General features: G+C 63.5%; 41 protein-coding genes (2 of these 41 running past the window's edge). 27 read left to right on the top strand and 14 right to left on the bottom strand.

Features of this window, described 5'->3' with window-relative positions; all coding sequences use genetic code 11:
• The 3 genes from xerD to DT068_RS26320 all read left to right on the top strand — a co-directional run.
• Nucleotides 1-756 carry the 3' portion of a site-specific tyrosine recombinase XerD gene (gene xerD / locus DT068_RS26310; protein WP_119392879.1) on the top strand. The gene continues 198 nt to the left of window position 1, outside the view, so the window shows 756 of its 954 coding nt (coding positions 199-954); its start codon lies off the left edge, out of view; the stop codon is at nucleotides 754-756.
• Nucleotides 757-830: 74 nt separating this feature from the next.
• On the top strand, nucleotides 831-1,784 hold the full coding sequence (locus DT068_RS26315; RefSeq protein ID WP_119392880.1) for an acetyl-CoA carboxylase carboxyltransferase subunit alpha: 954 nt from the start codon (nucleotides 831-833) through the stop codon (nucleotides 1,782-1,784).
• A 77-nt stretch (nucleotides 1,785-1,861) separates the two neighbouring features.
• The gene (locus DT068_RS26320) at nucleotides 1,862-2,545 is read left to right on the top strand and encodes a L,D-transpeptidase family protein (RefSeq protein ID WP_119392881.1); all 684 of its coding nucleotides are present in this window, start codon (nucleotides 1,862-1,864) and stop codon (nucleotides 2,543-2,545) included.
• Here DT068_RS26320 and DT068_RS26325 read toward each other — a convergent pair.
• Nucleotides 2,535-2,723 carry a Flp family type IVb pilin gene (locus DT068_RS26325; protein ID WP_368905248.1) on the bottom strand — a complete coding sequence of 63 codons (189 nt, stop codon included), beginning with the start codon at nucleotides 2,721-2,723 and terminating at the stop codon, nucleotides 2,535-2,537. The genes DT068_RS26320 and DT068_RS26325 overlap by 11 nt on opposite strands.
• 198 nt (nucleotides 2,724-2,921) lie before the next feature.
• Here DT068_RS26325 and DT068_RS26330 point away from each other — a divergent pair, with 198 nt between their 5' ends.
• The gene (locus tag DT068_RS26330; protein WP_368905250.1) at nucleotides 2,922-4,346 is read left to right on the top strand and encodes a multicopper oxidase family protein; all 1,425 of its coding nucleotides are present in this window, start codon (nucleotides 2,922-2,924) and stop codon (nucleotides 4,344-4,346) included.
• Between the two features lie 23 nt (nucleotides 4,347-4,369).
• Nucleotides 4,370-6,031 (top strand): amidohydrolase, encoded by a 1,662-nt coding sequence (locus tag DT068_RS26335; RefSeq protein WP_119392882.1) that lies wholly within the window; start codon nucleotides 4,370-4,372, stop codon nucleotides 6,029-6,031.
• 3 nt (nucleotides 6,032-6,034) lie between these two features.
• Here the strand turns inward: DT068_RS26335 and DT068_RS26340 are convergent, their stop codons facing one another.
• Nucleotides 6,035-6,349, bottom strand: coding sequence for a GNAT family N-acetyltransferase (locus DT068_RS26340; protein WP_368905275.1), 315 nt, complete (start codon nucleotides 6,347-6,349; stop codon nucleotides 6,035-6,037).
• Nucleotides 6,249-8,975: a preprotein translocase subunit SecA gene (gene secA, locus DT068_RS26345; RefSeq protein WP_119392884.1), complete on the bottom strand. Its 2,727-nt coding sequence runs from the start codon at nucleotides 8,973-8,975 to the stop codon at nucleotides 6,249-6,251. Before secA ends, DT068_RS26340 begins: the two co-directional genes overlap by 101 nt.
• Nucleotides 8,976-9,344: 369 nt before the next feature.
• On the opposite strand from secA, the gene DT068_RS26350 reads away from it, so the two are divergent.
• The 5 genes from DT068_RS26350 (at nucleotide 9,345) to DT068_RS26370 (ending at nucleotide 13,400) form a co-directional block, all read left to right on the top strand.
• Entirely contained in the window at nucleotides 9,345-10,355 is a 1,011-nt protein-coding gene (locus tag DT068_RS26350) for a peptidylprolyl isomerase (RefSeq protein ID WP_162914472.1), read from the top strand.
• A gap of 56 nt (nucleotides 10,356-10,411) precedes the next feature.
• Nucleotides 10,412-11,656, top strand: coding sequence for a bifunctional glutamate N-acetyltransferase/amino-acid acetyltransferase ArgJ (gene argJ, locus DT068_RS26355; RefSeq protein ID WP_119392886.1), 1,245 nt, complete (start codon nucleotides 10,412-10,414; stop codon nucleotides 11,654-11,656).
• A 112-nt stretch (nucleotides 11,657-11,768) separates the two neighbouring features.
• Entirely contained in the window at nucleotides 11,769-12,185 is a 417-nt protein-coding gene (locus DT068_RS26360; RefSeq protein ID WP_119392960.1) for a (deoxy)nucleoside triphosphate pyrophosphohydrolase, read from the top strand.
• Nucleotides 12,186-12,190: 5 nt separating this feature from the next.
• A complete protein-coding gene (locus DT068_RS26365; RefSeq protein ID WP_368905253.1) occupies nucleotides 12,191-12,970 on the top strand; it encodes a 2-keto-4-pentenoate hydratase in 780 nt (259 codons plus the stop codon).
• Nucleotides 12,971-12,998: 28 nt separating this feature from the next.
• A complete protein-coding gene (locus tag DT068_RS26370) occupies nucleotides 12,999-13,400 on the top strand; it encodes a hypothetical protein (protein WP_162914473.1) in 402 nt (133 codons plus the stop codon).
• 3 nt (nucleotides 13,401-13,403) lie between these two features.
• On the opposite strand, the gene DT068_RS26375 is transcribed toward DT068_RS26370, so the two are convergent.
• A complete protein-coding gene (locus tag DT068_RS26375; protein WP_119392889.1) occupies nucleotides 13,404-14,282 on the bottom strand; it encodes a methyltransferase domain-containing protein in 879 nt (292 codons plus the stop codon).
• A 177-nt stretch (nucleotides 14,283-14,459) separates the two neighbouring features.
• Between DT068_RS26375 and DT068_RS26380 the strand changes: the two genes are divergently transcribed.
• The 6 genes from DT068_RS26380 (at nucleotide 14,460) to DT068_RS26405 (ending at nucleotide 18,452) form a co-directional block, all read left to right on the top strand.
• Nucleotides 14,460-15,233 carry a ComF family protein gene (locus DT068_RS26380; RefSeq protein WP_119392890.1) on the top strand — a complete coding sequence of 258 codons (774 nt, stop codon included), beginning with the start codon at nucleotides 14,460-14,462 and terminating at the stop codon, nucleotides 15,231-15,233.
• Nucleotides 15,234-15,261: 28 nt separating this feature from the next.
• The gene (gene grxC / locus DT068_RS26385; protein ID WP_119392961.1) at nucleotides 15,262-15,531 is read left to right on the top strand and encodes a glutaredoxin 3; all 270 of its coding nucleotides are present in this window, start codon (nucleotides 15,262-15,264) and stop codon (nucleotides 15,529-15,531) included.
• Nucleotides 15,528-16,361 (top strand): carbon-nitrogen hydrolase family protein, encoded by an 834-nt coding sequence (locus DT068_RS26390; protein ID WP_368905255.1) that lies wholly within the window; start codon nucleotides 15,528-15,530, stop codon nucleotides 16,359-16,361. The genes grxC and DT068_RS26390 overlap by 4 nt, the downstream gene beginning before the upstream one ends.
• Nucleotides 16,362-16,366: 5 nt before the next feature.
• Complete coding sequence (locus DT068_RS26395; RefSeq protein ID WP_119392892.1) at nucleotides 16,367-16,819, top strand: DUF1178 family protein; 453 nt, start codon at nucleotides 16,367-16,369, stop codon at nucleotides 16,817-16,819.
• 93 nt (nucleotides 16,820-16,912) lie between these two features.
• Entirely contained in the window at nucleotides 16,913-17,269 is a 357-nt protein-coding gene (locus DT068_RS26400; RefSeq protein WP_119392893.1) for a VOC family protein, read from the top strand.
• A gap of 58 nt (nucleotides 17,270-17,327) precedes the next feature.
• Entirely contained in the window at nucleotides 17,328-18,452 is a 1,125-nt protein-coding gene (locus DT068_RS26405) for a branched-chain amino acid ABC transporter substrate-binding protein (RefSeq protein ID WP_119392894.1), read from the top strand.
• A 21-nt stretch (nucleotides 18,453-18,473) separates the two neighbouring features.
• On the opposite strand, the gene ubiG is transcribed toward DT068_RS26405, so the two are convergent.
• Nucleotides 18,474-19,226, bottom strand: coding sequence for a bifunctional 2-polyprenyl-6-hydroxyphenol methylase/3-demethylubiquinol 3-O-methyltransferase UbiG (ubiG, locus tag DT068_RS26410; protein WP_119392895.1), 753 nt, complete (start codon nucleotides 19,224-19,226; stop codon nucleotides 18,474-18,476).
• A gap of 156 nt (nucleotides 19,227-19,382) precedes the next feature.
• Between ubiG and DT068_RS26415 the strand changes: the two genes are divergently transcribed.
• The 3 genes from DT068_RS26415 (at nucleotide 19,383) to DT068_RS26425 (ending at nucleotide 24,204) form a co-directional block, all read left to right on the top strand.
• Nucleotides 19,383-20,639 (top strand): aspartate kinase, encoded by a 1,257-nt coding sequence (locus DT068_RS26415; RefSeq protein ID WP_119392896.1) that lies wholly within the window; start codon nucleotides 19,383-19,385, stop codon nucleotides 20,637-20,639.
• 83 nt (nucleotides 20,640-20,722) lie between these two features.
• Entirely contained in the window at nucleotides 20,723-22,987 is a 2,265-nt protein-coding gene (gene ptsP / locus DT068_RS26420) for a phosphoenolpyruvate--protein phosphotransferase (RefSeq protein WP_119392897.1), read from the top strand.
• A gap of 107 nt (nucleotides 22,988-23,094) precedes the next feature.
• Nucleotides 23,095-24,204 carry a RodZ domain-containing protein gene (locus tag DT068_RS26425; RefSeq protein WP_119392898.1) on the top strand — a complete coding sequence of 370 codons (1,110 nt, stop codon included), beginning with the start codon at nucleotides 23,095-23,097 and terminating at the stop codon, nucleotides 24,202-24,204.
• A 9-nt stretch (nucleotides 24,205-24,213) separates the two neighbouring features.
• Here DT068_RS26425 and DT068_RS26430 read toward each other — a convergent pair whose 3' ends face one another.
• On the bottom strand, nucleotides 24,214-24,639 hold the full coding sequence (locus DT068_RS26430) for a cupin domain-containing protein (RefSeq protein WP_119392899.1): 426 nt from the start codon (nucleotides 24,637-24,639) through the stop codon (nucleotides 24,214-24,216).
• Between the two features lie 210 nt (nucleotides 24,640-24,849).
• Between DT068_RS26430 and prfA the strand changes: the two genes are divergently transcribed.
• The 3 genes from prfA to DT068_RS26445 all read left to right on the top strand — a co-directional run bounded on the left by prfA (nucleotide 24,850) and on the right by DT068_RS26445 (nucleotide 28,161).
• Nucleotides 24,850-25,929 (top strand): peptide chain release factor 1, encoded by a 1,080-nt coding sequence (gene prfA, locus DT068_RS26435; RefSeq protein ID WP_119392962.1) that lies wholly within the window; start codon nucleotides 24,850-24,852, stop codon nucleotides 25,927-25,929.
• Between the two features lie 112 nt (nucleotides 25,930-26,041).
• Nucleotides 26,042-26,917, top strand: a complete 876-nt coding sequence (prmC, locus tag DT068_RS26440) for a peptide chain release factor N(5)-glutamine methyltransferase (protein WP_368905260.1) — start codon at nucleotides 26,042-26,044, stop codon at nucleotides 26,915-26,917.
• Between the two features lie 341 nt (nucleotides 26,918-27,258).
• Nucleotides 27,259-28,161 carry a DUF4167 domain-containing protein gene (locus tag DT068_RS26445; protein WP_119392901.1) on the top strand — a complete coding sequence of 301 codons (903 nt, stop codon included), beginning with the start codon at nucleotides 27,259-27,261 and terminating at the stop codon, nucleotides 28,159-28,161.
• Here the strand turns inward: DT068_RS26445 and DT068_RS26450 are convergent.
• Entirely contained in the window at nucleotides 28,149-28,712 is a 564-nt protein-coding gene (locus tag DT068_RS26450; RefSeq protein ID WP_119392902.1) for a class I SAM-dependent methyltransferase, read from the bottom strand. The two genes, DT068_RS26445 and DT068_RS26450, sit on opposite strands and share 13 nt — an antisense overlap.
• Nucleotides 28,713-28,912: 200 nt before the next feature.
• Here DT068_RS26450 and clpB point away from each other — a divergent pair, with 200 nt between their 5' ends.
• From clpB to DT068_RS26470, 4 genes are all read left to right on the top strand, one after another.
• Nucleotides 28,913-31,513, top strand: a complete 2,601-nt coding sequence (gene clpB, locus DT068_RS26455; protein ID WP_119392903.1) for an ATP-dependent chaperone ClpB — start codon at nucleotides 28,913-28,915, stop codon at nucleotides 31,511-31,513.
• Between the two features lie 83 nt (nucleotides 31,514-31,596).
• The gene (locus tag DT068_RS26460; RefSeq protein WP_119392904.1) at nucleotides 31,597-32,742 is read left to right on the top strand and encodes a DUF3734 domain-containing protein; all 1,146 of its coding nucleotides are present in this window, start codon (nucleotides 31,597-31,599) and stop codon (nucleotides 32,740-32,742) included.
• A complete protein-coding gene (locus DT068_RS26465; protein ID WP_119392905.1) occupies nucleotides 32,739-33,521 on the top strand; it encodes a 3-hydroxybutyrate dehydrogenase in 783 nt (260 codons plus the stop codon). Before DT068_RS26460 ends, DT068_RS26465 begins: the two co-directional genes overlap by 4 nt.
• A gap of 239 nt (nucleotides 33,522-33,760) precedes the next feature.
• Entirely contained in the window at nucleotides 33,761-34,141 is a 381-nt protein-coding gene (locus DT068_RS26470; RefSeq protein ID WP_119392963.1) for a winged helix-turn-helix domain-containing protein, read from the top strand.
• Here the strand turns inward: DT068_RS26470 and DT068_RS26475 are convergent, their stop codons facing one another.
• The 5 genes from DT068_RS26475 to modA form a co-directional block, all read right to left on the bottom strand.
• Nucleotides 34,142-35,728 carry a tetratricopeptide repeat-containing sulfotransferase family protein gene (locus DT068_RS26475; protein ID WP_119392906.1) on the bottom strand — a complete coding sequence of 529 codons (1,587 nt, stop codon included), beginning with the start codon at nucleotides 35,726-35,728 and terminating at the stop codon, nucleotides 34,142-34,144.
• A gap of 89 nt (nucleotides 35,729-35,817) precedes the next feature.
• Nucleotides 35,818-36,534 carry an outer membrane protein gene (locus tag DT068_RS26480; RefSeq protein WP_119392907.1) on the bottom strand — a complete coding sequence of 239 codons (717 nt, stop codon included), beginning with the start codon at nucleotides 36,532-36,534 and terminating at the stop codon, nucleotides 35,818-35,820.
• Nucleotides 36,535-36,662: 128 nt separating this feature from the next.
• Complete coding sequence (gene modC, locus DT068_RS26485) at nucleotides 36,663-37,751, bottom strand: molybdenum ABC transporter ATP-binding protein (RefSeq protein ID WP_119392908.1); 1,089 nt, start codon at nucleotides 37,749-37,751, stop codon at nucleotides 36,663-36,665.
• The gene (modB, locus tag DT068_RS26490) at nucleotides 37,748-38,446 is read right to left on the bottom strand and encodes a molybdate ABC transporter permease subunit (RefSeq protein ID WP_119392909.1); all 699 of its coding nucleotides are present in this window, start codon (nucleotides 38,444-38,446) and stop codon (nucleotides 37,748-37,750) included. Before modB ends, modC begins: the two co-directional genes overlap by 4 nt.
• Nucleotides 38,447-38,458: 12 nt before the next feature.
• A complete protein-coding gene (gene modA / locus DT068_RS26495; RefSeq protein ID WP_368905263.1) occupies nucleotides 38,459-39,226 on the bottom strand; it encodes a molybdate ABC transporter substrate-binding protein in 768 nt (255 codons plus the stop codon).
• A 309-nt stretch (nucleotides 39,227-39,535) separates the two neighbouring features.
• On the opposite strand from modA, the gene DT068_RS28225 reads away from it, so the two are divergent.
• Nucleotides 39,536-39,826 (top strand): hypothetical protein, encoded by a 291-nt coding sequence (locus DT068_RS28225; RefSeq protein ID WP_162914474.1) that lies wholly within the window; start codon nucleotides 39,536-39,538, stop codon nucleotides 39,824-39,826.
• 313 nt (nucleotides 39,827-40,139) lie between these two features.
• On the opposite strand, the gene DT068_RS26505 is transcribed toward DT068_RS28225, so the two are convergent.
• Together DT068_RS26505 and DT068_RS26510 are read right to left on the bottom strand one after the other, a co-directional pair.
• Nucleotides 40,140-41,822: a M23 family metallopeptidase gene (locus DT068_RS26505; protein WP_119392911.1), complete on the bottom strand. Its 1,683-nt coding sequence runs from the start codon at nucleotides 41,820-41,822 to the stop codon at nucleotides 40,140-40,142.
• A gap of 367 nt (nucleotides 41,823-42,189) precedes the next feature.
• Nucleotides 42,190-42,781, bottom strand: the 3' end of a protein-coding gene (locus DT068_RS26510) for an MFS transporter (protein WP_119392912.1). It continues 818 nt past the right edge of the window; the window shows 592 of its 1,410 coding nt (coding positions 819-1,410); its start codon lies beyond the right edge, outside the window; it ends in the stop codon at nucleotides 42,190-42,192.

The raw sequence follows: 42,781 nt of genomic DNA on the forward strand, positions 1-42,781 counted from the left end.
TATCTTGCCAGCCTCGATGCCGAAGGCATCAAGGCGTCGAGCGCTGCGCGCAAGCTGTCGGCCATAAGGCAATTCCACAATTTCCTGTATGGCGAGGGTATTCTTCGTGAAAATCCCGCGACCGCGATCGATGCGCCGCGCTTGCGCCGGCCCCTTCCCAAGGTCCTCAACCCCGAAGACGTCACCCGCCTGATGGATGTGGCGACGAGCCGAATCGGCCGGCTCAAAGGCAAGGCCAGGCTCAAGGCGCTGAGACTCCATTGCCTGCTCGAGCTCATCTATGCGACGGGCCTTCGCGTCTCGGAGCTGGTGAGCCTAAGGAAGCAGGCGGTCGCCCGGGGACCGCAATTCATCCTGGTCAAGGGCAAAGGCGGGCGCGAACGCATGGTGCCGGTGTCGAAAACGGCGTTCACCGCCGTCGCGGCCTATCTCGCCGCCCTGCAGGCGGAAAGTGAAGAAGAGACGCCTTGGCTGTTTCCCTCGCATGGCGACCAGGGGCATCTGACGCGCCAGCATTTCGCCCTCGAACTCAAGGCGCTGGCGGTCGAAGCGGGCTTCGATGCCGACCAGGTCTCGCCGCACGTGCTGCGTCATGCCTTTGCCAGCCATCTCCTGGCGGGCGGCGCGGATCTCCGGGCGGTGCAGCAGATGCTGGGCCATGCCGATATCGCGACGACCCAGATCTACACGCATGTGCAGACCGACCGTTTGCGGTCGGCGGTTGAAACACATCATCCCCTGGCGAAGTCTGGTTGACATCCAGGGTCGCAATAGCCACTTTGCGCCGCAATCGGGCCGTTCTGGCCCGAATTGCCCCCCTTTGAGGTTCAATGCACGCCTATCTCGATTTCGAAGCCCCTCTCGCCGAGCTTGAAGGCAAGATCGCGGAGCTCAAGGCTATTGCCAATCCGGACTCCGCCGTCTCCATTGGCGATGAGGTGAAGGCGCTCGAGAAAAAGGCGGCGAAGAGCCTGGCCGATCTCTATCAGAATCTCAGCCCCTGGCAGAAAGCACAGGTCGCGCGCCATCCCGACCGGCCGCACAGCGCCGATTACATCGCGACCCTCATCACCGATTACACGCCGATGGCGGGCGATCGCAAATTCGGCGAAGACAATGCGATCGTCGGCGGGCTGGGCCGGTTCCGCGGCGAAGCGGTGGCGGTGATCGGCCAGGAAAAGGGCCATGACACCCAGACACGCCTCAAGCATAATTTCGGCATGGCGCGGCCGGAAGGTTATCGCAAGGCGGTGCGGCTCATGGAGACCGCCGACCGCTTCGGCATTCCCGTTCTCACCTTCATCGACACGGCCGGCGCCTATCCCGGCATCGATGCCGAAGAGCGCGGCCAGGCCGAAGCGATCGCGCGTTCGACCGATTGCTGCCTCGGCCTCGGCGTACCGCTCGTTTCGGTGATCATCGGCGAGGGCGGATCGGGTGGTGCCATTGCGATCGCCACCGCCAACGCCGTGCTGATGCTCGAACATGCGATCTACAGCGTGATCTCGCCCGAGGGAGCGGCCTCCATCCTGTGGCGCGATGCGACGCGGGCCAAGGACGCGGCCGCCGCCATGCGCATCACCGCACAGGATCTCAAGAAGCTCGGCATCATCGACGACATCATCGGCGAGCCTCTGGGCGGCGCCCATCGCGGCCCGGAACAGGTGATGGCCGCCACCGAGGATGCGATCTCGCGCTCGCTCAGGGCTTTCAGCGCCATGCCGCCCGATGCGCTGAGGGCGCAACGGCGCGACAAATTCCTGGCGATCGGCCGGGATCTCTGATCCGGCAGGCGGCCCGCCCAAAAGCTGCCTTCATCGCTGCTCATTCTTCCCCCATGCGGGTTGTGAAATTGCTATCCGTGCTGGCGGCGCTCCTGGCGGCGGGCGCCATTTTCTATTTGGCCTATGAGCGGTACGAGCGTCATGCGGTGGCCGAGGCGCGAAGGACATTGCCGGGCCGGCTTGCCAATCAGGAACTGCATATCGGCCAGCCGGTCTTCCTGCGCATCTTCAAGCAGGAGGCCGTGCTCGAGCTGTGGATGCGGAACGACAAGGGATGGCGGCTCTTCCAGTCCTACCCGATCTGCCGGTTCTCAGGCGGGCTCGGCCCAAAGCTCAAGACCGGCGACCGGCAGGCGCCGGAAGGCTTCTATCAAGTGGCCGCCGCGCAGCTCAATCCCAACAGCCGTCATCATTTGTCCTTCAATCTCGGCTTTCCCAACGCATTTGATCGCGCCCATGGCCGCACCGGCTCTTATCTCATGGTGCATGGCGGCTGCAGCTCGATCGGCTGCTATGCAATGACCGATCCCGCCGTCGATGACATCTATCGGCTGGTCGCTGCGGCATTGCGCAACGGCCAGACGCGTGTCGATGTGCATGCGTTTCCCTTCCGCATGACACCGGCCAATATGGCAAGCCATGGCCGTTCACGCTGGATTGACTTCTGGAGAGACCTGAAGCCGGCCTATGATTTGTTCGAGAAAGGACGGCGGGTGCCCGCCGTCGAGCTCGTCGACCGGCGCTATGTCGTCAAGGGTTAGCCACCCCGCTGACGCCGGAGACGATGGTCGCATAGAGGTCGGCGACGCCGGTGCCGAGCAGCTGGACGGCGGTTATGATGACGAGGAAGATGCCGGAGGCCAGAAGGGCATATTCAATGGCCGTGGCGCCTTTCCTGTCTTTGAGAAAGCGTACCAGCCTTGTCACGGACACTCCCATTGCTTACTCCGACCCTATGGTCTCGCTGCCGGGAGCGTAGACGAGGCGGCTTCAGTGCAGGTTAACGAAAGCGTTCAAATTCCAAGCAGTTTCCCTTCGGTCAGAGAAAAAATACGTGACTTCCATATTTTCACCCCCAATTAGACCCGTAATGAAGCGGGGCACTTGCCAAGCATTAACCGAGGAACAGGATCGATCATGCCTCTGATTTCGCGACGCCATCTCATTGCCGGCATGGGGTCGGCGGTCTTGCTGACGGCAGGCAGGCAGGCGGCGGCGGCTCCCGGCGTCACCTCGATCGCAGCCGGGACGCGCATCATCGAGGTCAAGGGCAAGGCGGCCAAGGTCTTCGGCCTTGCGAGCGAGCAGGGTAAACAGGGATTTACCTTTGCGGCGGAGCGGCAGATCCGGATTGCGCTCGCCAATGGGCTCGACGAACCCACCCTCATCCATTGGCATGGCCAGACGCCGCCCACCGAGCAGGATGGCGTGCCCGGCCTGTCGCAGCCGGCTCTCAAACCCGGCGAGAGCTATGAATATGATTTCACACCGCGCTCAGGCACGCACTGGATGCATTCGCATGTCGGTCTCCAGGAGCAGAAGCTGCTCGCGGCACCCATGATCGTGCGCGACAAGGCCGATCTCGCCGCCGACGAGCAGGAGCATGTCGTGCTGCTGCATGATTTCACCTTCCGCGAGCCGCAGGAGATCCTGGACGAGCTCAAGTCGGGCGGCGGCGGGCATGCCGCGCATGGCGGCGGCTCGGGCGACATGAGCGGAATGGATCACAGCAAGATGGCCATGGCGCCGGCGATGATCAACGATGTCAGCTTCGATGCCTTCCTCGCCAATGACCGCACGCTCGATGACCCGGAGGTGGTGCGGGCCGAGGTCGGGGGCCGCGTCAGACTCAGGATCATCAATGGCGCCGCCGCGTCCAATATGTGGGTGGATCTGGGCGGGCTTGCGGGCGAGCTCATCGCGGTCGACGGCAATGCTATCGCGCCGGTCAAAGCCAGCCTGTTCCCGCTCGCCATCGCGCAACGCGCCGATATCCGCATCGCGCTGCCCGGCGAGGCCAAAGCATGGCCGATCCTGTTCCGCCCGGAAGGAACGAACCGGCGCACCGGCATCGTGATCGCCGCGGGCAATGGTGAGATCGGGAAGATCGCGGAGGAAGGCGATATGGCGCCGCCGCTCGACCTCGACTTCGAACTGCGGCTGACGGCGCGCAAAGGCCTTGCGCCTGAACCCATTACCCGCACCGAGATGCTCATGCTGACGGGTGGGGACAAGGATTATGTCTGGGGATTTAACGGCAAGGCCTCGATGCATGACACGCTGTTCGGCGTGAGGCTTGGCGAACGCATCGCCATCATGATGCACAATATGACGAGCATGGCGCATCCGATGCATCTGCACGGGCATCATTTCCAGGTCATCGGCATCAACGGGCGCAAGATCGCAGGCGCGATGCGCGACACGATACTGGTGCCGCCCAATGCCGCCGTCACGGTCGCCTTCGATGCCGACAATCCCGGCAACTGGGCCTTCCACTGCCATCACGTCTATCATATGAATGCCGGCATGATGGGCGCGGTCGCTTATGTGAACGCTGCCTGATTTCCTCATAAAGGGGGGCGGGAGTGAAACAGGCGGACATCCTGATCGTCAATGCGCGCGTGCTGACCCTTGACGAGGGCGGGCGCTGCGAGGCCGTCGCCATCGCCGGCAATGAGATCATCTTCGCGGGCGATCGGGAGGGCGCCAGCGGGTTGCGCCACAACGGCACGCGGATGATCGATGCGCAGGGCGGCACGGTGCTGCCCGGCTTCATCGAAGCCCATATGCATATCTTCTCCGGCGCTGCCGAGCTCGACCAGCTTCATCTGACCGGCGTCAAGGGCTTCACCGAGCTCGCCGATAAGGTTGGGGCCTATGCGCGAGGCAAGCCACAGGCGAAGCTCCTGGTGGCGCAGGGAGCGGACTACACGATCCTTGGCACGGAAGAACGCGTCACCCGCCACCATCTCGACCGTATGGTGCCAGACCAGCCCTTCATGATGTTCTCGCCCGACCACCACACCGCCTGGGCCAATACAGCGGCGCTCGAAAAAGCGGGAATCCTCAAGGGGCGGGACATGCCGGTCGGCTGCGAGATCGTCATGGGCGGGGATGGGCTCGCCAATGGCGAATTGCGCGAGGGCGGCGCCATCGACCCGGTCAGGATGCTGGCCGGGGCCGTGCGCGAGCGTCTCGGCCTCGAGACCGGCGGCGAGCCGTCGCCCTTGCCCAGTCCGGAAGAGCGTGCCGACGACCGGGCGATAATGCGGCGCGGACTTGCCCATTGCGCAAGGCACGGCATCACCAGCTTCCACAATATGGACGGCAATTTCTACCAACTCGAGCTCCTCGATGAGATCGATCGGGAGGAGGGGCTGCCGGTCCGCGCCCGCATCCCCTTCCATATGAAGAACTTCATGAAGCTCTCCGAGCTGGAGAAGGCGAGCGAGATGCACCGGCGCTTCCACTCGGATCGCCTGCGCTCGGGCTTCGTCAAGCTGTTCATGGATGGCGTCATCGATTCAGGCACCGCTGTGATGGTTGAGCCTTATGCCGTAGCGTCGGTGAAGAACGGCGATCCTCTGTTCACGGCCGAACATTTCAACGAGATCGCCGTCGAAGCCGACAGGCGCGGCCTGCAGATCGCCGTTCATGCCATCGGCGATGGCGCGGTCAACAGCGTGCTCAACGGCTATGAGGCGGCGGCGAAGGCCAATGGCCGGCGCGACAGCCGCCATCGCATCGAGCATATCGAAGTGGTGCTGCCTTCCGATATTGCGCGCTTCGCCGAGCTCGGCGTCGTAGCCTCGATGCAGCCGCCGCATCCGCCCGGCACGATGGGACTGCCGCTCGAGCCCACACTCGGCCTCATCGGTGATGATCGCCTGCCTTATGCCTACGCCTGGCAGACTTTGCGCAAGGCCGGGACCAGGCTCGCTTTCGCCAGCGACTGGCCGGTTTCCGACATCAATCCGCTGTGCGGCATCCATGCGGCGGTGACACGCAAGGCCTGGAAGAAGGGTCTGCCGGAGCAGAAGCAGTCGCTCGCCGACGCACTCGCGGGCTATGCGGCGGACGGCGCCTGGACGGAATTCATGGAAGACCGCAAGGGTCGCATCGTGCCCGGCATGCTGGCCGATATCGTCGTGCTCTCCGGCGATATCGAGACCGTGGCGCCGGAGGAGATCGACAAGCTCACGCCGGTCGTGACAATCTGCGACGGGCGCATCACCTATGAGGGATGATGCTCATTCGAGCGGCAGGCGCATGCCGCGATGGCTGTCCTTTAAGCCAAGTTGCGAATAGAAGCGCCGCGCCGAACTGCGTGTTTCGTGCACGAATAGCTCGATCAGGCGGCAGTGCCGCCGGCGCGCCTCGCTGATCGCCCACTCCAGCAGCCGGTGACCGATCTTATGGCCCCGGTGCGCCCTGGCGACGCGGACATCCTCAATGAGGGCCCGCTCAGGCGTAAGCGCCGTGGCAGTGCTTGTATTTCTTGCCCGAGCCGCAGGGGCAGGCGTCGTTACGGCCGACCTTGCCCCAGGTCGCGGGATCCTGCGGATCGACCGGCCCCCTGGCCTTGCGCGACGGCTCTTGTCCGAAGATGAGGCCTTCGCCGACATCGTCCTGGCCGGTCGTCGCATCGATATGATGCGCCTGCATCGGCGGCAGATCTTCCTCGTCGGGAAGGAGATCCTCGGCCGGCTGGCTTTGCAGCTCGACCCGCATGATCTGGGCGGTCGTCATCTCGCGCAAATGCGCGATCATCGCCTCGAACAGGGTGAAGCCTTCGGTCTTGTATTCGTTGAGCGGGTCGCGCTGGCCGTAGCCGCGCAGATGGATGACCTGGCGCAGATGCTCGACGGTCACGATATGCTCGCGCCAGAGATGGTCGAGGGTCTGCAGCAGCACGGCCTTCTCGACCTGCACCATGATCTCAGGGCTGTAGGTCTCGCGCTTGCGGCCATAGAACTCGTCCGCCGCCTTGGTCACGCGCTCGCGGATTTCCTCATCCGCGATGCCTTCCTCCTTGGCCCAATCGTCGACGGGCAGGTCGAGTGCTATGGTCTCGCGCAATTTCTCGCGCAGGCCCGCAGCGTCCCACTGCTCGGCATAGGCGTTCTCGGGGATATGTTGGCTCACCTGATCGTCGATCACCTGGTGGCGCATGTCGTCGATCGTTTCCGGCACATCCTCGCCGCGCATGATGCCGATGCGCTGCTCGAAGATGACTTTGCGCTGGTCGTTCATGACGTTGTCGAATTTGAGCAGGTTCTTGCGGATGTCGAAGTTGCGCGCCTCGACCTTCTGCTGCGCCTTTTCCAGCGCCTTGTTGATCCACGGATGGACGATGGCCTCGTCCTCCTTGAGGCCGAGCTTCTGCAGCATCGAATCCATGCGCTCGGAGCCGAAGATGCGCATCAGATCGTCATCGAGGGAAAGATAGAACAGCGAGCGGCCGGGATCGCCCTGGCGGCCGGAGCGGCCGCGCAGCTGGTTGTCGATGCGCCGGCTCTCGTGCCGCTCGGTGCCGATGACGAACAGGCCGCCGGCCTTCAGCACCTCTTCCTTGTTGCGCTCGACCTCGGCACGGATCTCGTCCTCGCGCCGCTGGCGCTCCGGGCCGGGCTGCACTTGCTCCAGCTCGGTGGCGATGCGCATATCGGCATTGCCGCCGAGCTTGATGTCGGTGCCGCGGCCGGCCATGTTGGTGGCGATGGTGACGGCGCCCGGATGGCCCGCCTGGCCGATGATCTGGGCTTCCTGCTCGTGATAGCGGGCATTCAACACGTTGTGCGGAATGTTCATGCTCTTCAGCATGCCGGCCAGAATCTCCGACTTCTCGATCGATGTCGTGCCGACCAGGATCGGCTGCTTGCGTTCGCGCGCGTCCTTGATGACGTTGATGATGGCCTTGTATTTTTCCTTGGCGGTGCGGTAGACCTCGTCGTCCTCGTCCTTGCGGCCGACCGGCACGTTGGTCGGGACCTCGATGACGTCGAGCTTGTAGATGTCCATGAACTCCTCCGCCTCGGTATTGGCGGTGCCGGTCATGCCGGCAAGCTTCTCATAGAGGCGGAAATAGTTCTGGAAGGTGATCGAGGCGAGCGTCTGGTTCTCGGGCTGGATGGCGACATGCTCCTTGGCCTCGAGCGCCTGGTGCAGGCCCTCCGAATAGCGCCGGCCCGGCATCATGCGGCCGGTGAACTCGTCGATGATGATGACCTGGTTGTCCTTGACGATGTAGTCCTTGTCGCGCTGGAACAGCTTGTGGGCGCGCAGGCCCTGCTGGACATGATGCACGATGGTGACGTTCTCGGCATCGTAGAAGTTCTCGCCCTTGAGCAGCCCGGCGGCGGCCAGGATCTTCTCCATATGCTCGTTGCCCTGCTCGGTCAGGGTCACGGCGCGCTGCTTCTCGTCGAGCTCGATATCGGCGGCCTCGAGCTGGGGGATGAACGCATCGACGGCATTGTAGAGATCGGACTTGTCGTCGAGCGGGCCCGAGATGATGAGCGGCGTGCGCGCCTCGTCGATCAGGATCGAGTCGACTTCGTCGACGATCGCGAAATTGTGGCCGCGCTGCACCATCTCCTCGAGATGGAACTTCATGTTGTCGCGCAGATAGTCGAAGCCCAGCTCGTTGTTGGTGGCGTAAGTCACGTCCGCCGCATATTGCTGGCGGCGCTCGGTATCGGAGAGGCCATGCACGATGCAGCCGACATTGAGGCCGAGGAAGTTATAGATCTGGCCCATCCAGCCCGCGTCGCGGCGGGCGAGATAGTCGTTGACCGTCACCACATGCACACCCTTGGAGGTGAGGGCGTTCAGATAAACGGGGAGCGTGGCGACCAGCGTCTTGCCTTCACCGGTCTTCATCTCGGCGATGCGGCCTTCATGCAGCACCATGCCGCCGATGAGCTGAACGTCGAAATGACGCTGGCCCAAAGTGCGCTTGGCGGCCTCCCGGACGGTGGCGAAGGCCGGCGCCAGGAGATCATCAAGCGCCCGGCCATTGGCCAGCTGTTCGCGGAATTCGGCGGTGCGGGCCTTCAGCGCCTCATCGGTCAGGCCGGCGAGGCTTGCTTCGAGCGCGTTTATCTCGGCGACACGGCCGGCATATTTTCCGACCTTGCGGTCATTTGAGGTGCCGAATATCCGCGACGCGATCGAACGCAGTCCTAGCATATTGTCTCATTCCTTCGGGATTGGGCGCTGCCGCCGACGCAAATCTGGGCCGCCTTTTAATGAAATTGGCGCTGGCGGGCAATCGCCGCCAGACGGGAAAATAAGTCAGGTCTCCTGATCAGAGGGTGATCTACCACGTAGGCGGTCTCCCCAAGGACTTCAATGCGTTGCATCGAGGTCACAGGGCCTAAATGTTCCAAATCCCCCCTTGAAGTTGCCCATCTTTGCGACCATTGTCCGGCCGCGTGACAGTAATTTAAGGGAACAAGAGGGGCTGAAGGCGGCTTATTCTTGCCGGATTTGGCCGCCAATGAGCTGTGACCGCGGCATTCCGGCCGCCCGGTACTGAGCCCCCAGATGGGAAATCCGATGCTGATGATTGAGAAATTCACCAAGTTCGCCGCTCTGTCGGCGGTGTCTTTCATGCTCCTGACGCCGGCCATGGCGCAGACGGCCGAGAAGAAGGAAGACAAGACAGTCGCCGTCGTAAATGGCCATGAAATCAAGGTTTCCGAGGTCGAGATGGCCGCCGAGGACATCCTCGGCCAGCTGCCGGATATCCCACCGAAGCTGCGCTATCCCTATATCGTCGAATACCTGGTCGAGCGTCACCTCCTGGCCCAGGCCGCGGTCAAGGAAGGCATTGCCGATTCGGACGAATACAAGCGCCGTCTCGCCCTTTATCAGGCGAAGGCGCTGCGCGATGCCTATTTCGCCCAGACCATCGTGCCGACCGTCACCGAAGAGGAAATGAAGAAGGCCTATGACACCGAGTCCGCCAAGGTGGCGCAGACGGAGCGTGTCAGGGCCCGCCACATCCTGGTCGCCAGCGAGCAGGAAGCCAAGCAGATCAAGGCCCGCATCGACAAGGGCGAGAAATTCGAGGACCTGGCCAAGCAATACAGCCTCGACGGCTCGAAGGAATATGGCGGCGATATCGGCTATTTCACCGCGCCCGAAATGGTGCCGGAATTCTCCAAGGCGGCCTTTGCGCTCAAGCCCAACGAGGTGTCGCAGCCGGTCAAGACCGATTTCGGCTGGCACATCATCAAGCTGGAAGACCGCAAGATGGGCGGTGCCCAGCCGTTTGACCAGGTGAAGACGGCGATCCGCAATATCCTCCTGCGCAAGAAGACCCAGGAGAAGATCATCAATCTCAGGCTCCAGTCCAAGGTCGAGCTCAAGGATCCCGATCTGCAGAAATTCGCCGAGGAGGCGCAGAAGCTGCGTCAGAAGGCGCTGCAGCAGAAGAGCGGCGCCAACTCGCAATCCAATGGCGAGCAGCAGGATGGCACCGACAGCCCCGGCCTGACCGGTGGCGGCGATGAGCAGCCCACGACAGGCGGCGGCAAATCGGATATGCAGGCCCCGCAGCAATAGGGCCGGCAACCCGGATCGGGCGATCCAGGTCATACTGATCGAGCGGGGAGGGGTTAATGGGGACTGTCAACGTCCGGTCGCCTTTGGCGCCGGAGCAATTTCCGGTTCTTCCGCCTCTTGACGGCGTCAGCTTAGCGGTCGCCGAAACCGGCATACGGTACAAGAACCGGCCCGATGTTCTGCTGGCGCTCCTTGCCCCCGGTACGGCGGTGGCCGGTGTGCTCACCTCGTCGAAGTCACGCTCCGCACCCGTAGACTGGTGCGCCGAGAAGCTGAAAGGCGGCAGCGCCCGCGCCCTCATCGTCAATTCCGGCAATGCCAATGCCTTTACCGGCAGTGCCGGCATCAAGACCGTCACGGCGGTCGCCAAGGCGCTCGCCGTCCAGGGGAAATGCAAGCCGCAGGAGATCTTCCAGGCCTCGACCGGCGTGATCGGCGAGCCGCTCAACCCGGCGCCGATCGTGAATGCCCTGCCGCAGCTCTTCGGCGCCTTGCGCGAGGATGCTTGGCCTGAGGCGGCGCGCGCCATCATGACGACCGATACGTTCCCCAAAGCGGCGACCCGCAAGGCCCGCCTCGGCGGCGTCACCGTCACGCTCAACGGCATCGCCAAGGGATCGGGCATGATCGCGCCCGACATGGCGACGATGCTGTCCTTCGTCTTCACCGATGCCGCCGTGCCGCCGCGCCTCCTGCAGAAGCTCTTGAGCCGCAGCGCGGCCAGGACTTTCAACTGCATCACCGTCGATGGCGACACGTCGACATCGGATACGCTGCTCGCTTTCGCCACCGGGACCGCCGGTCCCGTCCTCAAGGGCCTCAAATCCGAGGCCGATCCGCGGCTCAAGGATTTCGCCCGCGCCCTCGATGATCTGTGCAAGGATCTGGCGCTGCAGGTCGTGAAGGATGGAGAAGGCGCCGAGAAGCTGATCGAGATCACGGTCACGGGTGCCGAGAACGACAAGGCGGCGCGCAAGATCGGCATGGCGATCGCCAATTCGCCGCTGGTCAAGACGGCGATCGCGGGCGAGGATGCCAATTGGGGCCGCATCGTCATGGCGATCGGCAAGTCGGGCGAGAAGGCGATCCGCGACAAGCTCAAGATCTGGATCGGCGGTGTGCAGCTGGCCAGGAACGGCATGAAGGCACCCGACTATCGCGAAGAAGAGATCATGCCGCATATGAAGAGCCGCGCGATCGTCATCAAGGCGGATGTCGGCGTCGGAAAAGGCCGGGCGACAGTGTGGACCTGCGATCTCACCCACCGCTATATCGACATCAACGGCTCCTATCGCAGCTAGGCCGATGACGGCGCCATTGCCATTCGATCACGATTGCTTCAGATCGTTTCGATCTGAAGCAATGAACGTGATCGAACTCATTAATTCGACACGCGATTGGTAAGGAAAACCGGTGTCCACTTTTCCTCATCGCGCGTTAGTGCTGGTTGCCGCCGTGGCTCTGGTCGATGCTGACGGGCGGGTGCTCATCGCCAAGCGGCCGGAAGGCAAGGCGATGGCGGGCATGTGGGAGTTTCCCGGCGGCAAGGTCGAAGCGGGCGAGCGGCCGGAGCCGGCGCTCATCCGCGAGCTCAAGGAAGAGCTCGGCATAGATGTCACCGAAGCCTGCCTCGCGCCACTCACCTTCGCCAGCCATTCCTACGAGACATTCCACCTGCTGATGCCGCTCTATGTCTGCCGGCGCTGGAAGGGCATGGTGGCGGCGCTCGAGGGCCAGGAACTCAAATGGGTCAAGCCCAACCGGCTGCGCGACCATCCGATGCCGCCGGCCGACCTGCCGCTGATCCCGCATCTGATCGATCTCCTGTGAAGACGATGAGCGAGAGCGCGGCAGAAATCCTCGCCCGGCAGCGGCTCTCGCTCTCTCCCATAGATCTGGCAACCAATCAGCGGCCAGCAAATGAGGATGCCGCCTATGACCTGCAAGGCAAGGTCAATGCTCTGTTGGCGCAGGACCTTGGCCGGATCCGCGGGCACAAGATCGGCTGCACCACACCGGTGATGCAGGAATTCCTCGGCATCGGCAGTCCTTGCGCCGGGCGTGTCTTCGCCGGGACCGTGCTCGATCAGGAGGGCGAAGTTGCGCGCTCGCGCTACCGCAGGCTGGGTGTTGAATGCGAGATTGCGGTCGAGATCGGCACGGACATCGAGCCGCGACGCAAAGACTATACGCCGGAGGGACTCCTGGCGCATGTGAATGCGGTGATGGCGGGAATCGAGGTCGTCGATGACCGTTATGCGGATTACCGCGCGCTGGGTGTCGGCACGCTGATCGCCGATAATTTCTTCAATGCCGGTTGTGTGCTGGGCGTACCCATCATCCGTTGGCGCTCTTTCGATCTCGCGGGCCTTGTCGGGCATATGCGCATCAACGGCCGCGACGTCGGGCGCGGCACCGGCGCCCTGGTGATGGGGCATCCGTTCAACGCGCTGGCCTGGCTGGCGAACCGGCGGAGCGCCCGCGGTGAAGGGCTGCGGCGCGGCGAGTTCGTGTTCCTCGGCAGCCTCGTCGAGACCAAATGGCTCGCGGCCGGCGATGAAGTGGCGATCGAGATCGAGAGACTCGGCACCGCAAGCCTGTTGGTGGGGGTGTAAGTCCGGCAGGCGCAGGATATAGTCGATCATGCTGAGTCCAATGCTGCTGATCGGGGTAGGGATATTCGGCGCCGGCGTCTTCCTCGTGCTGGCCCTCCTGGTGACCCATGGCGGCGCCAACAAGATGCGCCAGTTTGCCGTCCTCGGGGACCTCCTGTCCGGACGCCACGGCGCCCGCATGCGGCGCCTGCTCATCCTGGCCTTCGCCGGCCTTCTTGTCGGTGCGCTCACTTCATTTGTGGCCGTTGCGTTGAATGACGCGGCGCTGGGCAAGCAATGCCGGAAAATCTGCGTGGAACGCGGTTTCGAGAAAGGCGCGATCGGTCTTTCCTCCCGTCCCGGTGACTCGGGGCGCGCCTACAAGATCTGCCGGTGCAGTGGCGGTGCCGAAGCGGACCAGGAGATCGATCTCGGCGATCTTCCCGACTGATTGCTAATCCCGCTTGAGCTTCACTTCCGCCGTCTTGAGCGCATCGGCGAGGCGCGCTTTGGCGCTGCCGGGACGCAAGGGCTGCTGCTGCGATGCATGCGGCGCCCAGCCGATGAGCCAGGCGGTCTCGACGGTCGCCCGCACCCGGCCATCCTTGTCTTTGAAGCGCTCATCATAGAGCGCCGCCGCGCGGGCGAGGAGCGAAGCGGTCACCGGTTTGCGGGCCCGGGCGGCGAGCGCATGCTGGAGGCCGAGGGCCTTGATCTCGCGCATGAGGGAGAGCGCATCCTTGTATCTCACCGTCGTCATGTCGATGTCGACGGCGGGCAGTGCGAAGCCGGCGCGCTGCATGAGGCTGCCCAGGTCGCGCAGATCAGCGAAGGGCGCGACCCGCAGGCTGGCGCCGCCCGTCACTTCGGCCTCGGCGGCAAGCCAGGCCTCGCGCAGCTCGCTCAGCGTGCGGCCGGCAAAGACAGTGCCGAGGAAAAGCCCGTCAGGCCGCAGGGCGCTGCGGAACTGGGCGAGGCTGCCCGGCACATCATTGATGCTGCTCAGGGTGAGCAGGCTGATGGTGCAGTCGAGGCTTTCGGCCGCGAAGGGCCAGGCCTCGTCCTCGCAGACGAGATCAATGCCGGGCTCCTTGACGGGCGCGGCGGTCACTATGGTGCCCAGCCGCGTGAGGCCGCTCAGATGCTCCCGGATCGCGCCGGCGGCCGGGCCGTAGATCAGCGTCGTCCGGAAGTCGCGCAGGATCAGACCGAGGCGGCTTTCGATCTCGGCGGCAAGCGCCTGGGCGAAGAAGGGCGGCCGGGTCGCGGCCACGCGCGCCAGATAGCGGCGCCGCAAAACCTTGTCGAAGAGCTGGGGAATTCCGGTCGTCATCGGCGGAACCTAGCGCGCTTCCCGGCGAAGTGGAATCACTTCGCCGAAAAGGAAACGCGCCAAATATGTTGGAGCAAATCCTTGTCGCCAAAGTCTTCAACCCCGGATCGGGTCCGGGGCAGGCCTTGGCGGGATTTGCTCTCGAAACGCCATGCGGATTCCATGTTACAATGCGGCATGGCCGCCCTGACGCTCTCGCACATTAAGCATGGCTTCGCGCGCGCCGGCCGATGTGGCCTCGACTGGCTCATCCCGCCGCAGTGCCTTATCTGCCATGGCGAGGTGGGCGAAGCGTCCGGTCTGTGCGTGAGCTGCTGGACGAAGCTCGCTTTCATCGAGGCGCCCTTCTGCGACCGGCTGGCGACGCCCTTTCCCTATGACCCGGGCGAAGGCATGGTCAGCGCTGCCGCTCTCGCCGATCCGCCGCCATGGGACCGCGCCCGTGCCGCGGTGATCTTCGATGACGCGGCGCGCGGGCTCGTTCATGCCCTCAAATACCGCGACCGCCACGAAGCCGGTCTCGTGATGGCGCGGCTGATGCGCCGGGCCGGCGCGGACCTGCTCGGCGATGCCGATGCGGTGGTGCCGGTGCCGCTCTATCGCTGGCGGCAATGGCGCCGGCGCTATAACCAGTCGGCGCTGCTCGCCCAGCTGATCTGCCGCGCCGCCGGCAAGCCTTTCAGTCCCCAGCTCCTGCGCCGGCTGAGGCGGACCCGCTCGCAAACCGGCCTCGATCATGAGGAGCGGCGGCGCAATATGCGCAACGCCTTCATTGTTCCCGAGGACGGCCTGTCCCTCGTCGCGGGAAGGTCCGTGCTCCTTGTCGATGACGTGCGCACGACGGGGGCGACGCTCGAAGCCTGCACCAAGGCCCTCAAGGCGGCCGGGGCCAAGCGTGTTGACGTCCTGACCTTCGCGCTTGTGCCAAAGCCCAAGCAACTCCATATTTAGGGCACCCCTGTTGTCCAATGTGACGGCCATGCCGAAAGTCACCATCTATACGACGGCCTTCTGCCCCTATTGCCACTCGGCCAAGGCGCTGCTCAATCGAAAGAACGTGGAGTTCTCCGAGATCGATGTGTCTTACGACGCCGAGGAGCGGCAGCGCATGATGGCGCGCGCTAATGGCCGGCGCACCGTGCCGCAGATATTCATCGGCGAGGTCCATGTCGGCGGCAGTGACGAGCTGCATGCGCTCGAGCGACAGGGCAAGCTTGATCCGCTGCTGGCCGGCGCGGGCGCTGCGTGAAGGCAGCCCTGATCCAGCTGTGTTCCGGCCGGGACATGGCGCGCAATATCGCCGATGCCGCGGGCCTGATCAGGGAAGCGGCACGCCAGGGGGCGCAGTTCGCCGCGACCCCTGAAATGACCAATATCCTCGAAACCGACCGCGACAGGCTGCGCGGGCTGGTGCGCGCGGAGCACGAAGATCGCTCGGTCCAGGCCTTTGCCGAGCTTGCCCGCGAGCTCCGCCTCTGGCTGCTCGCCGGATCATTCGCCCTCAAGGGGGCGGGCGCCAAGCTCCTCAACCGTTCGCTGCTGTTCTCGCCCGATGGCCAGGTGGCGGCCCGCTATGACAAGGTGCATCTCTTCGATGTCGACCTGCCCGATGGCCAGAAATTGCGGGAATCGGCGGCCTACGCGGCCGGCCATCCGGTCCCGGTCCTGCCGCTACCCTTCGCCACTATTGGCCTCACCATTTGCTACGATGTAAGATTCCCTCATCTTTACAGAGCTTTAGCCCAGGCCGGGGCAGACGTGCTGACGGTACCCTCGGCCTTCACCAGGATCACCGGCGAAGCGCACTGGCATGTGCTGCTGCAGGCGCGCGCCATCGAGACCGGCAGCTTCATCCTGGCGCCGGCGCAAGGGGGGCTGCATGAATGTGGCCGTGAGACCTTTGGCATGAGTCTTGCTGTTTCTCCGTGGGGCGATGTGATTGCGGAAGGCGGAAAGGAGCCCCAGCTTGTCATGGCTGAAATCGACCGGTCCAAAGCCGTGGAAGCGCGGCGGCGCATACCGGTCCTCGAGCCCGGCAAGCCGGTCATCTTGAATGCCCAGGGAGGGGTTGCTACCTAAAGGTCATGATACGTTACGATCTCGTTTGCGCCGACGGCCATGAATTCGACGGCTGGTTCTCCGACAGCGCCGCTTTTGACAAGCAGGCGCGCAAGGGCCTGGTTTCCTGCATCCATTGCGGCTCGACCAGGATCGAGAAGCAATTGATGGCGCCCGGCATTCCGGTGAAGAGCAACCGCAAGGCGGCGCCCGCCGAGCCGGCCAAGCCGATGCTCGCCGGGGCGTTCGACCCGCGCCAGCAGAAGCTCATCCAGATGATGCGTGAAGTGCGCAAGGCGGTCGAGGAGAACGCTGAATATGTCGGCAACCGCTTCGCCGATGAGGCGCGCAAGATCCATTACGAGGAAGCCGAGAAGCGCGGCATCTATGGCGAGACGACCAGCGACGATGCCAAGGCGCTGATCGAGGAGGGGATCGAAATCCATCCCCTGCCGATACTGCCCGAAGAGAGCAACTGATCTTTTCCGGGCCAGCACGCTGGCCGTTTTATTCAATCCATCCGGCCGCCCCTGAGCGAAGATGGCCTGTCGCAATTCAACAGGAGAAGTCCCATGGGCACGCAAGGCCATGACCGCCAGATCGACTATGTCGAGCTCAATGTCAGTGACATAGGCCGTTCCAAGTCATTCTACGGCAATGCCTTCGGCTGGTCGTTCACCGACTATGGACCCGATTACTGCGAGTTCAGTGACGGGCGCTTGAAGGGCGGCTTCACGACCACCGCCCCGGTGCGCGCCAGCGGCGGACCGCTCGTCATCCTCTATGGCGATGATCTCGAGGACATCGAGAAGCGCGTGCGCAAGGCCGGCGGCAGCATCGCCAAGCCGATCTTCAGTTTTCCGGGCGGACGCCGGTTTCATTTCTGCGATCCCGACGGTTACGAGCTGGCAGTGTGGTCGGCGCGCTAGTCGAGCGGAGCCTGCATCCCTCTCGCCCAGGCTCGGGAATTCGGCTAGGCTCGGACGCATGAGGAGAATTTTCGTCCTGGCCTGCAGCGTGTTGCTGGCGGCCGCCATGCATTCGGCGGCAGCAGCCGCCAAGATACAAATCGGCGTAGTTGGGCCGATGAGTGGCCCTTATTCTGCCTTTGGTGCGCAGCTGCGGCGCGGTGCCCAAATGGCTGTCGATGAGATCAACGCGGCAGGCGGCATTGATGGCGAAAAGCTCGCACTCGTCGTCGGCGACGACCGCTGTGAAGCAGACCGGGCAGTCACCGTGGCGGACAACATGGTCGCCAAGAAGGTCGTGCTGGTGGTTGGGCATTTCTGCTCCGGCGCCTCAATCGATGCATCGAAGGTCTATGCGCTCGAGAAGATTGTCCAGATTTCACCAGCCTCGACCAATCCTGTGTTCACTGAGCGGCGTCCGGGGCCGGGTGTCTTTCGCGTTGTTCCTTCCGATCGCAAACAGGCGGAGTTCGCCGGCAACTATATCGCCAAGAAATTCGCGGGGAAAAAAATCGCGATCGTCGGCGACGATAGCAACTATGGGTCTTCTTTGGCGCTTGCCGTCCGCAAGGCCATAGAAGCTTCCGGCCAGGCGCTCGCCGCGAGCGGGAGCTATGCCGGGGGCCAAAAGGACTTCGTCGCGCTGGTGGCGGACCTGAAGGCGGCAAAGGTCGATGTCGTCTATGCCGGCGGCTATCATACGGAGATCGGACTGCTCGTCCGCGAAATGCGCAAACAGGGGATGACCGCTCAGCTTATCGCAAGCGATGCGCTGGTAACGCGGGAATTCTGGGTCATCGCGCGGCGAGCGAGCGAGGGAACGCTCATGAGCTTCATGGCCGATCCGCGTAAGAATGCCGGCGCCGCAGCGATCGTGAAGAAGTTCAAAGCGAGGAAAATAGTGCCCGAGGGCTACACGCTGCATAGTTATGAAGCCGTCAAGCTGTGGGCCGATGCGGCCAAGTCGGCCGCGTCCACCGATTTCGACAGAGTCGTTTCAGGGCTTATGAAGGTTGACGCCGACACACCTATCGGCAGGGTCCGCTTCGACAATCATGGCGACCTGATGGAGCCGCAGCTGGTGTGGTATGTCTGGCGCAAGGGCAAATACGCTCCGCTTAAGAGCGCCGCGTCCGGAAATTGAGTTCTGCCTGCAAGCTTATCGTCAATTCCCCGGCTTCTGCGCGACGAGCATGTAGTTCACATCCATGTCGCGGGCCCGGCGCCATTCGCCTGAGAAGGGATTGTAGGTCACGCCGGTGCGATCGAGCTGCTTCAGGCCGCTCACCGCCAGCCAGGCCTCGAGCTCGTCCGGCGTGATGAATTTCTCCCACTGATGGGTCCCGCGCGGCAGCCAGCCCAGGATGTATTCGGCGCCGACGATCGCAAGGCCGAAGGATTTGAGGGTCCGGTTCAGCGTGGCGATGAAGATCAGGCCGTTGGGTCTGAGAAGACGTGCGCAGGTTTGAACGAAGGCCTTGGGATCCGTAACATGCTCGATCACCTCCATGTTGAGAATCACATCGAAGCTCTCTCCGGCGTCCGCCAGATCCTCGGCGGTGGCGGCGCGGTAGTCGATGGCGAGATCCTGTTCCTCGGCATGGACGCGGGCGGTGGCGATGTTCTTCTCCGACGGATCCACCCCGGTGATGTCGGCACCCAGCCTCGCCATGGGCTCGGTCAGCAGCCCGCCGCCGCAGCCGATATCGAGAAACCGCAAGCCCTCAAAGGGCCGCCGGACAAAGGGATCGCGGGCAAAACGCGCCGTGACCTGCTCCTTGATATAGGCCAGCCTGACGGGATTGAAGACGTGCAGGACGGCGAATTTACCCTTCGGATTCCACCATTCCGCGGCGATTTTCGAGAATTTCTCGATCTCGGCCGGGTCCAGGCTGCGGGCATTAAGGACAGAGGTCATCAGGGCTCCAGATTGTCGTTTCCCATTATTGCATAGGCTGGGGCCGTCATCTATGAGTACGCCGCGCCGCATCCCTCCCCAGTAAAAGGTTCGAGGACAAGGCGTGCCGGGATTCCCCAGGGACTCCTGTGCGCGTGAGGAAAGAGGTTTTGGGCCATGGGCCGCTTGGTGATGAAATTCGGGGGGACTTCGGTTGCGGATGTCGAGCGCATCCGCAATGTGGCGCGTCACGTCGAGCGCGAAGTCAAGGCGGGCCACGAGGTGGCCGTCGTCGTCTCGGCCATGGCGGGAACGACCGACAAGCTGGTCGGCTGGTGCCGGGAAGCGGCCGCCGTCCACGACGCCCGCGAATATGACGCCATCGTCGCCTCGGGCGAGCAGGTCACCGCCGGGCTTCTCGCCATCGTGCTGCAGGACATGGGCATACCGGCAAGGTCCTGGCAGGGCTGGCAGGTTTCGGTGAAGACCGACGGCGTGCATGGCGCGGCGCGCATCGTCTCGATCGATGCGCCGGAACTGCGTAAGCGCATGGAGCAGGGCCAGGTCGCGGTGATGGCGGGCTTCCAGGGTATCGGGCCCGACAAGCGAATCACCACTCTGGGGCGCGGCGGCTCCGACACGTCGGCGGTGGCGCTGGCGGCGGCGCTGGAAGCGCGCTGCGACATCTATACCGATGTCGATGGCGTCTACACGACCGATCCGCGCCTGGTTTCCAAGGCCCGCAAGCTGACGCGGGTCTCCTATGAGGAAATGCTGGAAATGGCGTCGCTCGGCGCCAAGGTGCTGCAAACACGTTCAGTTGAGTTAGCCATGGTTTACAAGGTACCCTTGCAGGTGCGCTCGAGTTTCGAGCCGCCCGATGCCGCCAATCAGAACCTGCCGGACGGCTCGGGGCCTGGAACACTCGTATGCGATGAGGACAGTATCGTGGAACAGCATGTTGTATCGGGCATCGCCTATTCGAAGGACGAAGCCAAGGTCTCGATCCGCAAGGTGAAGGACAAGCCGGGTGTTTCCGCCTCGATCTTCGGGCCCCTCGCCGAGGCCGATATCAGCGTCGACATGATCGTCCAGAACGTGTCGACCGATGGCGAGACGGCGAATATCACCTTCACGGTGGCGCGCAAGGACCTGCGCAAGGCGCTGGAAGTGCTGCAGGGGCTGAAAGACAAGGTCGGCTATCATGAGCTCACCCATTCGCTCGATGTCTCCAAGGTGTCGGTGGTCGGCATCGGCATGAGGAGCCATGCCGGCGTCGCCGCCAGGATGTTCAAGTCGCTGGCCGAGAAGGGCATCAACATCCAGGCGATCACCACATCGGAGATCAAGATCAGCGTGCTCATCGATGAGGCCTATACCGAGCTCGCAGTGCGCTCGCTGCACACGGCCTATGGCCTCGAAGGAGTCAATTGAGCGATGATGGCGGCGTTTCGCCATAAAGCGTTCTGCGCTTTGCAATGGAAACCGGCAACGGTTTCTCGCGAGGACACCGCCTGATGGTCACATCCGCCCTAGGCCCGCGTGTTCTTCTCAGAAGGCTCCGCGAGGTCATGGCGGAGCCGGAGACAGCGCAAAAGCGCCTCGACAAGATCGTCGTGCTCATCGCGGCCAACATGGTCGCGGAAGTGTGCTCCATCTATGTCATGCGGCCGGGCCAGGTGCTCGAGCTTTATTCCACCGAGGGCCTCAAGCGTGAGGCCGTCCATCTCTCGAAACTGAAGGTCGGCGAGGGCCTCGTCGGCATCATCGCCGCGGAGGCGCAGCTTCTCAATCTCGCCGATGCGCAAGCCCATCCGGCGTTCAAGTACCTGCCGGAGACTGGTGAAGAGGCCTATAATTCCTTCCTCGGCGTGCCGGTCCTGCGCAACGGCATCGTCATCGGCGTGCTGGTCGTGCAGAACCGCACGCGCCGCCATTATACCGAAGAGGAAGAGGAAGCGCTGCAGACGACGGCGATGGTGCTCGCCGAGATCATCGCGTCCGGCGAGCTCACCGAAGTGGCGCGTGATGTCGCCGCCGACATCGCCCATGTGCGCAGCCATCATGTGAAGGGCGAGGCGCTGGCCGACGGCATAGCGCTCGGCCATGTCGTGCTGCACGAGCCGCGCGTGGTGGTCGAGAACCTGATCGCCGAGAACATCCCCAGGGAAAAGGCGAGACTCGACGGCGCCATCGAGCAGTTGCGGGCCCATGTCGACGAGCTGGTGGACGGCACCGAGACGCGCGGCGGCGAATATTCGGAAGTGCTCGAGACCTTCCGCATGTTCGCGCATGACCGGGGCTGGGTGAACCGCCTGCGCGAGACGGTCGAGACCGGCCTCACCGCCGAAGCCGCGGTCGAGCGCGTGCAGAGCGACAACCGGGCGCGCATGATGAGGACGCCCGATCCCTATTTGCGCGAGCGCATGCATGATCTCGACGATCTGGCCAACCGGCTCCTGCGCATCCTCACCGGCCAGATCGCCACCGCATCGCGCGGCGATCTTCCGCAGAACGCCATCGTGGTGGCCCGCAATATGGGCCCGGCTGAGCTTCTCGACTATGACCGCACCAAACTGCGCGGCGTCATCCTCGAAGAGGGCGGCAGCACCAGCCATGTCGCCATTGTGGCGCGGGCACTCGGCATTCCCGCCATGGGCCAGAGCGAAGGCATCATCGATGTCGTCGACACCGGCACGCCGATCATCCTCGATGGCACGACGGGCGAGGTCTATGTCCGGCCGTCGCCCGAGATCGAGCGCGCCTATGCCGACAAGGCGCGCTTCAATGCCAGGCGCCAGGCGCAGTTCGCCGCCTTGCGCGACACGCCGTCCGTCACCAAAGACGGTGTCAAGATCGATCTCGGCATCAATGCCGGCCTCCTGGTCGACCTGCCGCATCTGCGCGATTCGGGCGCCGAGAGCATCGGCCTGTTCCGCACCGAATTGCAGTTCATGATGGCGCAGCATTTCCCGCGCCTCGATGCGCAGGTGCGGCACTATCGCAGCATCCTCGCCGCCGCGAATGAGCGTCCGGTGACCTTCCGCACCCTCGATATCGGCGCCGACAAGCTTCTGCCCTATCTGCGCCAGGCCAAGGAGGACAATCCGGCCATGGGCTGGCGCGCCATCCGCATGGCGCTCGACCGGCCGGCCTTGCTGCGTCTCCAGCTCAGGGCTCTGCTGAAGGCCGGCGCCGGGCAGAAGCTGCGCATCATGTTTCCGATGATCGCCGAGGTGCACGAGTTCCTTGCCGCCAAGGCGACGGTCGAGGAAGAGAAGCTCTATCTGAAGAAGCACGGTCACAAGGTCCCGGCGGGAATCGAGCTTGGCGCCATGGTGGAGGTGCCGGCACTCGTATGGCAGCTCGACCAGCTCCTGCCGGAGCTCGATTTCATCTCGATCGGCTCGAACGATCTGGTGCAGTTCCTGTTCGCGTCCGACCGCGGCAATCCGCGCCTGGCGCATCGCTACGATTCCCTGTCGCCGGCGGTCCTCAAGGCCATCCGTGCCATCGTGCTTGCCGGCGAGAAGCATGGCGTGCATGTCAATCTGTGCGGCGAGATGGCGGGCCGGCCGATCGAGGCGATGGCGCTCATCGGTATCGGGCTCAAATCGATATCCATGGCGCCGGCGGCGATCGGTCCGGTCAAGACCATGATCCTCTCGGTCGATCGGGCCAAATTGTGGGCCTTCATGGAACCGCTGCTGGCCAAGCCGGTGCCCTCCCTGCGCGATATGCTGAGCGCTTACGCTAAGTCTGCCGGCATCCGGCTGATTTAAGTTTCGAAATGGGGCGTTGTTAGCCTTCTGCTTACCATTCTGAGGCATGTTCAAGGCGGTATTAGCGTTACCGGCCGGTTAAGGCCGGCTGTCTGGAGAAGTGCTCCATGGATGTCGTATCCGCCGATCACGAGCGCGAAGAGCCTGTGCTCGAAGCAACCCCGTTCTACCGGCCGAAGCCGGATGGCGACCTCAACCCGGCCGGCGAGGCCGGCTGGTATCTGCAGCGCGAGCGCGAGCGGCGCGGCCTCAGCGTCGAGCAGGTGGGCGAGGCGACCGGCATCCATCCCTATCACGTCGAAGCGATCGAAATGGGCGACCTGACAAGGCTGCCCCAGCGCCTTGAAGCGCTCGAAATGGTCGGCATCTATGGCGAGCATATGGGCTTCGAGCCGGAACCCCTGGTCACCCACTATGCCGCTTTCCTGCCGCGCCCGGCCACGGCACAGGCCAAGGCCCATCCGGCCAATCCGGGGCCGCTGTCGAGCGCCAAGATTCTCAGATTCGGCAAGATGCCGCCTTTCCCGCGCTTCAACATCCGGAATTTCCCCGGTGGTGCCGGGGGCGTCATCGGGTCATGCTTTGCCGCCGTCCTGCTGTTCGCCACGGCGAGCTGGGTGATGCAGCCGGTGCCTGACCTGACGGTGAACGGGCAGGTCGCCCAGGATGAAAGCCAGCCGGAAGAAGGCGATCCGATGCCCACCGCCTCGACCGGCGAAAGCGATACGGATGTGGCGGTGAAGGACGAGCCGATGCCGGAAGAGGTGGAGGCCAAGGTCACCGACGAGACAGCGGCCGCGGGCAAGGATCCGTTGGCCGAAGAAGACGGCATCGGCGCCTTCATCGAGGGCAATTTCGAAGATCCGGCGCCGGCCGTGCAGGCGGAAAAGCCGGCGACCGAGGCCAAGAAGCCCGCCCCTGCCAAGGAAGTCGCCAATGCCGCGCCGGCCGAGGACGGATCGCGCCTCATGCTCAAGGCCAAGGCGCCTGTCTGGGTGCGCATCGAGGACTCGCAGGGCAATGTGGTCATGACCCAGATGCTGCGCGGCGGCGACACCTACAGCGTTCCCAACCGCCCGGGCCTGGTGGTCATCGCGCGCGACGGCGGGCTGCTCTCCTACCTCATCGATGGCAGGGAGCGCGGCATACTGGGCGTGCCCGGCCAGATCCTGGTCGGCCAGCCGCTCGACATCCCGGCGCTCGAAAAGCGCGGCTGAGATCAAGCCTCACGCCGAACGCGCTTCGGTTCGCTGTGTGAACCATTCGACAATGGCGGGCATTTTTTGCTCGAAGCCGCCCGGTATGAAGACGTTGAGCAATCCGAGCCTTTTGTCGGTCCGGTTCTCGAAATCGTGCACGACACCGGCCGGAATGCGGATGAACGAACCCTGGGCGGCGTCGATCCACACATCCCCGACCAGGAAGCTGGCCCTGCCCTCGATCACGTAGAAGATTTCGTCGTTACCTTCATGACAGTGCGCGCCCGGACCGCCGCTATGGCTCTCGAGCCACCACTCGGAGACTGCATAGCGGTCGTTCGTCTCGGCGCCATCGGCCTTGAACACCGCGCTCATGCGGCCCAGGGCGTAGGTTCGCCCCTGCCTTGCGGGGAGAAAAATCACTCCCGGCGGCGGTGAAGTGTGCCTTGTCATATCGGTGCAACTCGCCAATCGTTCACTTCGACAGCCTGGCTAGACATTTCGCTGTCCTCTGGATGGAAGGGCAGTGTGGCAGTCTGCCATTCACGAGTATTGAAGAAATGTTACCGAAGGCGCTCTAAATTGCCATTGAATACTGGGCTTGGCGGATGCGCCCGCCAAAGTCTTCAACTTTGGCGGGGTTTGCTCTACAAGCCCGGCATCATGAGCGCCATTCCGCAAGCCAAGCTCGACCGCATCCAGCAGCGTTTCGCCGTCATCGAGGCGGAGCTCGCCCAGGGTGCGTCGGGCGAGACCTTCGTCAGATTGTCGAAGGAATATTCCGAACTCAATCCGGTGGTGACCGCCGCCCGGGCGATGACCAAGATGCGCCTGGATCTCGATGGCCTCGAGGAGATGATCGGATCGGGCGACAAGGACATGGCGCAGATGGCGGAGGCCGAGAAGCCCGAGCTCCAGAAGCGCATCTCGGATATCGAGCAGGAACTCAGGATCCTGCTGCTGCCCAAGGACGCCGCCGACGAACGCAATGTCATCCTGGAAGTCAGGGCCGGCACCGGCGGCGATGAGGCGGCGATCTTCGTCGGCGACCTGTTCCGCATGTATCAGCGCTATGCCTCAATCCGGGGCTGGCGAGTCGAGGTGATCTCGGCCAGCGAGGGCGATCACGGCGGTTACAAGGAAATCATCGCCACCATCACTGGCGCCGGCGCCTATGCGCGGCTCAAATTCGAATCGGGCGTGCACCGGGTGCAGCGGGTGCCGCAGACCGAGGCCCAGGGCCGCATCCATACATCGGCGGCGACGGTGGCGGTGCTGCCCGAGGCGGAGGAGGTCGATATCGAGATCAATGACGCTGATCTGCGCATCGATGTCTATCGCTCCTCCGGACCCGGCGGACAATCGGTCAACACCACCGACAGCGCGGTGCGCATCACCCATCTGCCGAGCGGGCTCGTCGTCGCCCAGCAGGACGAGAAATCGCAGCACAAGAACAAGGCCAAGGCGCTCAAGATCCTGCGCGCCAGGCTCTATGAGCGCGAGCGCCAGCGTCTCGACGCCGAGCGCTCGGCCGCGCGGCGCGGCCAGATCGGCTCGGGCGACCGCTCGGAACGCATCCGCACCTATAATTTCCCGCAAGGCCGCGTCACCGATCACCGCATCAACCTGACGCTCTACAAGCTCGACCAGGTGATCGAGGGGCCGGCCCTCGATGAGCTGGTCAATGCGCTGATGACCGAGCATCAGGCCGAGCTCCTCGCCGCCGAAGCCGATGCGGCGTGACAGAACCCCTCCACTTTCGTCACCCCGGCGAAAGCCGGGGCCTATTAAATCGGTGAAGCGCGGGAAGCGCCGCTCGGCTGACTCTATTCAGGGGCCCCCGGCTTTCGCCGGGGTGACGGAGGGAAGGGTCGCGCAAGGGGGAGAGGAAAAGGCGAAGGACCTTCTGCGGGCGGCGAAGCGCGCGCTGGATGAGTGCGGCAATCCGACGCCGACACTCGATGCGCGGCTGCTGCTGCAGGAAGCCGCTGGCGTCAGCCGCGAAAAGCTGATTGCCGAGCCCGATCTCGATATAGCGGCGGAAGCCGCCGCGCGGTTTCGTAAATTCATGGATCGCCGGCTTCAGGGGGAGCCGGTCTCGCGCATTCTGGGGTATCGCGAATTCTACGGGCGGCGTTTCAGGATCACAACAGATACGCTCGATCCGCGTCCCGATACGGAAACGCTGATCGAGGCGGCGCTCGCCTTCATGCCCGCCGGCGCGGCCTGCCGCATCATCGATCTCGGCACCGGAACCGGCGCCATCGGCGTGACGCTGCTCGCCGAGCGCCCGCTTGCAACGGGCGTCCTCACGGATATCTCTTCCGCGGCGCTGGCGGTGGCGCGTGAAAATGCCAGGCTGCATGGCGTGGAGGCGCGGGTTTCCTTCAGTGAGGGAAGCTGGTTTGCCGGGATCGGTGGCCGCTTCGACCTGATCCTGTCCAATCCGCCCTATATCCCCCGGGCGATTCTCCCGACGCTTGCCGTCGAGGTCAGGAACTTCGATCCAGCGGGAGCCCTGGATGGCGGCCCCGACGGTCTTGAGCCTTATCGCCGGATCGCTGCCGGGGCAGCCCCCTTCCTCGCCCCCGGGGGGCATGTGATCGTCGAGATCGGAGCGGGGCAAGCTATTGAAATAGAACAAATTTTCCTTACTGATGGATTTCGCCTGGCGAACCGGTGGACCGATCTCGCCGGGCATGTCCGCTGCCTCGGTTTTGCACAGGCGTGACCGCGACAAAAAAGGGGTTGGAAAAGGCGGGGGGAAGGGCTACGTTAAATACGGTATTTCGTTCTGCCCGTTGCGATTAGCGCTAGACGGCAGGTGTCGGGACGGTCCACAGGGCAAAAGGTCCCTTCCACGTGAAGATTAGCGCGGTTGAAATGTAACGGGTCCAGGCCAGGATGCGTTCTCAGGCAGGACAAGACCTTACCTAAACCACAGGGACCGATTTGGCAGGGCTCGTTTGAGAGTCGATCGTCGATCAGAATCATGGCCGTCCGGCATGATGTGTGACTCTGCGTGTGGGAAACCGCGGACAGTATGAATTTAAACCAAGGCATGAGCAAAAAATGAGACCAGGTCAGCACAATAAGCGGGGCCGCGGCCGGAATCGTCGTCACAGTGGCGGCGGAGGCGGTGGTGGCGGCGGCGGTGGCAATCCGCTCAATCGTGTCTATGAGAGCAATGGCCCCGATGTGAAAGTGCGTGGCACGGCGCAAACCGTGGCCGACAAATATCTTCAGCTCGGGCGCGACGCCCAGGTCTCCGGCGACACCGTGATGGCCGAGAGCTACTATCAGCATGCCGAGCATTATCTGCGCATCCTTGCCGCGGCTCAGGCCTATCAGCAGCAGATGCAGCAGCAATATCGCCGTCCCGAGGATGAGTTTGGCGACGAGGACGAGATGGAGGCGGGCGGCGAAGGCGATGACAGCCAGCCCGATGTCGGCGAGCGTCCGGCCTTTGCAGGCGAGGCGGGCGAGCAGCCGGAAGGCTTCGATCAGGGGCCGGAGCGGCGCGACCATCAGCAGAACCGCGACAACCGCGATTATCAGAACAACCGCGACCGCGACTACCAGCAGGGCCGTTCGCAGGATCATCAGGGGCGTGACCGCAATGATCGCAACCGCGGCAATTTCCGTCCGCGCTGGGACAGGAACCGCGATCACCAGGGTGGCGGCGAGGGTCGCTACGGCAATCAGCAGAACCAGCAGCCCTACCAGCCGCGGCGCGATGAGCAGCCGGTCGAAGCCGAGCAACCGCAACCGCTTCCGGCCGCGGTGGCCGAGCCTCCGGCTCCGCCCGCGCCACCTGCCGAAGTCAACGGCGCGAGCGAGAAATGGGATGGGCCGCAACCCTCCTTCCTGAAGCGCCCGACAACCGGGCGCGGACGCAGGCCCCGTCGCGAGGCGGCAGCTGCTGGAGAGTCCGCCGCGCCGGCCCCGCAAGAGGACGTCCCTCAGGCCGACTGAGAGAAGCTCCGATCATGCTCGCAGGATGAACGGTACATGTAGTACCGTTCGCTGCGAACAGCCGCCGGCAACGGCAACCGCCAGGCCTCGGGCAGGTTCAAGGGCAGATCCGAAAGGACGATCGCGCCCGGTGCCAGCAGTGCCGGCAGGTTCTGGCTGACCAGCGCCGCGACCTCGGCATTGTAAGCCTCGTCATAAGTGCCGACGTCGGAATTGACGAGAACGACCTGGCCGGCGAAACGGTGGCGCGCCTGAGGCAGGGTGTCGGACAATTTACCGAGAATCAGATGGGTTTCATCCGGGGTGCAGTCGGCAAAGCAGTCGATCTCGCGGTCGAACACGAAGATGTCGCGATCCGGCAGATGGCGGCGCAGATGATCGAAGGTGCGGCCATGGCCGAGCCCCAGCTCGAAGACCGGGCCCGGCCGGTTCCTGATCTGCTCGACGGCCCAGTTGAGGCATATATGCTGGGCTTCCAGGCGGAACAGCAGCCGCTCCAGCCGGGTCGGCTCGAGCGCGTGCGGGTCTTGCGGGGTGCGGCCGTTTTCCATGTTTTTCTCTATAGTAAGGGTCGGCTCATCTTGCGAGACGGGAAATTCATTCCCATATCCGCCTTGCGGGATGACCGGACCGGAACGGAACGCCTCATCGAGGGTTTCGTGACGGCGAGGGGACTTCCCACCCAGCCCATGACGACGTTGGATAGGGTGCCTTTGGGGCCCTTAAAACGTGCCGAGGAGGAGAATATACAATGGATTTCGAGAAATACACCGAGCGGGCCCGCGGTTTCATCCAGTCGGCCCAGGCGCTGGCCCTGCGCGAGGGCCATCAGCGCTTCAGCCCCGAACATCTCCTGAAAGTCCTGCTCGACGACGAGGAAGGCCTGGCCTCGGGCCTCATCGGCGCTGCCGGCGGCAACAGCCGCCAGGCGCTGGCCGAAGTGGAAGCAGCCTTGAAGCGCATGCCGAAGGTGTCGGGCGGCGGCGCCGGCCAGGTGTATCTCGCGCCCGAGACGGCGCGCGTCTTCGAGGCGGCGAACCAACTCGCCCAGAAAGCGGGCGACAGCTTCGTCACCGCCGAACGCCTGTTGCAGGCGCTCACGATCGAAAAGTCGGAAGCCCAGAAGGCCTTGAAGGATGCGGGCGTCACGCCGCAGCGCCTCAATGAGGCGATCAACGACCTGCGCAAGGGGCGCACGGCGGATTCCGCTTCCGCCGAGCAGGCCTATGACGCGCTCAAGAAATATTCGCGCGACCTCACCGAGGCGGCGCGCGCCGGCAAGCTCGATCCCGTCATCGGGCGCGATGACGAGATCCGCCGCACCATCCAGGTGCTGTCGCGGCGCACCAAGAACAATCCCGTCCTCATCGGCGAGCCGGGCGTCGGCAAGACCGCGATCGCGGAAGGCCTCGCTTTGCGCATCGTCAATGGCGATGTGCCGGAAAGCCTCAAGGACAAGAAGCTGCTCGCCCTCGACATGGGCGCTCTCATCGCCGGCGCCAAATATCGCGGCGAGTTCGAGGAGCGGCTGAAAGCCGTGCTGTCGGAAGTGACGGCGTCGGATGGCGGCATCATCCTGTTCATCGACGAAATGCACACCCTCGTCGGCGCCGGCAAGGCCGACGGCGCGATGGATGCGTCCAACCTGCTCAAGCCTGCGCTGGCGCGCGGCGAATTGCATTGCGTCGGCGCCACCACGCTCGATGAGTATCGTAAGCATGTCGAGAAGGACGCCGCCCTGGCGCGGCGCTTCCAGCCGGTCTTCGTCACCGAGCCCTCGGTCGAGGACTCGATCTCGATCCTGCGCGGCATCAAGGAGAAATATGAGGAGCACCACAAGGTGCGGATCACCGATTCCGCCCTTGTCGCGGCGGCCCAGCTCTCCAACCGCTACATCACCGACCGCTTTCTGCCCGACAAGGCGATCGACCTCATGGACGAGGCGGCCTCGCGCCTCAGGATGCAGGTCGATTCGAAGCCGGAAGAGCTCGATGAGGTCGACCGCGACATCATGCAGATGCAGATCGAGCGCGAGGCGCTGAAGAAGGAGACCGACCGCGCCTCCAAGGACCGGCTTGCCAAGCTCGAGAAGGACCTGGCTAATCTGCAGGAGAAATCCGCCACGCTGACGCGCAACTGGCAGGCGGAGAAGCAGAAGCTCGCCTCGGCGGCAACGATCAAGAAGGAACTGGGCGATGCGCGGACTGCGCTCGAGCAGGCGCAGCGCAAGGGCGATTTCGCCAAAGCGGGCGAACTTGCCTATGCGACCATTCCCGGACTCGAGAAGAAGCTCAAGGAGGTCGAGGAAGCGGCCGAAAAGGGCAAGCAGATGGTCGAGGAGGCGGTGACCGAGAACCATGTGGCGCAGGTCGTGTCGCGCTGGACCGGCATTCCGGTCGACAAGATGCTGGAAGGCGAGCGCGACAAGCTGCTCAAGATGGAAGAAGGCCTCGGCAAGCGTGTCGTTGGCCAGTCGGAAGCGGTGAAGGCCGTCTCGACGGCGGTCAGGCGCGCGCGGGCGGGTCTTCAGGATCCCAACCGGCCGATCGGCTCCTTCATGTTCCTGGGGCCGACGGGCGTCGGCAAGACCGAGCTCACCAAGGCGCTCGCTGCCTTCCTGTTCGACGACGAGCACGCGATGGTGCGTATCGACATGTCGGAATATATGGAGAAGCATTCGGTCGCCCGCCTCATCGGCGCGCCTCCGGGCTATGTCGGCTATGACGAGGGCGGTGCGCTCACCGAAGCGGTGCGGCGGCGTCCCTATCAGGTGGTGCTGTTCGACGAGATCGAGAAGGCGCATCCCGATGTGTTCAACGTGCTGCTCCAGGTGCTCGATGACGGACGCCTCACCGACGGCCAGGGCCGCACGGTGGATTTCCGCAACACGCTCATCGTGATGACGTCCAATCTGGGCTCGGAATATCTCGTCAGCCTCGGCGAGGATCAGGATGTCGATCAGGTGCGCGACCAGGTGATGAATGTGGTCAGGAGCCACTTCCGCCCGGAATTCCTGAACCGGCTCGACGAGATCATCCTGTTCCATAGGCTGAAGCGCGAGCATATGGGCGCCATCGTCGATATCCAGCTCGAGCGGCTGGCGAAGCTGCTCGGCGATCGCAAGATCACCGTCAGGCTCGACAAGGCGGCGCATGAGTGGCTGGCCGCGAAGGGCTATGATCCGGCCTATGGCGCACGCCCGTTGAAGCGCGTCATCCAGAAGTCGCTGCAGGATCCGCTGGCCGAGGAGATCCTTGCCGGCAATGTCGCCGACGGCGATACGGTCGATGTCGGCGCCGGCAAGGACGGGCTCACGCTCAAGGCCGGGAAGTCGAAGGCCAAGGCGGCCTAAAGGGCGGCCACCCTCGCGACATTACTGCGATTTCACCCGGGCCTATGTTGCAATGCAGCATATGCCCGGTCTACATTCGGCCCATGGCTGCAAAATCATCGGAAAACCATGGCGAGATCGTCCTCGTCCTGCAAGGCGGAGGCGCCCTTGGCGCCTATCAGGCGGGCGCCTTCGAGGCCTTGAGCGAGCATGGCCTGGCGCCCGGCTGGATCGCCGGCATTTCGATCGGCGCCATCAACGGAGCGATCATCGCCGGCAATTCGCCCGAGAATCGCGTCGGGAAGCTGCGCAGCTTCTGGGAGCGCGTGTCGTCGGGCCTCAAAGGCCTGCCGCTGATGGGCGATGGCCATTACCGCACCGCCTTCAATGATGCGAGCGCGCTGTGGGGCCTTTATTTCGGCGTGCCGGGCTTCTTCGAGCCGCGTTTTCCACCGCCGGTGCTGACTTCGGGCGATGGCCCGCAAGGCATCAGCTATTATTCGACCGAGCCCCTGACGCGCAGCCTGAGCGAGCTCGTCGATTTCGATTATCTCAACCGCGATGGCCCCAGACTCAGCGTCGGCGCCGTCAATATCCGCACCGGCAATCTCGCTTTCTTCGACCGGGCCAGGGAAGAGATCAAGCTGCATCATGTGCTCGCTTCCGGCGCCCTGCCGCCTGGCCTGCCGCCGGTGCGCATCGGCGAGGATTATTTCTGGGACGGCGGCATCGTCTCCAACACGCCCCTGCAATATGTGATCGACGAACCGCCGCCAGCTCCGCAAATGTGCATCTTCCAGGTCGACCTGTTCAGCGCACGCGGCACCTTGCCGCGCAATCTTCTCGATGCGGTCGAGCGCGAGAAGGAGATCCGCTATTCGAGCCGCACCAGGCTCAATACCGACATGGCGGCGAAGCGGCACGAATTGCGCTGCGCGCTCAAGCGCCTGCTGCACAAGCTGCCGGAAAAGCTGCGCAACGATCCGGATACTTTGCGCCTGGCGCGGGTAGAGGATGAGCCCGCGGTCACCATCGTTCATCTCATCTATCGCGAGCGCGCCTATGAGACGCATGCGCGCGACTATGAATTCTCGCGCCTGTCGGTCGAGGAGCATTGGGAGCAGGGCCGCAGGGACGTGTTCGCGACCTTGGCGCATGACAGCTGGAAGAACCGGGGAACGCCCGAAGAGGGTGTGACAGTCCTCGATCTCACCCGAAGACCCCAAAAATCGCATGGAGTATCCGCATGAAGCTCGACCAGAAGATCGCCATCGTCACCGGGGCCGCGAGCGGCATCGGCCTCGCCATCGCCCGGCGCTATGTCGCGGAAGGGGCAACCGTCGCCATTGCCGATCTCAAGGAAGAGGCGGCGAAGGCGGCCGCCGCCGATCTGAGCAAGCTTGGGCCCGGCAAGGCCATCGGGATCGCCATGGACGTGACAAGCGAGCGCCAGGTCAATGACGGCGTGGCCATGGTGGTGCGGCAATTCGGCCAGGTCGACATACTGGTGAGCAATGCCGGCATACAGATCGTGCACCGTATCGAGGAGTTTCCCTACGAGGAATGGAAGAAGCTGATCGCCATCCATCTCGATGGCGCCTTCCTCACCGCCAAGGCCTGCCTGCCCCACATGTACAAGCGCAAATCGGGCAGCATCATCTTCATGGGCTCGGTGCACTCGAAAGAGGCTTCGCCGCTCAAATCGGCCTATGTGGCGGCCAAGCACGGCATATTGGGCCTGGCGCGCACCCTCGCCAAGGAAGGCGGGCCCTATAATGTGCGCAGCAATGTCATCTGCCCCGGCTTCGTGCGCACGCCGCTCGTCGAGAAGCAGATTCCCGAGCAGGCGCGCGATCTCAAGATCTCCGAGGAGGAGGTGGTGAAGCGCGTGATGCTCGGCAACACCGTCGACCAGCTCTTCACCACGGTCGAGGACGTCGCCGAAGTCGCCCTGACGCTGGCCGCTTTCGACACGGCCGCGCTTACCGGGCAATCCATCGTGGTGAGCCACGGCTGGAATATGAACTGACGCTTTGCTTGCGCATCGGATTGTCCGAAAACCGCTTCGCACTTTTTGGTCCGATGCTTTTTGTTAGCGCATCGGATTATCCGAAAACCGCTTCGCACTTTTTGGTCCGATGCTTTTTGTTAGCGCATCGGATTATCCGAAAACCGCTTCGCACTTTTCGGTCCGATGCTTTTTGTTAACGCATCGGATTATCCGAAAACCGCTTCGCACTTTTCGGTCCGATGCTTTATTGTCGCGCGATGGCTTATCCCAAGGCATCGCTCAGGATCGAATTCGGGCCCGACCAGCGTATCGGTCCGGGCAAGGTGCATCTGCTCGAGCTCGTGGCGCAAACCGGCTCGATCTCGGCGGCGGCGCGCGAAATGGAGATGTCCTACCGCCGCGCCTGGCTTCTCATCGATGAGATGAACCGCATGTTCAAGGAGCCGGTGATCGCCGCCGTCACCGGCGGCGCCCATGGCGGCGGGGCGCAGCTCACCGAGCTGGGTGAGACCGTCATCGCCACCTATCGCGCCATCGAGGCCGATTCGGCCCAGATCCTGAGCAAGAGGCTGGGCAAGGTGCTGGGCCAGGTGTCCATGGCGCAGCCTGCCGGCGGCCGGCGGTCGAAGCGGGCCTGATCAGCCGACCGCAAGATCGCCCAGCGCGTCCTTGAGCGGGCCCAGATGCTTTTCATAGGCGCGCCAGGCCTTGACCGATGATCTGTAGATCGGCTGGCGCACCTGCCAGCGGCTCGGCGTCGACACAGAGCGGTCGGTATCGTGGAAGGCGAGGCAGGCATCGTCCCATTCCAGTCCCGTGAAGGCGATGAGCGAACGGCTCATGGCCTCCTGCTCGGCGACCATCTCCTCATAGGGAAGCTCGAAGACCTCGAGCGGCAGGACGCTCTTCCAGTGGCGCATGAGGCGATGATACTCGCGATAATAGAGCCCGAGCGTCTCAAGGTCGCGATTGTAGGCATGCGCCTCGTTGAAGGTCTGCATGAAGCAGGACAGGCAATTGTCCATGGGATCGCGTCTGCAGTGGACGATCTTCGCCTTCGGGAAAGTGAGCGCGATGAGGCCCAGATACTCGAAATTATGCGGCAGCTTGTTGACGACACGGCGTGCATCGCGGGCGCCGCGGCTGATGTCGGCGACATAGCGGCTGGCGAGCTCGCGGATGGATTTGGGCGCGACTGCGCGGATCGACTGCGGAAAATTCGGACTGCGCAGCGCATCGAAGCCCAGGTCCTTCAGTATCTCATTGAAATCGCTGCGCTCGCCGGCACCCCAGATCAAAGGATGGCTGGCCAGGATCTGTTCGGTGAGCGTCGTGCCCGAGCGCGGCATGCCGACGACAAAGACGGGAATCTCCGATGAATGGCCGAAGCCCATGCGCGAGGCGAAGAAGGCCTTGTCGAAAGTGGCGATCATGCGGTCGACGAATTCGCGATAGGCCTTGAGGTCGTACTGAACCTGGCTCGCGTCTTTCGAGGCCTTGAATTCGAAGAAAGCCTCGTCGTGCCGCTTGAGGTCGTGGAACATCTTGCCGGCGGCATGATGCAGCGTGACCGGACTGGCCTGCTTTTCCGGAGCTTCGGCGAGGAGCTTCTCGATCGCCGCCACTTCGGGTTCGGAAGCAGTGAATTTGTGGGATACGGCATAGCCCAAGAGGGCCCGGGCATTGCCGGGCTCGCGGCTGAGGAAGGTGCGAAAGCGCGTCTCGGCTTGCGGCAATTCGCCGATCTCGACCAGCGTCTCGGCGAGGCCGAGCTCGGCTTCCACGCTCTGCGGCGAGAGCGCCAGCGCCCGTTCGAAGGTCTGGCGAGCCTCCTCACCTTTGCCGAGCTTGCGGTAGGCTTTGCCGAGCGAGACGAGCGTCGGGATCAGCTTGGGATCGAGGGCGAGCGCCTTGCGAAAGTTGACGGCCGCCTTGTCATACTGGTCATCCAGTAAAAAGACATTGCCGAGATTGTTGCGGATCGTCGCGTCCTTGGGGGCGTGCCTGACAGCGAGGCCCAGGAGCCTGATCGCCTCGTCGAGCCGTTTCGCCTCGACCGCCAGCATGCCCAGGAAATTCAGCGCCTGGGGGTGATTGGGAAACTGCCGCAAGACGAGCTGGTAGCAATATTCCGCTTCCGTGAACCGCTTCTGGCGGTAGAAAGCGAGTCCGCGCGCCAGCGTCTCGGCAATTCCGGCTTTAGTGGGCTTGAGGTCGAGCTTCATGGCCGCAAACAATCACATGTGCCGGGCCCGTTGCAAAGCAAAAGGGCCGGCGCGAGACCGGCCCTCGAGGCAAATTCAAAGAACCGATGTCAGAGGCCGAAACTCACACCGGCAATGACATTGTGGTTCCACATCCAGTCCAGCTCATAGTCGGACTGCTCCTCAAATGAGGTCTCGTTCTTCAAGCTTGGCCCGTCGATGCCACGCAAACGATATCCGACATCCAACGATATGTTGTCCCAAGCCTGCCATCTGAGTCCGGCGCCGAGCTGAAAGGCAAAGGCGACCTCTGAACTGTCGAATATTGGGTCATAGTCATCGAAGTCGTCATAGCCCACATCGCCGTCAACAACGGCCAAGCCCAGACCGCCGCCGAGATAAGGCTTCACCTCTTCGCTTAAAGGAAGATCGTACCAAAAGTTGGCCATGAAGGTGAGGATGCCGAATTTCCCGTGGGCGTCATATGTGTCGGTGCTTCCGTCGCCCCCATCCCGATACCTGATGTCGTCTACGTCGTTCTCGGAGTAGGCCACTTCCAGCTCGACCCGGAGATCATCTGTCAGATGGGTTCCGACCGCACCGCCGATGATAAAGCCCAAATCCGTCGAGACATTGGCCTCATAGCCGGACGTGCCGTCATAGGAATAGTTGGTGTCGACTCTGTCGAGGAAAGACGCGCCGCCGAACAGGCTGACATACCAACCGGCAGGCTCGGCGACCGGCTCGATGTCAGCGGCGCGGGCAGACGACATGCCGAGAACCAAGGCGGTCGCTGCAACGGCGAGCAGATATTCCTTCTTAACCACTGTGAATCCCCCAACAATCCTGATTTGGGCAAGATGAGCCGGGAATCCCTGCAAGTCAATTGAGCGTCGGTCGCTGCAATCCTATCTGCGGCAATTGTGACCAATCCGCCACACCGGGCGGCGCCGATTCAGGGCGCGGCCATCAGCCGGTCGTCGATCGACACGGATTTGATCAGGCAATAGACCTGGTCGCCTTCGCCCAGGCCCAGCTCATCCGCCGCCTTGCGGGTTACCGCCGCGGCCAGGACTTCACCCCCCGCGAGCGCCACCTCGACCATGACCACGGCGCCCAGCGGCTCGGAAATCGCCGAGACTTTTCCGGGCAACGCCGTCCTGATGCTCAATTCGCGCGGCTTCGACAGTGCAAGGGTCACATCGATGGCCCTGATCACGATACGGACCGGATCGGCATCCGGCGCCAGCCGACCCGGCAGGGTGATGCGCCCGGCCGGGTGGCTGACCTGGGTGAGCTGATATTTCTCGTCATAGGTCGGCTTGCCGGCGGTGAGGATCGAGACCCGGGCAAAGCGGTCATCGCCCGATCCCGTCTTCGGGCTCAGCACCTGCTGCGGCGGGCCATCGCTCTTCACCCGGCCTCCCGACATCAGGATCACACGGTCGGCGAGGCGCGCCACTTCCTCGATCGCGTGCGAGACATAGAGGATGGGCAGCTTCAGCTCGTCGCGCAGGCGCTCGATATAGGGAATGATCTCGCGCTTGCGGTCGATGTCGAGGGCGGCCAGAGGCTCGTCCATCAAGAGGATGCGGGGCGAGGCGAGAAGGGCGCGGCCGATGGCGACGCGCTGGCGCTCGCCGCCCGACAGGGTCTGGGGCCTGCGGTCGAGCAGATGGGCGATGCCGAGCAGCGATGTCACCTGGTCGAGGGAGATGCCGTCCGCCGGGCCCCTGGTGAACCAGCTTCCATAGAGAAGATTCTGCCGGACGCTGAGATGCGGGAAGAGCAGCGCGTCCTGGAACACATAGCCGATGCGGCGCCGATGCGGGGCCACGAAGATCCGGGCTTCCGTGTCGGTGAAGACGGTGCCGCTGACGGCGATACGGCCGCGGTCGGGCTTCAAGAGCCCGGCAACGAGATGCAGCACCGTCGACTTGCCGGCGCCCGATTCGCCGAAGAGGGCCGTGATGCCGTTGCCGGCCGTGAAATTGACGGCGAGCGAGAAACCCGCCCGGGCCAGCGCGATGTCGAGCTCGATCATGAGAAGCTCGCCACCTGGCGATTGAGGCGGCGTGCCAGCACTTCCGAGGCGATGAGGGCGAGGAGCGAAATGACGATCGATACCGCGGTGAGACGCAGCGCATTGGCATCGCCCCCCGGTACCTGGGTGAAGGTGTAGATCGCCGAGGGAATGGTCTGCGTCTCGCCCGGAATGTTGGAGACGAAGGTGATGGTGGCGCCGAATTCGCCGAGCGCCTTGGCGAAGCTCAATATGCTGCCCGCCAGTATGCCGGGCAGCGCCAGGGGCAGGGTCACGGTGGCGAAGACGAAAAGGGGCCTGGCTCCCAGCGTGCCGGCGGCCTGCTCGAGCCTGCGATCGAGGCCTTCGATGGTGAGCCTTATGGCGCGCACCATCAAAGGCAGGCCCATCACCGCGGCGGCGAGCGCTGCGCCGGTCCAGCGGAAGGAGAAGACGAGGCCGCAGCATTGGTCGAGAAAGGCGCCAATGGGCCCCTTGCGGCCGAAGGAGAGAAGCAGGAGATAGCCGGTGACGACCGGCGGCATCACCAGCGGCAGATGGATGAGGCCGTCAAGCAAGGTGCGGCCGGGGAAGCGGCAGCGCGCCAGGACATAGGCAAGCGCGATCCCGACCGGCAAAGAGGCGAGCGTCGCGACGCTCGCCACTCTGAGGCTCAGCAGGATGGCGGTCCAATCCTCTTCCGAAAAGCCCATCATCGCAAAGCGGGCTCACTTGAGAATGGTGAAGCCCTGCGCGGTGAAGATCTCCTGCGCCTTGGGAGAGGAGAGATAGGTGACAAAGGCTTCGGCATCCGGATTCTTCGAGGATGAGATCACCGCCGCAGGATAGACGATGGGGGGATGCGAGTCCTCGGGAAAAACGCCGGCAACCTCGACCTTGTCCTCGGCCCGGGCGTCGGTCGCATAGACGATGCCGAGCCTGGCTTCGCCGCGCGCCACGAGGGCAAGGGCGGCGCGGACATTCTCGCTTTGCGCCAGGCTCTTCTCCACCGAAGCCCAGAGCCCCAGCTTCTCGAGCGCCGCCTTGGCATACCTGCCGGCCGGCACCGCTTTCACATCGCCGACCGCGAGCTTGCCGCCTTGCAGCGCGCCGGCGAGATCGACCCCTTGCTTCAGCTCGAGTTCGACGCCTGAGCTCCGGGCCGCGACCAGCACCAGCGCGTTGCCGAGCAGCACTTTCTTCGTATCCGCCCGGATCAGCTTCTTCCCGTCCAGATAGTCCATCCAGTCGAGATCGGCCGAGACGAAGACATCGGCCGGGGCCGCCTGCTCGATCTGCCTGGCCAAGGCGGAGGAGGCGGCATAGGTGGCCCTGGCCTCACTGCCGGCTTCAGCCTTCCAGGCGGCGGAGACGGCATCGAGCGCGTTCTTGAGGCTGGCGGCGGCGAAGACATTCACCGGCTCCGCCGAAGCCTGGGCGGCGGCAAAACCGGCCAGGATAGCGAGGCTGAACAGGACTCTCCTTGGCGCAAGCATGGTTCCCTCGTAGCCTGCCTTCATTATATACAAATGAATATAACGAAGCTCGAAGGCGCGCAAGCATCTTGTTGCCTGGCTGCCGCGACGATTTCGACGACAATCCCGTCAAGGAGATTGCGCGTGATCCATTTCAGTTGCAGAGTCTCGTTCGGCAGTTTGCTGCTGCGCTCTGTCAGCGCGGTGCTGACTGCGCATAAAGGCAATGTTTGGCTAAAGCGTGCTTGACCGAATCGTGCGTTGAAACCCAGATAAACAAACAGCGTTGGGACAGGTGAGCGTGCCCAGCTGATCAGAAGGAAACGTCAAATGGCTAGACGTGTCGTAAAGAAGAAGAAAGCTGCGAAGAAAGCCAAGAAGGCCGCCAGGCGGCCGGCGAAGAAAGCGGCGAAGAAGCGTGTCGTCAAGAAAGCGGTGAAGGCGCGTCCGGCGAAGAAGGCCGCCAAGAAGAAGGCCGCCAAGCGGCCGGCGAAGAAAGCGGCGAGCCGGGTACGCAGGGCCGTCAAGAAGGCTGTGAGCGTCGTCACGGCGCCGATCGCGGCGGTGGCTGCGGCCGTCACGCCGGATCCCAAGCCTGAGGGTGGCGGCGAGCCGGGCTAAAATCAGCCAGAAATGAGCAACACGGCCGGACATCCGTTCCGGCCGTTGTTGTTGGCGCGTGATCAGGAAAAGTGGACTCCGGTTTTCCGTCCGATCACGCGCCATATCAATGTTTCCGATCACGTTATCACTTCAGATCGTCCCGATCTGAAGTGATAACGTGATCTACGGCCGGGCTTGACCCGGCCATCCAGCAAATCAAGCAACAATGTTGACGCTTCCCAGGATGGTCGCCTCAAGGCCTCAAGAGCGACCATGACGGTGTGGAGAAGCGGCTGAAGCTCGCTTCAAGCCTGGACTGCTATGAGGCTGCTTACCGCTGCGCCTGGGCGACGCGGGTGCCCGACGGCGCCACCTTCATCATGGCGACAATACGGGTCTTGAGCGCCTGGAAGGTCTTGAGATCCTTGCCGGCGAGCTGGCGGCCACCCGTTGCCTTCATGCGCATCGGATTGACCGGGCGGTCGTTCATACGCACTTCGTAATGCAGATGCGGGCCGGTCGAGCGGCCGGTCGAGCCGACATAGCCGATCACCTGGCCCTGGCGGACCGAGGCGCCCTGACGAATGCCATCGGCGAGCCGGCTCATATGGGCATAGAGCGTCTCATACTTGCCGCTGTGCTGCAGCTTGACGGCAATGCCGTAAGTGCCGAAGCGGCCGGCAACCTTGATCTTGGCGTTGCCGGCGGCGCGGATCGGCGTGCCGAAGGGAGCGCCGAAATCCACGCCGGTATGCATCTTGTTGTAGCCGAGGAGGGGATGGCGGCGCATGCCGTAGCCCGAAGTCAGCTTGAAGCCGGAAACCGGCGTCTTGAGCAGCGACTTGGTGGCCGAGCGGCCATTCTCGTCGTAGTAGTCGGTCGACCCGTCGGCGGTGGTGAAGCGGTAGTAGGTCTTGGTCTTGCCGCCCAAAGTCAGCTGCGCATAGTGGAGGACCTTGCGCTTTTTGGACGAGCCGGTGAGCGGGTTTCCGTAAAAGACTTCGAACGAGTCGGACGCCTTGACCTGGCGCTGGAAGTCGACGTCATAGGCGAAGACGCGTGTCAGCTCGGCGGTGATGTAGTCGGGAACCTTGTTGTCCTTGGCCGTGGCATAGAGGCTCGAGCCGACCCGGGCCTTGGTGCGGAAGTGGTCGTAATTGGCATAGCGCGACGCGGTGCCTTCCCTCTCGCCCTCGATGCGGGCGGCGAAGTGGCCGTCTTCGTCGGCCTCGACCAGGATGTTCTCGGTCGGGCCCGGCTTGAAGGCGAGGCGCACCGGGAAGATCACATAGCGGCCATAGAAGTCCTGCTGCTGCTCGAGGGTGAGCTCGAACTCCGCGCCCTCCTTGAACTGCTTGGTCGGGAAGACCGGCTCGATCGAGGCGACGAGGGCTTGTGCTGCCTCACGGGCGACACCGCGGCTGACAATCTCATCGATAAGTGTCCGCCCCTTGGCCAGCCTGATCGTTTCGTCGACCGGTTCGGGCGGCGGCGTCTTGGAGATGGTCGTGATGTTCTCGGCATTGACCGAGGCCACGGCAAGCTCGGCGTCGAGCACCACGGTGCGGCCGTCGCCATAAGGAAGCTCGTTGGCCGTTATGCCGGGATAGCTCGCCACGCCCGGCAAGCCGCGCTGCGGAATGATGATCTCACCGCTTACGTCAGGCACATTCTCCTCGAAGACGGAACCGAAAGGCTTGAGCGCCACCGATTCGAGCAGGCCGCCGCTCACCGCATTGCTGCGCATGGTCGTCGTTTCGTGCGAATTGATCGAGGCCAGAGCGTCGTTGGAATAGCCGCTCGAGCCGACGAAGCCCAGGACCGCGGCGCCCACGACCAGCGTACCCGCGACGCCGGCAATGCAAGTGGTCAGCAGCCAGTGCGAGGCGCGTGAAGGTTCGGTTTCAAATGGATTGTCGAAATCGGTGTCGAACTGCTCGACATGGACGGGCTGGCTTGTACCACCCGCGATAACCGGCAGATTACCGGTATTTTTCCCGCCTCGCGCGATCAAACCCGCTTCCCCTAATCGTGCCGTTCGCTAACGCCGGCTGAAGTTGACCTTCTGCACCGAACCCGCCCCGGTGCGTGAAATGTGTTCTCTTACGACTCAGTCGCGCCTTGGTCGCCTCATCGGCTCATCTCGAGGAGGCGACGGGCAGAATTTGCCTTTCACACGTACCCAAGTCAACCGCCATTAACGATGCCGTTTCGAAGACACCAATTACGCCATGGGCTTAGGCACTATTCCAGCAGAGATTGTGACAACAGAGAGTTTCCGAAGTGTTAACCAAAACCCTGGCTGCACCCCCCGATGATGGCGAAACTGGTAACAAAAAATGGCAGGAAAAGGGCGGTCGCCCTGAACGGCGCCGATGAGGTTAAATCCGCTGCGCGGTTTTCCACCCGGCAATGCAGCCGACGAGGGTGAGCGGCAGGAAGGCGACGAAGAGCCATGAGGCGGCGCCGGCCGCCGTCTCAGGCGTGAAACCCTGCGAAAATCCGGCGGAATTGGCGATGATCCCGGCAATGGCGGCACCTACCGCGTAGCCCAGGCGCTGCATGGTCGGCACCGCCGAGGAAGCGATGGTGCGTTCCTCGGGCGCCGCCGCGGCGACGATCATGCGGGTGACGAAGGGCCAGGCGATGCCGAAGCCACCGCCCTGCAGGATGGCGCTGGCGAGAATCAACGGCAGGGTTCCGTGCGGCACCGCATAGGCGAAACCCAGGACCCCGCCGGTGATCATGAAGGCGCCGGCCGTGATGATGAGCCGCTCGCGCTCGGGCTTGGCATTGGCCACCAGGATCGAGAGCACCGACCAGGCAATCGATTCGGAGGCAATGATATAGCCGGTGGTGATGAGCGGCACATTGTGGAGCTTGGTGAGGATGAGCGGGGCGTAGAGGCCGAAGGAGACCGTGGCGATGGAAAAGGCGGCGATCATGGTCATGCCAGTGCCGACGCCCGAGCGC

This window comes from Taklimakanibacter lacteus (genome assembly GCA_003576695.1).
Classification (GTDB): Bacteria; Pseudomonadota; Alphaproteobacteria; order Rhizobiales; family Aestuariivirgaceae; genus Taklimakanibacter; species Taklimakanibacter lacteus.

What these genes read in the sequence shown, in the direction of transcription:
- grxC (WP_119392961.1), top strand. Translation starts at nt 15,262, where the DNA reads ATGCCGAAAGTCACCATCTATACGACGGCCTTCTGCCCCTATTGCCAC.
- ubiG (WP_119392895.1), bottom strand. Translation starts at nt 19,226, where the DNA reads ATGACCTCTGTCCTTAATGCCCGCAGCCTGGACCCGGCCGAGATCGAG.
- DT068_RS26365 (WP_368905253.1), top strand. Translation starts at nt 12,191, where the DNA reads ATGAGCGAGAGCGCGGCAGAAATCCTCGCCCGGCAGCGGCTCTCGCTC.
- DT068_RS26460 (WP_119392904.1), top strand. Translation starts at nt 31,597, where the DNA reads ATGGCTGCAAAATCATCGGAAAACCATGGCGAGATCGTCCTCGTCCTG.
- modB (WP_119392909.1), bottom strand. Translation starts at nt 38,446, where the DNA reads ATGATGGGCTTTTCGGAAGAGGATTGGACCGCCATCCTGCTGAGCCTC.
- DT068_RS26470 (WP_119392963.1), top strand. Translation starts at nt 33,761, where the DNA reads ATGGCTTATCCCAAGGCATCGCTCAGGATCGAATTCGGGCCCGACCAG.
- DT068_RS26405 (WP_119392894.1), top strand. Translation starts at nt 17,328, where the DNA reads ATGAGGAGAATTTTCGTCCTGGCCTGCAGCGTGTTGCTGGCGGCCGCC.
- DT068_RS26415 (WP_119392896.1), top strand. Translation starts at nt 19,383, where the DNA reads ATGGGCCGCTTGGTGATGAAATTCGGGGGGACTTCGGTTGCGGATGTC.
- DT068_RS26430 (WP_119392899.1), bottom strand. Translation starts at nt 24,639, where the DNA reads ATGACAAGGCACACTTCACCGCCGCCGGGAGTGATTTTTCTCCCCGCA.
- ptsP (WP_119392897.1), top strand. Translation starts at nt 20,723, where the DNA reads ATGGTCACATCCGCCCTAGGCCCGCGTGTTCTTCTCAGAAGGCTCCGC.
- DT068_RS26400 (WP_119392893.1), top strand. Translation starts at nt 16,913, where the DNA reads ATGGGCACGCAAGGCCATGACCGCCAGATCGACTATGTCGAGCTCAAT.
- DT068_RS28225 (WP_162914474.1), top strand. Translation starts at nt 39,536, where the DNA reads ATGGCTAGACGTGTCGTAAAGAAGAAGAAAGCTGCGAAGAAAGCCAAG.
- argJ (WP_119392886.1), top strand. Translation starts at nt 10,412, where the DNA reads ATGGGGACTGTCAACGTCCGGTCGCCTTTGGCGCCGGAGCAATTTCCG.
- modA (WP_368905263.1), bottom strand. Translation starts at nt 39,226, where the DNA reads ATGCTTGCGCCAAGGAGAGTCCTGTTCAGCCTCGCTATCCTGGCCGGT.
- DT068_RS26315 (WP_119392880.1), top strand. Translation starts at nt 831, where the DNA reads ATGCACGCCTATCTCGATTTCGAAGCCCCTCTCGCCGAGCTTGAAGGC.
- DT068_RS26370 (WP_162914473.1), top strand. Translation starts at nt 12,999, where the DNA reads ATGCTGAGTCCAATGCTGCTGATCGGGGTAGGGATATTCGGCGCCGGC.
- DT068_RS26380 (WP_119392890.1), top strand. Translation starts at nt 14,460, where the DNA reads ATGGCCGCCCTGACGCTCTCGCACATTAAGCATGGCTTCGCGCGCGCC.
- DT068_RS26450 (WP_119392902.1), bottom strand. Translation starts at nt 28,712, where the DNA reads ATGGAAAACGGCCGCACCCCGCAAGACCCGCACGCGCTCGAGCCGACC.
- clpB (WP_119392903.1), top strand. Translation starts at nt 28,913, where the DNA reads ATGGATTTCGAGAAATACACCGAGCGGGCCCGCGGTTTCATCCAGTCG.
- DT068_RS26445 (WP_119392901.1), top strand. Translation starts at nt 27,259, where the DNA reads ATGAGACCAGGTCAGCACAATAAGCGGGGCCGCGGCCGGAATCGTCGT.
- DT068_RS26375 (WP_119392889.1), bottom strand. Translation starts at nt 14,282, where the DNA reads ATGACGACCGGAATTCCCCAGCTCTTCGACAAGGTTTTGCGGCGCCGC.
- DT068_RS26330 (WP_368905250.1), top strand. Translation starts at nt 2,922, where the DNA reads ATGCCTCTGATTTCGCGACGCCATCTCATTGCCGGCATGGGGTCGGCG.
- DT068_RS26475 (WP_119392906.1), bottom strand. Translation starts at nt 35,728, where the DNA reads ATGAAGCTCGACCTCAAGCCCACTAAAGCCGGAATTGCCGAGACGCTG.
- modC (WP_119392908.1), bottom strand. Translation starts at nt 37,751, where the DNA reads ATGATCGAGCTCGACATCGCGCTGGCCCGGGCGGGTTTCTCGCTCGCC.
- DT068_RS26350 (WP_162914472.1), top strand. Translation starts at nt 9,345, where the DNA reads ATGCTGATGATTGAGAAATTCACCAAGTTCGCCGCTCTGTCGGCGGTG.
- prfA (WP_119392962.1), top strand. Translation starts at nt 24,850, where the DNA reads ATGAGCGCCATTCCGCAAGCCAAGCTCGACCGCATCCAGCAGCGTTTC.
- secA (WP_119392884.1), bottom strand. Translation starts at nt 8,975, where the DNA reads ATGCTAGGACTGCGTTCGATCGCGTCGCGGATATTCGGCACCTCAAAT.
- DT068_RS26325 (WP_368905248.1), bottom strand. Translation starts at nt 2,723, where the DNA reads ATGGGAGTGTCCGTGACAAGGCTGGTACGCTTTCTCAAAGACAGGAAA.
- DT068_RS26395 (WP_119392892.1), top strand. Translation starts at nt 16,367, where the DNA reads ATGATACGTTACGATCTCGTTTGCGCCGACGGCCATGAATTCGACGGC.
- DT068_RS26465 (WP_119392905.1), top strand. Translation starts at nt 32,739, where the DNA reads ATGAAGCTCGACCAGAAGATCGCCATCGTCACCGGGGCCGCGAGCGGC.
- DT068_RS26425 (WP_119392898.1), top strand. Translation starts at nt 23,095, where the DNA reads ATGGATGTCGTATCCGCCGATCACGAGCGCGAAGAGCCTGTGCTCGAA.